This window comes from Tritonibacter mobilis F1926 (assembly GCF_000376545.2).
Taxonomy (GTDB): Bacteria; Pseudomonadota; Alphaproteobacteria; order Rhodobacterales; family Rhodobacteraceae; genus Epibacterium; species Epibacterium mobile.
In genome coordinates this window covers 902763-959075 of sequence record NZ_CP015230.1, presented here as the reverse complement: position 1 = coordinate 959075, position 56313 = coordinate 902763, and the positions used below count along the sequence as shown (strand labels likewise).

Annotated in this window: 56 protein-coding genes, 1 other RNA gene and 1 riboswitch (2 of these 58 running past the window's edge); of the genes, 20 read left to right on the top strand and 37 right to left on the bottom strand. The window is 60.8% G+C overall.

The window, feature by feature from the left end:
- Together K529_RS04620 and K529_RS04615 are read left to right on the top strand one after the other, a co-directional pair.
- Positions 1-1665, top strand: partial view of an FAD-binding dehydrogenase gene (locus tag K529_RS04620; protein ID WP_046001987.1) — the 3' portion only. Its footprint begins 9 nt before the window's first position; the window shows 1665 of its 1674 coding nt (coding positions 10-1674); its start codon lies beyond the left edge, outside the window; the stop codon is at positions 1663-1665.
- An 80-nt stretch (positions 1666-1745) separates the two neighbouring features.
- Positions 1746-2216 (top strand): NADAR family protein, encoded by a 471-nt coding sequence (locus K529_RS04615; protein ID WP_005626282.1) that lies wholly within the window; start codon positions 1746-1748, stop codon positions 2214-2216.
- A 46-nt stretch (positions 2217-2262) separates the two neighbouring features.
- On the opposite strand, the gene K529_RS04610 is transcribed toward K529_RS04615, so the two are convergent.
- The 3 genes from K529_RS04610 to K529_RS04600 all read right to left on the bottom strand — a co-directional run bounded on the left by K529_RS04610 (position 2263) and on the right by K529_RS04600 (position 5890).
- Positions 2263-2727, bottom strand: coding sequence for an META domain-containing protein (locus tag K529_RS04610; protein WP_005626280.1), 465 nt, complete (start codon positions 2725-2727; stop codon positions 2263-2265).
- 127 nt (positions 2728-2854) lie between these two features.
- Entirely contained in the window at positions 2855-4633 is a 1779-nt protein-coding gene (locus tag K529_RS04605; protein WP_046001986.1) for an SLC13 family permease, read from the bottom strand.
- 444 nt (positions 4634-5077) lie between these two features.
- Positions 5078-5890, bottom strand: coding sequence for a TIGR00282 family metallophosphoesterase (locus tag K529_RS04600; RefSeq protein WP_005651140.1), 813 nt, complete (start codon positions 5888-5890; stop codon positions 5078-5080).
- Between the two features lie 286 nt (positions 5891-6176).
- On the opposite strand from K529_RS04600, the gene K529_RS04595 reads away from it, so the two are divergent.
- Positions 6177-7016, top strand: a complete 840-nt coding sequence (locus K529_RS04595; RefSeq protein ID WP_005651142.1) for a 2OG-Fe(II) oxygenase — start codon at positions 6177-6179, stop codon at positions 7014-7016.
- Positions 7017-7028: 12 nt separating this feature from the next.
- Here K529_RS04595 and K529_RS04590 read toward each other — a convergent pair whose 3' ends face one another.
- From K529_RS04590 to mgtE, 3 genes are read right to left on the bottom strand one after another with little or no spacing between them, the layout of a single operon-like run.
- Positions 7029-7511, bottom strand: coding sequence for a GNAT family N-acetyltransferase (locus K529_RS04590; RefSeq protein WP_005651143.1), 483 nt, complete (start codon positions 7509-7511; stop codon positions 7029-7031).
- Positions 7512-7521: 10 nt separating this feature from the next.
- Positions 7522-8109 (bottom strand): 5-formyltetrahydrofolate cyclo-ligase, encoded by a 588-nt coding sequence (locus tag K529_RS04585; protein WP_046002802.1) that lies wholly within the window; start codon positions 8107-8109, stop codon positions 7522-7524.
- Between the two features lie 20 nt (positions 8110-8129).
- A complete protein-coding gene (mgtE, locus tag K529_RS04580; RefSeq protein WP_046002801.1) occupies positions 8130-9518 on the bottom strand; it encodes a magnesium transporter in 1389 nt (462 codons plus the stop codon).
- A 138-nt stretch (positions 9519-9656) separates the two neighbouring features.
- Between mgtE and guaD the strand changes: the two genes are divergently transcribed.
- Positions 9657-10946: a guanine deaminase gene (guaD, locus tag K529_RS04575; protein WP_046002800.1), complete on the top strand. Its 1290-nt coding sequence runs from the start codon at positions 9657-9659 to the stop codon at positions 10944-10946.
- A gap of 118 nt (positions 10947-11064) precedes the next feature.
- Here the strand turns inward: guaD and K529_RS04570 are convergent, their stop codons facing one another.
- From K529_RS04570 to K529_RS04560, 3 genes are all read right to left on the bottom strand, one after another.
- A complete protein-coding gene (locus tag K529_RS04570) occupies positions 11065-12405 on the bottom strand; it encodes an 8-oxoguanine deaminase (RefSeq protein WP_040643053.1) in 1341 nt (446 codons plus the stop codon).
- Between the two features lie 181 nt (positions 12406-12586).
- Positions 12587-13381, bottom strand: a complete 795-nt coding sequence (gene hisN / locus K529_RS04565; protein WP_005638573.1) for a histidinol-phosphatase — start codon at positions 13379-13381, stop codon at positions 12587-12589.
- 160 nt (positions 13382-13541) lie between these two features.
- Entirely contained in the window at positions 13542-13916 is a 375-nt protein-coding gene (locus tag K529_RS04560) for a helix-turn-helix domain-containing protein (protein ID WP_005638576.1), read from the bottom strand.
- Between the two features lie 366 nt (positions 13917-14282).
- On the opposite strand from K529_RS04560, the gene K529_RS04555 reads away from it, so the two are divergent.
- Positions 14283-15257, top strand: a complete 975-nt coding sequence (locus tag K529_RS04555; protein WP_046002799.1) for an NADPH:quinone oxidoreductase family protein — start codon at positions 14283-14285, stop codon at positions 15255-15257.
- Here K529_RS04555 and K529_RS04550 read toward each other — a convergent pair.
- Positions 15226-16143, bottom strand: a complete 918-nt coding sequence (locus K529_RS04550) for a LysR family transcriptional regulator (protein ID WP_198528130.1) — start codon at positions 16141-16143, stop codon at positions 15226-15228. The genes K529_RS04555 and K529_RS04550 overlap by 32 nt on opposite strands.
- A 124-nt stretch (positions 16144-16267) precedes the next feature.
- On the opposite strand from K529_RS04550, the gene K529_RS04545 reads away from it, so the two are divergent.
- From K529_RS04545 to K529_RS04535, 3 genes are all read left to right on the top strand, one after another.
- The gene (locus K529_RS04545) at positions 16268-16480 is read left to right on the top strand and encodes a DUF1127 domain-containing protein (RefSeq protein ID WP_009177138.1); all 213 of its coding nucleotides are present in this window, start codon (positions 16268-16270) and stop codon (positions 16478-16480) included.
- A 228-nt stretch (positions 16481-16708) separates the two neighbouring features.
- The gene (locus tag K529_RS04540) at positions 16709-17488 is read left to right on the top strand and encodes a Bax inhibitor-1/YccA family protein (protein ID WP_005630255.1); all 780 of its coding nucleotides are present in this window, start codon (positions 16709-16711) and stop codon (positions 17486-17488) included.
- 104 nt (positions 17489-17592) lie between these two features.
- Positions 17593-18084, top strand: coding sequence for a GNAT family N-acetyltransferase (locus K529_RS04535; RefSeq protein ID WP_005630258.1), 492 nt, complete (start codon positions 17593-17595; stop codon positions 18082-18084).
- Positions 18085-18243: 159 nt separating this feature from the next.
- On the opposite strand, the gene K529_RS23960 is transcribed toward K529_RS04535, so the two are convergent.
- The 7 genes from K529_RS23960 to gatC form a co-directional block, all read right to left on the bottom strand.
- Positions 18244-18369 carry a hypothetical protein gene (locus K529_RS23960; RefSeq protein WP_264753300.1) on the bottom strand — a complete coding sequence of 42 codons (126 nt, stop codon included), beginning with the start codon at positions 18367-18369 and terminating at the stop codon, positions 18244-18246.
- Positions 18370-18610: 241 nt separating this feature from the next.
- Entirely contained in the window at positions 18611-18778 is a 168-nt protein-coding gene (gene rpmG, locus K529_RS04530; protein ID WP_005630270.1) for a 50S ribosomal protein L33, read from the bottom strand.
- A 182-nt stretch (positions 18779-18960) separates the two neighbouring features.
- Positions 18961-19389, bottom strand: an RNA gene (gene rnpB / locus K529_RS04525) — RNase P RNA component class A.
- A 127-nt stretch (positions 19390-19516) separates the two neighbouring features.
- On the bottom strand, positions 19517-20176 hold the full coding sequence (locus K529_RS04520) for an N-acetylmuramoyl-L-alanine amidase (protein ID WP_046002731.1): 660 nt from the start codon (positions 20174-20176) through the stop codon (positions 19517-19519).
- 9 nt (positions 20177-20185) lie between these two features.
- On the bottom strand, positions 20186-20947 hold the full coding sequence (locus K529_RS04515) for a hypothetical protein (protein WP_046002730.1): 762 nt from the start codon (positions 20945-20947) through the stop codon (positions 20186-20188).
- A 52-nt stretch (positions 20948-20999) separates the two neighbouring features.
- A complete protein-coding gene (gene gatA, locus K529_RS04510) occupies positions 21000-22487 on the bottom strand; it encodes an Asp-tRNA(Asn)/Glu-tRNA(Gln) amidotransferase subunit GatA (protein ID WP_005679978.1) in 1488 nt (495 codons plus the stop codon).
- A gap of 3 nt (positions 22488-22490) precedes the next feature.
- Positions 22491-22778 carry an Asp-tRNA(Asn)/Glu-tRNA(Gln) amidotransferase subunit GatC gene (gatC, locus tag K529_RS04505; RefSeq protein WP_005679979.1) on the bottom strand — a complete coding sequence of 96 codons (288 nt, stop codon included), beginning with the start codon at positions 22776-22778 and terminating at the stop codon, positions 22491-22493.
- Positions 22779-23122: 344 nt separating this feature from the next.
- On the opposite strand from gatC, the gene K529_RS04495 reads away from it, so the two are divergent.
- Together K529_RS04495 and K529_RS04490 are read left to right on the top strand one after the other, a co-directional pair.
- Positions 23123-23815: a metal-dependent hydrolase gene (locus K529_RS04495; RefSeq protein ID WP_005635927.1), complete on the top strand. Its 693-nt coding sequence runs from the start codon at positions 23123-23125 to the stop codon at positions 23813-23815.
- Positions 23815-24984 (top strand): M24 family metallopeptidase, encoded by a 1170-nt coding sequence (locus K529_RS04490; protein WP_005635925.1) that lies wholly within the window; start codon positions 23815-23817, stop codon positions 24982-24984. Before K529_RS04495 ends, K529_RS04490 begins: the two co-directional genes overlap by 1 nt.
- Before the next feature lie 256 nt (positions 24985-25240).
- Here the strand turns inward: K529_RS04490 and K529_RS04485 are convergent, their stop codons facing one another.
- The 5 genes from K529_RS04485 to K529_RS04465 form a co-directional block, all read right to left on the bottom strand.
- The gene (locus K529_RS04485; RefSeq protein ID WP_005667311.1) at positions 25241-25843 is read right to left on the bottom strand and encodes a DNA-3-methyladenine glycosylase I; all 603 of its coding nucleotides are present in this window, start codon (positions 25841-25843) and stop codon (positions 25241-25243) included.
- Entirely contained in the window at positions 25840-26127 is a 288-nt protein-coding gene (locus K529_RS04480) for a YciI family protein (RefSeq protein WP_227511886.1), read from the bottom strand. Before K529_RS04480 ends, K529_RS04485 begins: the two co-directional genes overlap by 4 nt.
- A gap of 23 nt (positions 26128-26150) precedes the next feature.
- Entirely contained in the window at positions 26151-26732 is a 582-nt protein-coding gene (locus K529_RS04475) for a TetR/AcrR family transcriptional regulator (RefSeq protein WP_046002727.1), read from the bottom strand.
- Between the two features lie 87 nt (positions 26733-26819).
- Positions 26820-27644, bottom strand: coding sequence for an aminoglycoside phosphotransferase family protein (locus K529_RS04470; protein WP_005685754.1), 825 nt, complete (start codon positions 27642-27644; stop codon positions 26820-26822).
- Positions 27641-28093 (bottom strand): nucleoside deaminase, encoded by a 453-nt coding sequence (locus K529_RS04465; protein ID WP_046002733.1) that lies wholly within the window; start codon positions 28091-28093, stop codon positions 27641-27643. Before K529_RS04465 ends, K529_RS04470 begins: the two co-directional genes overlap by 4 nt.
- A gap of 63 nt (positions 28094-28156) precedes the next feature.
- On the opposite strand from K529_RS04465, the gene K529_RS04460 reads away from it, so the two are divergent.
- From K529_RS04460 to K529_RS04445, 4 genes are all read left to right on the top strand, one after another.
- Positions 28157-29404, top strand: coding sequence for a pseudouridine synthase (locus K529_RS04460; RefSeq protein WP_080929630.1), 1248 nt, complete (start codon positions 28157-28159; stop codon positions 29402-29404).
- 164 nt (positions 29405-29568) lie between these two features.
- Positions 29569-30477 carry a 5-bromo-4-chloroindolyl phosphate hydrolysis family protein gene (locus tag K529_RS04455; RefSeq protein WP_046002725.1) on the top strand — a complete coding sequence of 303 codons (909 nt, stop codon included), beginning with the start codon at positions 29569-29571 and terminating at the stop codon, positions 30475-30477.
- Between the two features lie 22 nt (positions 30478-30499).
- Positions 30500-31690: a toxic anion resistance protein gene (locus K529_RS04450; RefSeq protein ID WP_005652065.1), complete on the top strand. Its 1191-nt coding sequence runs from the start codon at positions 30500-30502 to the stop codon at positions 31688-31690.
- Positions 31665-32654, top strand: a complete 990-nt coding sequence (locus tag K529_RS04445) for a DUF2927 domain-containing protein (RefSeq protein ID WP_227511872.1) — start codon at positions 31665-31667, stop codon at positions 32652-32654. The genes K529_RS04450 and K529_RS04445 overlap by 26 nt, the downstream gene beginning before the upstream one ends.
- Positions 32655-32682: 28 nt before the next feature.
- On the opposite strand, the gene K529_RS04440 is transcribed toward K529_RS04445, so the two are convergent.
- On the bottom strand, positions 32683-33306 hold the full coding sequence (locus K529_RS04440) for a glutathione S-transferase family protein (protein ID WP_005664810.1): 624 nt from the start codon (positions 33304-33306) through the stop codon (positions 32683-32685).
- A gap of 110 nt (positions 33307-33416) precedes the next feature.
- On the bottom strand, positions 33417-35129 hold the full coding sequence (locus K529_RS04435) for a thiamine pyrophosphate-binding protein (RefSeq protein ID WP_005664812.1): 1713 nt from the start codon (positions 35127-35129) through the stop codon (positions 33417-33419).
- A gap of 472 nt (positions 35130-35601) precedes the next feature.
- Between K529_RS04435 and K529_RS23005 the strand changes: the two genes are divergently transcribed.
- A protein-coding gene (locus K529_RS23005; protein ID WP_157888506.1) for an IS5 family transposase occupies positions 35602-36389 on the top strand; the annotation gives its coding sequence in 2 pieces (ribosomal slippage) (positions 35602-35938 and positions 35938-36389; 789 coding nt in all).
- Between the two features lie 118 nt (positions 36390-36507).
- Here K529_RS23005 and ptsP read toward each other — a convergent pair.
- The 7 genes from ptsP to K529_RS04390 form a co-directional block, all read right to left on the bottom strand.
- Positions 36508-38748, bottom strand: coding sequence for a phosphoenolpyruvate--protein phosphotransferase (gene ptsP, locus K529_RS04420; protein ID WP_046002464.1), 2241 nt, complete (start codon positions 38746-38748; stop codon positions 36508-36510).
- Between the two features lie 347 nt (positions 38749-39095).
- Entirely contained in the window at positions 39096-40334 is a 1239-nt protein-coding gene (locus K529_RS04415; RefSeq protein ID WP_046002465.1) for an aspartate kinase, read from the bottom strand.
- 135 nt (positions 40335-40469) lie between these two features.
- On the bottom strand, positions 40470-41918 hold the full coding sequence (locus K529_RS04410; protein ID WP_005637151.1) for a TrkH family potassium uptake protein: 1449 nt from the start codon (positions 41916-41918) through the stop codon (positions 40470-40472).
- Positions 41919-41965: 47 nt separating this feature from the next.
- A complete protein-coding gene (locus K529_RS04405) occupies positions 41966-42607 on the bottom strand; it encodes a hypothetical protein (RefSeq protein WP_052699540.1) in 642 nt (213 codons plus the stop codon).
- Positions 42608-42837: 230 nt separating this feature from the next.
- Positions 42838-43941 (bottom strand): GTP cyclohydrolase FolE2, encoded by a 1104-nt coding sequence (gene folE2 / locus K529_RS04400; protein WP_005619031.1) that lies wholly within the window; start codon positions 43939-43941, stop codon positions 42838-42840.
- A 193-nt stretch (positions 43942-44134) separates the two neighbouring features.
- Complete coding sequence (metZ, locus tag K529_RS04395) at positions 44135-45322, bottom strand: O-succinylhomoserine sulfhydrylase (RefSeq protein WP_005619032.1); 1188 nt, start codon at positions 45320-45322, stop codon at positions 44135-44137.
- 77 nt (positions 45323-45399) lie between these two features.
- A riboswitch (SAM riboswitch) is annotated at positions 45400-45478 on the bottom strand.
- A gap of 99 nt (positions 45479-45577) precedes the next feature.
- Positions 45578-45979: a hypothetical protein gene (locus tag K529_RS04390; protein ID WP_005619033.1), complete on the bottom strand. Its 402-nt coding sequence runs from the start codon at positions 45977-45979 to the stop codon at positions 45578-45580.
- A gap of 285 nt (positions 45980-46264) precedes the next feature.
- On the opposite strand from K529_RS04390, the gene K529_RS04385 reads away from it, so the two are divergent.
- Complete coding sequence (locus K529_RS04385) at positions 46265-47197, top strand: alpha/beta hydrolase (protein ID WP_046002466.1); 933 nt, start codon at positions 46265-46267, stop codon at positions 47195-47197.
- A 204-nt stretch (positions 47198-47401) separates the two neighbouring features.
- Here the strand turns inward: K529_RS04385 and K529_RS04380 are convergent, their stop codons facing one another.
- The gene (locus K529_RS04380) at positions 47402-48040 is read right to left on the bottom strand and encodes an inner membrane-spanning protein YciB (protein WP_005620247.1); all 639 of its coding nucleotides are present in this window, start codon (positions 48038-48040) and stop codon (positions 47402-47404) included.
- 44 nt (positions 48041-48084) lie between these two features.
- Positions 48085-48990: a DMT family transporter gene (locus tag K529_RS04375; RefSeq protein WP_039982977.1), complete on the bottom strand. Its 906-nt coding sequence runs from the start codon at positions 48988-48990 to the stop codon at positions 48085-48087.
- A gap of 107 nt (positions 48991-49097) precedes the next feature.
- Here K529_RS04375 and K529_RS04370 point away from each other — a divergent pair, with 107 nt between their 5' ends.
- Complete coding sequence (locus K529_RS04370; RefSeq protein ID WP_046002467.1) at positions 49098-49589, top strand: MgtC/SapB family protein; 492 nt, start codon at positions 49098-49100, stop codon at positions 49587-49589.
- 49 nt (positions 49590-49638) lie between these two features.
- Here K529_RS04370 and ftsY read toward each other — a convergent pair whose 3' ends face one another.
- Together ftsY and K529_RS04360 are read right to left on the bottom strand one after the other, a co-directional pair.
- Positions 49639-50805 carry a signal recognition particle-docking protein FtsY gene (gene ftsY / locus K529_RS04365; protein WP_046002468.1) on the bottom strand — a complete coding sequence of 389 codons (1167 nt, stop codon included), beginning with the start codon at positions 50803-50805 and terminating at the stop codon, positions 49639-49641.
- Between the two features lie 73 nt (positions 50806-50878).
- Positions 50879-51514: a lysoplasmalogenase gene (locus K529_RS04360; protein WP_046002469.1), complete on the bottom strand. Its 636-nt coding sequence runs from the start codon at positions 51512-51514 to the stop codon at positions 50879-50881.
- Between the two features lie 127 nt (positions 51515-51641).
- On the opposite strand from K529_RS04360, the gene K529_RS04355 reads away from it, so the two are divergent.
- Positions 51642-52055, top strand: a complete 414-nt coding sequence (locus tag K529_RS04355; RefSeq protein ID WP_040643763.1) for a hypothetical protein — start codon at positions 51642-51644, stop codon at positions 52053-52055.
- A 65-nt stretch (positions 52056-52120) separates the two neighbouring features.
- Here K529_RS04355 and xseA read toward each other — a convergent pair whose 3' ends face one another.
- A complete protein-coding gene (gene xseA / locus K529_RS04350; RefSeq protein ID WP_046002470.1) occupies positions 52121-53629 on the bottom strand; it encodes an exodeoxyribonuclease VII large subunit in 1509 nt (502 codons plus the stop codon).
- A gap of 153 nt (positions 53630-53782) precedes the next feature.
- Between xseA and purD the strand changes: the two genes are divergently transcribed.
- Together purD and K529_RS04340 are read left to right on the top strand one after the other, a co-directional pair.
- On the top strand, positions 53783-55045 hold the full coding sequence (gene purD, locus K529_RS04345; RefSeq protein ID WP_046002471.1) for a phosphoribosylamine--glycine ligase: 1263 nt from the start codon (positions 53783-53785) through the stop codon (positions 55043-55045).
- A 7-nt stretch (positions 55046-55052) separates the two neighbouring features.
- Entirely contained in the window at positions 55053-55523 is a 471-nt protein-coding gene (locus tag K529_RS04340) for a GNAT family N-acetyltransferase (protein ID WP_005676996.1), read from the top strand.
- Here the strand turns inward: K529_RS04340 and K529_RS04335 are convergent.
- Positions 55520-56313 carry the 3' portion of an FG-GAP repeat domain-containing protein gene (locus K529_RS04335; protein ID WP_046002472.1) on the bottom strand. 28 nt of this gene lie beyond the right edge of the window, so only the last 794 of its 822 coding nucleotides appear in the window; its start codon lies beyond the right edge, outside the window; its stop codon occupies positions 55520-55522. The two genes, K529_RS04340 and K529_RS04335, sit on opposite strands and share 4 nt — an antisense overlap.

Sequence of the window (56313 nt, the reverse complement as noted above, 5' to 3'; positions counted from 1 at the left end):
GCGCAGAGAGACAACAGCGCCGATGTCATCGTGATCGGAGCCGGGCTGGCGGGGCTGGTGGCTGCAAATGAGCTGGCAGACCGGGGCAAGCGGGTGATCCTTCTGGAGCAGGAGCCTGCCCATTTCCTCGGTGGTCAGGCGCATTGGAGCCTTGGCGGGCTCTTCATGATCGACACGCCCGAGCAGCGCCGCATGGGCATTCGCGACAGCCTCGATCTGGCGCGGCGGGATTGGGCTGGCAGCGCGCAGTTTGATCGCCCCGAGGACGATTACCCCCGGCGATGGGCCAAGGCTTATCTGGAGTTCGCCGCCAGCGACATGCGCCCGTGGCTGCACGGTCTGGGCCTGCGCTGGTTTCCCGTGGTGGGCTGGGCCGAGCGCGGCGATGGTCGCGCCGAGGGGCATGGCAACTCGGTGCCGCGTTTTCACATCACATGGGGCACCGGGCCGGGCGTCGTTGCCCCCTTTGCCCGACGCATTGAGGCGCATATGAGCGCTGGTCGCATAGATGCGCGCTTTCGCCATCAGGTCAGCCACATCATCCAGCAGGGCGGCCAGATTAAAGGCGTTTCGGGCGAGGTGCTGGCCGAGGACACCAGCCCCATCGGTGCGCAAACCAACCGGCAGGAGGTGGGCGAGTTCGAGGTTTACGCCCCCTCGCTTATTGTGGCCTCGGGCGGCATCGGAGGCAATCTGGAGATGGTGCGCGCCAACTGGCCCACCGAACGCCTCGGCCCCGCGCCCAGCCGCATGGTTTCGGGCGTGCCTGCCCATGTGGACGGGCGCATGCTGAAGGTGGCGCAATCCGCAGGCGGCCATATCATCAATGGCGATCGCATGTGGCACTACTGCGAGGGGCTGAGGAACTGGGACCCGATCTGGCCCAACCATGGCATTCGCATCCTACCCGGTCCCTCATCCCTGTGGTTTGATGCCCATGGCACCCGGCTCCCCGACCCGGCGCTGCCGGGGTTTGACACGCTGGGCACGCTGAAGGCGATCCTGGCGAGCGGTCAGGACTACAGCTGGTTCATCCTGAGCCAGAAGATCATCCAGAAGGAATTCGCCCTCTCCGGCTCCGAGCAGAACCCGGACCTCACCTCTGGCAAATGGGCCGAGGTGCTGCGCGCGCGGCTGTTGTCCGGCGGCAAGGCCCCGGCCCCGGTGGAGGCCTTCAAGAAACATGGCGCAGATTTTGTGATGGCAGAGACTCTCTCGGATCTGGTGCGGGGCATGAATGAGATCGGCGATGTGGCGCTGGATGAGGCGCATATCCGAGCACAGATCGAGGCGCGGGATGCGCAGGTCGACAATGGCTTTGCCAAGGACCGTCAAATTCAGGCGATCCATGCGGCGCGCAACTATCGCGGCGACCGGCTTATTCGCACGGCCAAGCCGCACCGCCTGCTGGACCGCGCCAACGGGCCGCTGATTGCGGTGCGGCTGAGTATTCTCACCCGCAAAACACTGGGCGGTTTGCACACCACGCTGGACAGCCAGATGATCGGCGCAGACGGCGCGCCCCTGCCCGGCCTGTTTGCGGTGGGCGAAGCGGCGGGGTTTGGGGGCGGAGGCTATCACGGCTACAACGCGCTGGAGGGCACATTTCTGGGCGGCTGCCTGTTTTCCGGTCGGCAAGCCGGACGCTCGGATCAGATCGCCTGACCGATGCTAGAGATGATTGCACGCCCGTTGAGCGCATCTTTGGCTGGCGCCATGCCACTGTGATGAGATACTCAATACCAATGCCCCTACACCCGGAACCCATCTATTTTTACGCTCAAACAGACCCTTACGCGGAGTTTTCAAACTTTGCCCCCTATGGTGTGGCGTTTGACGGCACATGGTGGCGCACGGTGGAGCATTACTTTCAGGCGATGAAGTTTCATGACGCCGACCACCGCGAACGCATTCGCCGCTGTCACAAGCCAAAAGCGGCCAAAGCCCTTGGCATGACACGCGCCATACCGCTGCGCGCGGATTGGGAAGAGGTCAAGGATGACATCATGCTTACCGCTGTCCGGTGCAAATTCCAGACCCACGCGGCACCCCGGCAGCTCCTTCTGAGCACCGGGGATGCACCTCTGATTGAAAATGCGCCGATGGATGCCTATTGGGGCTGTGGCCCGGATGGGCGCGGTCTCAATAAGCTGGGCCAGATCCTGATGACGGTTCGAAGCGAGCTGTCAGGCAACGTGAGCGTCGGCAACTCCTGACCGAAGCGCAGAGCGGGTCAGGAAGCGCCCCTCCTGACCACATGTCTTAGCCGCTGGTCTCAACAAGGCTGTCTTTCTTGACTTCGCGGCTGTAGCGCAACAGTTCGCTGCCCTCGCTGTCCACCAGGATCAGCGCCTTCGGCTCCATGCGGTAGCTGGTCACCTGTGCAAGAAGCGAGAGCACCTTTTCTTCCTGCTCTGCCAGTCCTTCGGGGCAGGCCATCATGGTGCCTGCAAGCTTGTCCGGAAAGCTGATCTCTCGGCCTTTGATCTCCACTTCACCCATAAAGCGGTTACATCCGGCGCTGGTGCCAAAACGGCCATCCTCAGTAAAGCTCAAATCGAGGCCGCGCCCTTCCAGCGGGGCCTCACCCTCAATCTGACTTAGCGTCCATTCGGTATTGGCAAGCGGTGGTTTCGCAGGCTCCGTGGCACGGGTCTGCGCCCCTATTCCAATGGCGGAGGCTGCCACCAGAACGGCGGCGATAAAGGCTCTTCGGGTTGTCTTCATGGGTCCCATTCCCAATTTTGTCTGTCTCGTAAGACAAACGTGGGAAGCGGCGGGTTCCGTCGCAAGGGGAATTGCGAAACATGCAGGCGGGATGCGCGAAAAGACGCGCATCCCAGCGTTCAGGTGCCTAGAGGGGCCACAGCAGCGGAATAACCGCCGAGACCAGCAATCCCATCGAGAGATTGAGCGGAATGCCCACCCGCAGGAAGTCCGAGAACTTGTAGCCGCCGGGGCCATAGACCAGCATATTGGTCTGATAGCCAATGGGCGTGGCAAAGGAGGCCGAGGCTGCAATCATCACCGCAATCACCAGCGGGCGCGGATCAAGTCCCATCGCCTGAGCGAGGCCAACCGCAATCGGCGTGACCACTACGGCCACCGCATTGTTTGAGACGAGTTCCGTCAGCACGGAGGTCAGCAGATAGACCGCCCAGACAAGGAAGAATGGCGGCAAATCCGCGAGCAGCGGCGAGATCCCACTGACGATGAGTTTGACCGCACCGGAGCTTTCCAATGCGGCCCCGATGGCCAACATGGAGAAGATCAGCGCCAGCAAACGCCCGTCAACAAAGGAAAATGCCTCATCCGCGTCGATACAGCGGGTTGCCAGCACCAGCGCCACCGCAAGGATCGACAGCATCAGGATGGGCGCAAGGCCAAAGGCTGCGGCTATCACGATCCCGACCATCGCGGCCACGGCCACTGGCGCATGGCTGCGCCGATAGGCGCGCTGCGTGGGCTGGGAGACATCGGCCATGTCCATCTCGGCGGCAAGGCGCTGGATGTCGCCGGGCGCGCCCTCCAGAAGCAAGGTGTCGCCCACGCGCACCACCAGATCGTCGAGCTGCACGCCGATGTTCTGATTGCGCCGGTGCACCGCCAGCACATAGACGCCATAGCGGCGGCGTAGACGCATGGCGCCGAGGCTGCGGCCCACCATACGGCAGCCCGGCGTGATCAGCACCTCGACCGTTTTGGTCTCCACTGCGGAGACCTGATCGACGCGCTTCAGTTCCTTGTTGCGTTGCAGGCTCAGAAGTTCGGTCATCTTGGTGCGCAGAACCACGCGGTCGCCCACCTGAAGCTCCACCCCTTCGAGATTGCGGCGCAGGGAGTCATCGCCCCGGATCACGTCGATCAGCCGCACGCCGGGACGCTTAAAGAGCTGCACGCCGGTGACTTCGCGTCCGATCAGGTTGCTGTCGGGGGGGATCACCGCTTCGGTAAAGAACTTCATCTTGGAGCGATCCGAGAGCATCATCGCCATGCTGTCCCGTTCGGGCAACAGGCGCGGCGCGATAAAGCGCAGATAGATCAGCCCCCACGTGACCACCACAATGCCCAAAGGCGTGACCTCAAAGATCGAGAAGGGCTTCAGGCCCTGCGCGCGGGCCACCCCATCGACCAGCAGGTTGGTGGAGGTGCCGATCAAGGTGAGCGTGCCGCCCAGAACCGCCGCATAGGACAGCGGAATCAACATCTTGGAGGGCGATACATTGAGCGTGCGCGCGATCTGGATAAAGACCGGGATCATCACCACCACTACGGGCGTGTTGGACACAAAGGCCGAAGCGATCACCACAAAACCCATCAAAAGCGCAATTGCCATCTTTGGGCTGACCTCGGCCTGCTTTTGTGCAACAGCTGTGAAAGCACTCAGTGCCCCGGTGCGCACCAAGGCCCCCATGATCAGGAACATCGCCGCGATGGTCCATGGTGCCGGGTTTGCCAGCACCGGCAGTGCTTCTGCGTAGGGCAACACGCCGGTGATCAGCATGAGCGAGACGCCGCAAATGGCCACCACCTCGGTGGGGTAGGTTTCACGCAGGAAGGCCACGAACATCCCAAGGACGATCAGTAAGGCCAGAATGGCGCTTGTGGTGTCACCCGATTGAAAGAGAAACATACAGATCCACTATGTCAGGGTCGCACCCACCACACTCCGGGGCGGGGCTTCAGCCAACGGGCAGTTTCACCGATCTGGCAGCGCGCAGCAAGCGATTGTCGCAGCAAAAATTCAGTGAATGCAGCAAGATCGGCGCATGTGGCACACCTGACGGGCTTGCCCCCCATCGCGCAGTTTGCCCCGAAGGGTTCCGGATGCGCCTTTCAGTGGTCTCACAGTGAAAAATAAGCCCTGCCCAGTTAAGTCTGCCCAGTTAAACCTACCCAGCGGCGGGGGTGCTCCCGCCCAAGACACGCCACTCTGGCTTGCGCCAGAGAAACGGTCTCGGTTGGGCCGGGCCGCGCACGCTGTGCGTGCGCGGCCCGGCCCAACGGGAGGAGGGCTTTTGTCAAAAAGCATGACGACGGGCGGGAGGACCACCGGTTTTGCGTAGCGCGCCCGGGATTAGGGTGCGGCCTGCTGCAAGAGGCCACCCTGACGCACCATCTCGATGCGTTTGGCGGCACCGGTGCGATCATCGGTTTCCACATAAACGCCCGAAAGCGTCGCGGCACCGGAGGCGGGCGTAAAGCGCCCTTTGGGCATGCCAGTGAGGAAACGGCGCATCGGTTCCGCCTTATCCATGCCGATCACGGAATTATAGTCGCCGCACATGCCCGCATCGGTCAGATAGGCGGTGCCGCCTTCCAGGATCTGCGCATCGCCCGTCGGCACATGGGTATGTGTCCCAACCACAAGCGATGCCTTACCATTGCAAAAATGCCCCATCGCCATCTTCTCGGAGGTGGCCTCGCAATGCATATCGACAATGATCGCCTGCGCCAGCCCACCACGTGGATGCGATTTCAGCACGCCCTCGACCGCCCCAAAAGGATCATCAAAGGCGCGTTTCATGAACACCTGCCCCAGCGCCTGCAGCACCAGAACCTTTTGACCGCCGCGTGCGGTGAACAACCGATGCCCCCGCCCCGGTGCGCCCTTGGCAAAGTTCAGCGGCCGCACGATGCGGCTGTCCTGCTCGATGTACTGGAGCATGTCCTTTTGATCGAAGGCATGATCGCCAAGCGTCACGCAATCGGCGCCCGCGTCAAACAGGATCTTGGCATGTTCACCCGACAGCCCCATCCCGTTGGAGGCATTCTCGCCATTCACCACAACAAAATCGAGCCGCCACTCCTCGCGCAGACGCGGCAGGGTTTCGCTCACCGCCGCACGTCCCGCGCGGCCCATCACATCGCCTAGAAACAGAATTCGCATGCCCCCGGAATAGGCGCAGTGGCGGCGCGCCACAAGGGCAAAGCCTGCGGTTTTCTGCCCTCACTGTCGCGCCTGCGGGCAAACCGTACAGGCGTCACTGTTTTGCGCTGGCCAACAATCCCGCCCTTTGCGCAGAATTTCTCCCTCCTATCCTTATGGACCGACCCAAGATGTGCGGCTTTTTAATAAAAGAGTTGCGTACTGGCCGCAGGCCGACAAGTCTGACCCTCATATCCAAGCGCAGCCAATCCCAGCGCCGCCGTAATTTTTCAGACGAGTCCAAAACATGTCCACACCGGTATTGAACCTTGATCCTGACACCCTCTTGATGGCTTCGCGCGACGCCCGCGCCGCCGCAGAGCCGCTGGCAGCGGAGTATCAAGCCCGCGCACCGTTCAATTATGGCGGTTACGACAACTTCCTGAACCCGGAAATTCTGGAGCGTGTGCGCGAGGAGCTGAAACAGCTGCCAGAAGCTGCCAACAGCTATGACCGCCCGCAAGAACGGCTGAAGACCTCTTATGTGCCCGAGCGCCTGCCAATGTATACGCGACAGTTGTTCTATGCACTGAACTCGCGCCCGGTGATTGCCTTTATCGAGGAACTCACCGGTATCAAAGGACTGATCCCAGACCCTTATTTTGCAGGCGGCGGCATTCATGTGGTGGCCAATGGCGGCCATCTGGATATCCACGCGGATTTCAACCATCACGCGGGCCTCAATCTGGAACGCCGGGTCAATCTGCTGATTTATCTCAACAAGGATTGGCGCGAGGAATATGGCGGCTCCTTTGAGGTCTGGGACGAGAATATGTCTGGGAAACTGGCCAGTTACGTGCCGCTCTTTAACCGGATGTGCATGTTCTCCACCTCTTCTGAGAGCTGGCATGGCAACCCCGAGCCGGTGAATCACCCCGATGGCGAGCCGCGCATGTCGATCGCGCTTTATTACTACACCGCCACATGGGACAGCACCCGCAAGAGCCATACCACGCTGTTCAAACCGCGCCCCGGCTCGAAAGACCAGCGTGACCGTCAGGTGGCCCGCCGAGAGCTGCTGCAAGACCTGCTGCCTCCGGTGCTCCACCGCAAATTGGCATGGCGTCTGGAAAAGCTGGGGTTCTGAGCCCAGTTGTGTTCAGGCACGCTTTGGCGTTGCAAAAATAATCTGTTGAGCGCCAAAGCGCTCAACTCTACGCTCTTCGTGCAATCCAAGACAGGATAGCAGTCTGCAAGAGGCATCATTTGCACTTTGCGTTTCGGCGATAATGCAGGGCAAGCGCTTTGTGATTAGTGCGTACTCAAGCACTTTTTGGCAAGCTTCTGTCGCATATCCGCGCCCCCAGAAGTCAGGCAGGAATTGATAGGACAGTTCGAAATCCTGTCCGTCCTTATGCGGTGTCAGTGTCACTATTCCAATGGAGATGCCCTCTGCATTCACCAGCCAGATCGGGAGCGTGGTTGACAGATAGGCCTCAAACCTGTGCGCCCATTGATCCTTAGCAATTGGGCCGCCGAGATATCTGCGCACCTGCGGATGAGAAATCAGCTCGCAAAAGAACCCGTAATCCGAGCGATTCAGAGCACGGAGGCGCAGTCGGCGCGTCGTCAACTCCTGCATATTCACCCCCCTACCTGCGTTTGAAATCCAGCACCCGGCTCTCGGTCACGATCATGTCGAGCGGCTGGTCGGTGGGCTCCAGCGGCAGGCCTTCGGTCTCTTGCGCATCAAAGGCAAAGCCGATTGCAAGGGTGGCGCGGCGCGCGCGCAAACGTTCCAGCGTGCGGTCGTAAAAACCGCCGCCATAGCCCAGCCGGTTGCCCGCCGCATCAAAGGCCACCAGTGGCACGATCAGGATTTCGGGGTCGAAATAATCGTCCACTTCCGGGACCTTGGCGCCAAAAGGTCCAGCTCGCAGCGCGCCCTCTGGTTGCCAGCGGCTGAACTCCAGCGGCAGGCCCGCGCCCTGAATGACCGGCACGCCCACGGGACCATGGGCCGCGGCCTCGGCCATGACAGCCACCGGGTCAATCTCGGTTCGGATCGCCATATATCCCGCCAGCGGCACGCCACGATAGCCCGCAAGCACCTCGGCCAGATGGCCCGCCGCGCCGGGGCGTTGCGCTTCAAACGCGCCCTTGCGACGCACAAAAGCCGCCTTGCGCGCCGCAGCCTTGATCGCCGCCAAATCGGCCGCATTGTGATCCGTCTCGCTCATGTCCTGCTCCTGCCGACCTGTTACAGCAGTACCGCACCCGCAAGGCCAAGGAAGGCGAAAAAGCCCACAACATCCGTCACCGTGGTCACAAATGCGCCCGAGGCCAGCGCCGGGTCGACACCGATACGGTCAAGAATAACCGGGATCACCGTGCCTGCGAGCCCCGCGACGACAAGGTTGATCACCATTGCGGCAGCGATCACCACACCAAGCATCGGCGTGCCGAACCAGACCACCCCGATGATGCCCATCACCACCGCAAAGATGGCGCCATTGATCAGCCCCACCAGCACCTCGCGCCGGATCACCCGCCAGACGTTTGATCCGGTCAGGTCGCGGGTCGCCAGCGCGCGCACGGCCACCGTCAGCGATTGCGTCCCGGCATTGCCGCCCATGGAAGCCACGATGGGCATGAGCACGGCCAGCGCCACAAACTGCGCAATCGTTGCCTCAAACTGCGCAATCACCAATGAGGCAAAGATCGCGGTGACCAAATTGACCGCAAGCCACGGAAAACGCTGTTTGGTGGTCTCGGAGACCCGGTCCGAGAGGCTCCCCTCGCCAACACCGGCCAGACGCAGGATGTCTTCTTCGTGTTCCTCGTCCAGCACCGCCATCGCATCGTCGATGGTAATGGCACCGACCAGCCGTCCGTCCTCATCCACCACCGGCGCAGAGATCAGGTGATACTGGTTGAAGGCATAGGCCACGTCTTCTTCGTCCTGCGCCGCCGGGATGACCTGAAAGGTCTCCTCGATGATCTCGATCAGGGGCTTGGTGCGGCGCGAACTCATCAGCCGCCCCAAGGTCACCTGCCCCACGGGATGCATACGCGGGTCGACGATGACCACGTGATAGAATTGCTCGGGCAGCTCTTCTGCCTCGCGCATATGGTCGATGGCCTGCCCCACGGTCCAGTGTTCGGGCGCGGTCACCACCTCGCGCTGCATCAGGCGGCCTGCGGAGTTTTCCGGATAAGAGAGCGACTGCTCGATAGCGACCCGGTCACTGTCTTCGAGTGCGTCAAGAATCGCTTCTTGTTGCGGCTCTTCCAGATCCTCCAGAAGGTCGACCACATCGTCACTGTCCAGATCGCGCACCGCATCCGCCAGTACCTGCGGGGTCAGGGCGGAAATGACTTCCTCACGGATGGATTCATCCAGTTCCGATAGGATGTCGCCGTCGAACTCCTTGTCATAGAGCCGGATCAATCGACCCCGATCAAACGCGTTGATCTGTTCCAAAAGGTCAGCGATGTCAGCCGGGTGCAGCGGCTCCATCAGCTCTACAAGCGCCTCGCGGTCGTCGCGATCCAGCGCAAAGAGGATCTGCGCGACCCGCTTACGATCCAGCTCGTAAGCGTCTTCGCCCGTGGGTTCTGTCTCGGGGGTGTTCTCGCCTGTGGTCATTCGCAGCCCTCCGGTTTACCTGAGTTACCTGTCTAAAGGATGCATGCGGGCAAAAACAACGGCCCATCAGCAATTTACCCTCACCGCGCAGAGCCCTATCCTCTGTGCAACTGATTTGACAACAGATGTGACACCGCAATGAAACAAGATCTCATTCTTCTGGGCCGAGTGCTGTCTTTTTCGGCATCCCCTTTTGATGCGGCCGGCCCCGAAGCCGCCGTGGAACAGCACGAGGCCATTGCTATGCGCGGCGGCAAAATCGTGGCGCTCGGCAGCCGTGCTGCGCTCACCAAGGCGCTGCCAGAGGCGGAGATCGTTGATCACGGCAACAAGCTGATCATACCGGGGTTTGTCGACGCGCATGTGCATTATCCGCAGACCGCGATCATCGCCAGCTGGGGCAAGCGGCTGATCGACTGGCTCAACACCTACACCTTCCCCGAGGAAATGCGGTTTGGCGATGCGGTGTATGCGGCGGAGATCGCGGCGCGCTATCTGGATTTGACTACCGCCTGCGGCACCACGACGGTGGCGAGCTACTGCACCATCCATCCCGAAAGCGTCGAGTCGCTGTTTCAGGCGGCGCAGGCGCGCGGGCAGCGGGTGGTCGCAGGCAAGACCTGCATGGACCGCAACGCCCCCGAGGGCCTGCGGGATACGCCACAGAGCGCCCATGACGACAGCGCCGCGCTGATCCAGCGCTGGCACGGTGTCGACCGGATCACCTACGCCATCACGCCGCGGTTTTCGCCCACCTCAACCCCGGAACAGCTCGAAGCACTCGGCGCGCTTTGGGCCGCGCAGCCCACCTGTCTGATGCAAACCCATCTGAGCGAGCAACTTGACGAGATCGAATGGGTGCGCAGCCTTTATCCCGAGGCGCGCGACTATCTCGACACGTACGAACAATTTGGCCTTCTGCGTGAGGGCGCAATCTTTGGCCACGCCATCCATCTGGAACCGCGCGAACGCGACCGGCTGCGCGAGACCCGCGCAAGCCTCATTCATTGCCCCACCTCCAACACCTTCATCGGCTCCGGCCTTTTTGACATGCAGGGGCTGATACACGAGGGGCAGCGCATCGGCCTCGCGACCGACACCGGCGGCGGGTCGAGCTTTTCAATGCTGCGCACCATGGCCGCCGCCTATGAGGTCGCTCAACTGCGCGGCACGCCTTTGCATGCGGCGCAACTGCTGTGGCTGGCGACCCAGGGCTCTGCCACGGCGCTCGGACTTCAGGACAAGGTCGGTAATCTCGCGGTGGGCATGGAGGCTGATCTGGTGGTGCTCGATCTTGCCTCAACCCCCGCCATTGCCCAGCGCGCCAACCGCGCGACTGATCTCTGGGAAGCGCTGTTCCCAACGCTGATGATGGGCGATGATCGCGCCATCGCAGAGGTCCGCATCAATGGCCGCAAGGCCCACTGAAGGCCCCGCTAAACCCCAATGAAATAACAAAGGGCGGCGCCACCCCAAGCTCTTCTAACTCAAAATATCCCGGAGCGCGAGGCAGAGCCTCGCATCCTCCAACCTTCAAGCCAAACGCTCAGGCCCCGTTGGCCAGAGCTTGCGTCATCTCGCCATGCCGACGGATCACCGCCGAGAGGTCCAGCGTGGTCATACGGCCCCAAGCCACCACCTGACGCCCCTCGACAAAAAGGTCGCGCACCTGTCGCGGCCCCGCCAGAACCAATGCCGCTGGATCCCAGCTTCCGCTTGACGCAAGGCCAGAGACATCCCAGACCGCCAGATCCGCGCGTTTGCCGACCGCAATACGCCCGCAATCCGGCCGACCCAACACATCCGCACCGCCCCGGGTGGCAATCTCCAGCGCCTCATAGGCGGACATGGCATCCGCGCCATTGGCGACCCGCTGCAGCAACATCGCCTGTCGCGCCTCATCCCAGAGGTTGGAAATATCGTTGCTGGCAGATCCATCCACCCCAAGCCCAACCTTGACGCCCGCATCCCGCATCTGGCGCACCGGCGCGATACCGCTGCCAAGGCGGCAGTTGGAACACGGACAATGGGCCACGCCCGTGCGTGTTTTGGCAAAGAGATCAATCTCTTCCACGTCCAGTTTCACGCAATGCGCGTGCCAGACATCATCGCCGGTCCAGCCCAGGTCCTCGGCGTATTGACCGGGGCGGCAGCCAAATTTCGCCTCGCTATAGGCGATGTCCTCGTCATTCTCCGCCAGATGGGTGTGCAGCATCACGCCCTTGTCGCGCGCCAGCACCGCCGCGTCGCGCATCAGCTCCCGGCTGACCGAGAATGGCGAACAGGGCGCCAGCCCCACCCGGCACATGGAGCCTTCGCTGGGATCGTGAAACGCATCCACCACCCGGATCATATCCTCAAGAATGTCGGCTTCGCGCTCCACCAGAGCATCGGGCGGCAGGCCGCCGTCGCTTTCACCGATGCTCATTGCGCCACGGGTGGGATGAAACCGCAGCCCCACCTCGGCCGCGGCATGGATGGTGTCGTCCAGCCGTCCACCGTTGGGAAAGAGATAGAGATGATCCGAGGTCAGGCTACAGCCCGACAGCGCCAGTTCTGCCAGACCAAGCTGGGTCGAGACCTGCAAATGCTCCGGCCCCATGCGCGACCAGATCGGATAAAGGGTCTGCAACCACCCAAACAGCAGCGCATCCTGCCCACCCGGCACGGCGCGGGTGAGGTTCTGATAGAGGTGGTGATGGGTGTTGACGAGCCCCGGCGTCACCACGGTGCCGCTGGCGTCCACGGTCGCCTCTGCCCCTTGCAGGCCCTGCCCGATCTCAACAATAACACCGTCCCGCACCCGGATGTCGGCGGATTTCAACACCCGCCGGTCATCATCCATAGTCAGCAGGGTTTCGGCATTTTTCAAAAGAAAATCAGTCACGACTTCACGCTCCAAAATCTGCCCGTTTCATAAGGTGGAGGTGAAGAGACGCCGACGGAATACGGGCAAAGGACTCGGCGCAGATCTATTGCTATCCCAGCCGCCGCTAAAAGAGCAAGTCAGGCAATCCGTTAAACAGCTTCTGCAATTGCCGTGAAAACATGTGCTTGCCCGTAATCCATCACGCGCGCTGCAACAATGCCAGTGCGGCTGCGTGAATTTCAGGGTTTGCAGCAGCAAGCGCGCGACCGCCATCATGAGCCGGGCCGCCCTCCCAATTGGTGACAATGCCGCCTGCGGCCTCAATCACCGCGATAGGAGCTTGGATATCATAGGCGTTTAATCCAGCCTCGATCACCAGATCCACAGTTCCCGCCGCCAATAGCGCATAGGCGTAGCAATCCATGCCATAGCGGGTCAGTTTGACGTGGCGCGCGACACGTTCAAACCCGGCGCGATCCTCCGTGGTGCCGACCTCTGGGAAGGTGGTGAACAGGATGGCATCCTCAAGCGCATTGGTCTTTCGGGTGTGCAACGGGCGCGTGCCATGGGGGCCGATCACCTGAGCATGCCCCCGGCAGCCCTCGAACCGCTCACCGATATAGGGCTGATCAATGATGCCCAGCATCGGACCGTTTGCATCCGACAGCGCAATCAGCACCCCCCAAGTGGGTGTACCACTGATGAAACCGCGCGTGCCATCAATCGGGTCAAGCACCCATGTCCGCCCGCTATCGCCTGTCGTGGGCCCAAATTCTTCGCCGAGAATACTGTCTTCGGGGCGCAACTCGGCCAGCACGGCGCGCATGGCCTCTTCGGCGGCGCGATCCGCAACTGTCACCGGATCAAAACCCGCATCCAGTTTATTGTCTGCGGTAGTGGCCGTGTTACGAAAATGCGGCAAGATCGCTTCTCGGGCCGCATCCGCCAAACGGCGCGCGACTTCCAGATCGGAGAGATTGGCGGAATAGGTCATGACACGAGGCCCCGTCATTGAATTGGCAAGCCTCAATCGCGTGCCACGAGAGGCGTGAGCATTTCAAGTCCAAAGCACTTAGGCACGCAACCGGGTGCGGGGCCTGCGCATGAAAAAGGCCGCGCAATGCGGCCTAGATCCTTCGCAGTCAGCTGTTACCTCAGGCGACGTCGCTGAGGACGCGCGCGAGTTCGAACAGTCGGCGACGCTGGTTTTCTGGGATAGCGTAGTAAGACCGCACCAGATCCAGAGCTTCCTTGTCGCCCATAAGATCCGCAGGAACGCGGGCTTTTTCGGGGACCACTTTCGCAGTTTCATCCTGCAGCCCTTCAAAGAAGAAGCTGATATTTACATCCAGCGCGTCAGAAATATCCCAAAGCCGGGAAGCACTGACGCGGTTTGCGCCGGTTTCGTACTTCTGGATCTGTTGGAATTTAATCCCAACCTTTTCTGCCAATTGCTGCTGAGTCATGCCAATAAGCCAGCGACGGTGCCGAATGCGTTTGCCAACGTGAATGTCGACGGGATGTGCCATTTGTAGTATCTCCCAGCTACGGCCTCCAGAAAACTGGTGTGCGGCGCGAAATTCTACGCCGCAAACCACTGTTCCGGACCCGCATACCGATGGCGCACAAGCCGACATCGGGATCTTTTGGTTAGGGTCAGAAGTTCAGTTATGTGGAAAGTGTACGCTCTTCGTGGTTGAATACAAGTTTTCCAACACGCGCTCTACGAGCCTCGGCAGGCAAATATATGATTTTATGCATCAAAAATTATCGCGAAAGACGGTACAAATACGGTTTGCTGCCACTCACCATAAATGGCGAGGCGTGAAATCGGTGTCAAAACATTCATCTTTGATTCGAATCACTCAAGTCGGAAAATAACGAGGGAAACCAAAATGCTATCCTTTCGTATAGTAAATCATGGGCAGAGTGGAAATCTGATTGAAACGCCAATTCCACCTCTGGGCCCGGATCAGATCGCTGTTGAAATCCATGCCTGCGCCCTGAACTTTGCCGACCTATTAATGATCAAGGGGAATTATCAGGATACGCCTCCCCTCCCCTTTACACCGGGGCTGGAATGCGCCGGGCGGGTCACCGCAATAGGTGCGCAAATTTCGGAATTTGAAATCGACGACCGCGTCGCGGTATTTAGCGGCCAAGACGGATTGGCGGAAATGGGCGTATTTGACGCCAGCCGCGCAGTGCATATTCCCGAAAATGTCAGTTATGACGCTGCGGCTGCGTCCTTGATCGCCTATGGCACCAGCCTGCTTGCCTTGGAGCATCTGGCCAAGGTGCAACCCGGAGAGCGCCTGCTGGTGACCGGTGCTGCTGGGGGCGTGGGGCTTACGGCGGTTGAGATCGGGAAACTCTTGGGTGCTGAGGTGATCGCGCAGGCGCGCGGGCCAGAAAAGCTCAGGGTGGCACAAGCAGCGGGTGCGGACCATCTGGTCGACGCCAGCGAGGATCTGCGCCAACGGGTCAAGGATCTGGGTGGCGCGGATGTGGTCTATGACGCGGTGGGCGGTGACATCTGGCAGGCCGCGTTTCGCGCCACCAATCCTGGCGGTCGGCTGCTGCCTATCGGATTTGCAGGCGGTGAGGTGCCGCAAATTCCGGCCAATCACCTGCTGGTCAAGAACCTGACAGTGTTTGGCTTTTATCTCGGTGGGCTGGTGAAACTGCGCCCCGAGCTGGGGCGACAGACCTTTGAGCGACTAATGCAGTGGCTGGCCGAAGGGCGGATCACGCCGCACATCAGTCACCGGCTGCCCCTGCGTGAGACGGCGCAAGGCTTGGAACTCATCCGCAGCCGCGCCGCCACCGGCAAGGTCATCATGCAACCCCGAGCTGGGCTCCGGCGCTGACCATTTCGGTTCCCACGGCGCGCAATCCAGGTTGCGAAAGACCGGCAAACCCCTGACGGATCAGGCCTGCGAGGTGGTCGACATATTGCGCCCGTGCCCGCTCTGCGCCGTAGAGGTTAATGTGCTGGACCGGCAAGCGTGGCAGGCTGCCACCGTGGTCGATCACCTGTTGATGCGCAGGCTGGGTGCCCTCAAGCAGCACACCAACGGCCAGATCTGCGCTGACGGTGGCCTCCACTGTGCGGTCAGACTCGCTGTCCACCGCCATTTCCCACGGGATACCCGCGTCATCGAGCGCTGCCGTTGCCAACCCACGGAAGATACAATTGCGGCAGAACCCGATCCGAAGCGGGCGCTGGCGCCACGTCTGCCCACCCAGCGCGCCAATCCACTGGAGCGGCATCTGGTGGATGGCCTCTCCGCCCGCGCCGGCGGCTGTTTCGGTGGTCACAATGAGGTCAAACCGTCCAAGATCGAAGTCCGCTTTCAATTCGCGTGTGTGAGACGTACATAGGTTCACCTTCACGCGTGGGAACTGCACATTAAAGCGCTGCATCACCATCGGGATCACCGGATGCACCACATCATGGGGCACCCCCAGCGTTACCTCCCCCTCAAAGGCCTGATCAGTCAGGCGGGTGATGATCTCGTCATTGAGGCTCAGCATCTTGCGCGCAAAGCCCAAGAGCTGCTCGCCTGCGGCTGTCAGACCGATATTACGCCCGGAACGATCCAGAAGTTCGACCCCCAGCATCTCTTCGAGACGTTTGAGCTGCATGGACACAGCCGACTGGGTCAGATGCAGAAAAGACGCCGCACGCGTGACGCCGCCAGTGTCGGCAACCGCCACAAAAGAACGCAGCGTGGTTATGTCCAAATTTCTCATCATCACACCTTTTGATGGATCACTTCAAAATCATTCGTTTTGAGAATGTATTCCCCTTCGGTATACATCAATATCAGTGATGCAATCAAGTGCATCCATCACAAAACAATCTCAGGAGGCCATCATGGCGAATTGCATTGAACACAGCCGCCCCGTCTATCTGCGGCGCCCCTCGCTCTTTTTATACATCGCTCAGATGTTCGCGCTACGCCGCCAGCGCATGCATCTGGCCGAACTCAGCGATGAGCAGCTAAAAGACGTCGGCCTGACCCGCGAGGCTGCGGACGCCGAGGCACGCCGCAAAGCATGGGATGCACCGCAATACTGGTTGAGCTGAGGTGCCCTCAGTGCAGACCAAGAACAGAGCCAAAAACGGCCGGAACCGGCTCACCCCGCTCGGCGGATCCGGTTCCGGTAAAAAACTTGCCAAACTGCTGTTCATTTTACCTCGATTGCAGGCCCGAACCTCTTGAACCTGCGGGCGCAAAAGCCAATATTTGAGGCAACAGGCAGATCCGCGTCGCGGGTGTGCTCTGAGGGAGAACCTAGACGGAGACCATGACACATGGCACAGTTTGACAGCATTCGATCTGCTGCCGGCGCGCGTAGCGCCGAGATCGACGCCGGGCTTCGCGCCCACATGAACAAAGTCTACGGCACCATGTCCGTGGGCACACTTATTACCTTCCTCGCCGCTTGGGCGATTGCAGGCCTGTCGGTCACGTCTGACCCGGCCAATGCCGTCGCGCAGCTGAGCTCTGACAGCTATCTGACCAACTTCGGCTATGCGATCTATGCGTCGCCGCTGAAGTGGGTGATCATGTTCGCCCCGCTGGCCTTTGTCTTCTTTGGCTTTGGCGCTGCTGTGAACCGTCTGTCCGCCGCTGGCGTTCAGGTTGTCTTCTACGCTTTTGCCGCACTGATGGGTCTGTCGATCTCTTCGATCTTCGTGACCTTCACCGGTGAAAGCATCGCGCAGGTGTTCCTCGTGACCTCCATCGCCTTTGCGGGTCTGTCGCTGGTGGGTTACACCACCAAGAAAGACCTGTCCGGCATGGGTTCGTTCCTGATCATGGGTCTGATCGGCCTGATCGTGGCGTCGGTTGTGAACATCTTCCTCGCATCTTCCGCGATGGCGTTTGCAATCTCCGTGATCGGTGTTCTGATCTTTGCGGGCCTCACCGCTTATGACACCCAGCGCATCAAGAACGACTACCTGCAGATGGCACATGCTGGCGATCAGGAATGGCTTGGCAAGGCTGCCGTCATGGGCGCGCTGAGCCTCTATCTGGACTTCATCAACATGTTCATGATGCTGCTCCAGCTGCTCGGGAACCGCGAATAACCGCAACTTCCCAACTTACAGACAGCCGGGGCGGATCAGATTGATCCGCCCCTTTTCATTTTCAGACCCCTGATTTGATTTCGACACGTCCCAAGGATTGACCGATGAAGATTGAACCCATTGGCCCAGAGCGGGCCACGCTCTTGGTGCCACTGCTGCAGGACTTGCACGCGCTCCACGTCGAGCACCAGCCTGAACGCCACACACCTGACCCCGAGGACGCTGATCTTTGTGCGTGGTTGCAGGAGTGGCTGGAGAAACCAGAGATTTACGCCCTCGCAGCCATCAGCCCTCAGGACGCCGTTATGGGGTATCTGATCTATGGGATGGAGGACCGCCCCGCCCTGCCCGTGCGCCCGGCAGAGCGCCGCGCAACGGTGCACCACATAGCCGTCACCCCCGCACTGCGCCAGATCGGGGTGGGCAAGGCGCTGATGACGCGAATGAAACAGGACGCACTTGAGAAAGGGGCCGATGTGATCGGCGTGACCTACGCGCCCTTCAACGCGGCCTCAGCCGCATTGATGCGTCATTTTGGGCTGGAGCCGGTTCTCACCATGGCAGAGTGGCGCAAGGACCGCGAAACCAAGTCCTGATGGCTCGCCCTGCCGGAGGCGCATTTGACGCCCCGGTGCATCACTGGTGGGCCTGTTTCAATCCGGTTGAACCTTGGCATGGTTCCCTTCAACGGCGCTCGTCAGGGGGGGTAACTTCCGTTAAATCAATCGACGCACGAGGCAACACGTCTGCCCAGTTCAGAGCGCTTTGACGTCGACAACTGTCGGGGCTTTCAGCACTGCAACGGTTTCTTGCTGTTCGGTCAGTGCCACAGCTGCAGGCAACAACAACATCAGCGCAGACAATCCAATCAGGCTTCTCATAAGATCACCCTCTCCACTCTCTAACTTTCACACCACGCCTAGAGGTCTGACCGCGAAATAGGGCAGGAATGTGCAGATCCCACGGCCAAGGCCCGGCACACATTCTGCATTTTAGATAAGCGCGACACCGTTTCCTGCGGGCAAACCCTGCGCTGCGCATATGGTCTGTGCTGCGCAACAAAAAAGGCCGCGCCCGATGCGCGACCTTTTTTAGACTGAGATCCAATGGACCCCGAAAGGCTTACTTGATTTTGCCTTCTTTGTACTCGACGTGCTTGCGCGCGACCGGGTCGTATTTACGAACGGTCATTTTCTCGGTCATGGTGCGCGCGTTTTTCTTGGTCACGTAGAAGTGGCCCGTGCCCGCGGTCGAGTTCAGGCGGATTTTGATGGTCGTCGGCTTCGCCATTGTGCTTCTCCTGCGTCCGAAAAGGCAGGGGGCCTCTCGGGTCTAATTCCTATATGAGCGTGCGCTTTTACCTTTGTGGTGGCGAGTGTCAATAGGATTCGCCCGGCTAAATTGCAGCTCTTACTAAAATCCCGCTTTAGGGGCGGATTACGATGCTGTCGCGCCTGGAAAGGCTACGTATTTTGCGCAGAGAGCCTATAAGCCGGATCTTGTTCCCCCTGCCCCGAAAGGCAGGGTTTGATGACCATTCTTCTGGGACGCCCGTTGCCGGACGCCTCTAGCTGCCAACCCGGCCTCTCTCGGGTGAAACATCCCTAGCGGCGGTCTCGGTTGCCCGACCCGGCCCGCGCGGAGGCCCTATTTGGCATTGCTCCCGGTGGGGCTTGCCGTGCCACCCCTGTTGCCAGCGGTGCGGTGGGCTCTTACCCCACCGTTTCATCCTTACCCCGTCGCATCCTTCGGCGAACCTCCAGAGCGGCGAGGCGGTCTCATTTCTGTGGCGCTTTCCGTCAGGTTGCCCTGCCCGGGCGTTACCCGGCACCGTTGTTTCAGGGAGTCCGGACTTTCCTCGCGGGGGCTTGATGCCCCAACGCGGCCATCCGGCTCTCTGCGCGCGGTCTGCCTACGCCTGCATCGGCGCTGCGTCAAGGTGGCGCGGGTGGGAGGGGCGGGGGGGAGGGGCGTTGCCCCTCTGCGCGGATGCGCATTCACCCCAGGATATTTGTGAGAAGGTGAAAATCAGTCCAGAAGCGGGATGAGGTCGTCGCGGCACAGCGGCCCCTCCCCCCAGGGCCGATAGCGCAGACGCACGGCCTCCAGAAGCGTGGCATCGTCAACCTCGGCGGTGAACCCGCAGGCCTGAGCTGCCTCGCGTAAGGTTTGCGGTGTCGCGGCGGTGGCGGCATGTGACCGGCTGGCAGGCCGCGCATATCCAAGGGTCGCCAGCCGCTGCCAGTCGAAGCGCGGCCCCGGATCCCATTTGCGCCCCGGCGCAAGGTCTGAATGGCCAATCACACCCTCGGGCGCAATGTTCCAGCGGGTCATGATTTGTGGCAGAAGGGTTTCCAGCCTGTGCATTTGCGGCTCCGAGAACGGATGATCGCCGCGATTGTCCAACTCAATCCCGATAGAGCGTGAATTGATGTCTTGCTGCCCCGCCCATTCGCCTGCGCCTGCGTGCCAGGCGCGCTGGTCCTCTTCGACCAATTGCCAAAGTCTGCCATCGCCGCCGATCAGATAATGAGCCGAGACCTCATATGCGGGATCACATAGCCGCGTGAGTGCTGCATCGGCGCTCTGCATTGCGGTGTAATGCAGCACGATCAGATGGGGGCGCAGGCCCTCACGCCGTGGCCCGTAGTTGGGACTCGGCTGCCAGATCGGGGAGACATCAGACATGTGTTCAGCTTAGTCGCCCTGCGCGCGCACAGCGGCGCGGAACGGGGCCGGGTCCCAGCCGCAGGCGTAGCCATCCCCATCCGGGTCCAGCGCCTTGCGGTCCCGTTTTGGCCCGCCCATCTCAAGAAATGCGGTCTGCGCGAGATCGGCAGAGGCATATTCCGCGCAGTGGCGCTGCGAACGGGCCTGCAGGTTGATCCCGGTGCGGCTATAGATCCGCTGACCGCGTGGATTGGAGGTCGACAGCGCGTAGCGCACGATATTGGGCGCCAGATCCTGCGGGCGGTCTGGCACAGCCGTGGGGGTGACCACCTGATATTGCGCACGCTGACGTGCGATGCGCTCAGCGTCACTCTCGATGGTTTGCCGGGCAGCAACGGCCTCGAAATTATTCTCGTCCGACAGGTTGGGGTTGCCGACCAGTGCGGGTGCCGGGTTCGAGGGGCTTGCCTCCAGCGGGGCCTGACCTGAGTTCTGACCAGCGGCTGAAATCGCTGCTGCGGCCTCTCTGGCGATGTCGTCATTCGCAGTTGCGGCAGCCCCGGAGGGGCGGGGCTGCTGCCAGTTGGCGTTTGTTCCAGACGTTTCAGTCGACAGGCGAGATGCGGGCACCAGAGGTGCGCCGTTCAGGGTGCGGCCCGCTTCGACCTCGGGCGGAGCGTTAAAGGGACTTGTTGCGTCCCCTACCCCTGCCGCGCTGTCGGGGACCTGCGGGCTGCAGGCCACCAGTGCCATCGCGCTGACCGCGATCAAAAATCCCGAAACTCGCATCTGTGTCACCTGTCTGCTCAGTCTAGCTTTTCACTCTTCTTAGCGATGTGTTTTACCACCACTGCGCAGGCTTGGCTACAAATCCGGCGGATTGCTCCAGCGCATAGGCGGTATTCAGAAGATCCCCTTCTTCCCACGGCCGCCCGATCAGCTGCAGCCCCAGCGGCAGACCTTGGGTGTCGACACTGGTTGGCACCGAAATACCGGGCAAACCTGCAAGGTTCACGGTGACCGTGAAGACATCGTTCAGGTACATCTTGACCGGATCTTCGTCATTCATCTCGCCAAGGCCAAAGGCCGCAGAAGGCGTCGCCGGGGTCAGGATCGCATCAACACCTGCGGCAAAGGCATCCTCGAAATCCTTTTTGATCAGGGTGCGGACCTTGCGGGCGCGGTTGTAATAGGCGTCATAGAACCCCGCCGACAGCACATAGGTGCCGACCATCACGCGGCGTTGCACCTCGTGGCCAAATCCTTCGGCGCGGGTTTTCTCGTACATCTCGGTGATGCCGTCACCCTGCGCCAGCGTCGCGCGATGGCCGTAGCGCACGCCATCATAGCGCGCGAGGTTCGAAGAAGCCTCAGCCGGGGCAATCACGTAATAGGCGGGCAGTGCGTATTTTGTGTGCGGCAGCGAGATATCGACGATCTCGGCCCCCGCAGCCTTGAGCATCGCCGCGCCCTCGTCCCAGAGCTTGGCAATCTCGGCGGGCATGCCGTCCATGCGATATTCGCGCGGGATGCCGATTTTCTTGCCTTTGATGTCGCCGGTCAACATCGCCTCGAAGTTCGGCACCGCGAGGTCCGCAGAGGTCGAATCCTTGGCGTCATAGCCGCACATGGCCTCAAGCATGATAGCCGCGTCGCGCACGTTCTTGGTCATCGGCCCGGCCTGATCCAGCGAGGAGGCAAAGGCCACAATGCCCCAGCGCGAGCAGCGCCCATAGGTGGGTTTGATGCCAACGGTGCCAGTAAAGGCCGCAGGCTGGCGGATCGAGCCGCCCGTATCAGTTCCGGTCGCCGCAAGGCACAGGTCTGCCGCCACAGCTGCCGCCGAGCCACCCGAAGACCCACCGGGCGTCAGCGGGGTCTCTTCCGCGCCGCGCCGCCATGGGCTGATCGCATTGCCATAGGCAGAGGTCTCGTTCGACGAGCCCATGGCAAATTCGTCCATGTTCAGCTTGCCGAGCATGACCGCGCCTGCGTCCTGCAATTTCTGCGAGACGGTGGATTCATATTCGGGCTTGAACCCTTTGAGGATGTTCGACGCCGCCTGGCTGTCGACACCTTTGGTGCAGAACAGATCCTTGATTCCGATGGGCAGACCACACATGGCGGGCGCATCGCCCTCGGCAATCCGCGCGTCCGCCGCCTTGGCACGCTCCAGCGCGACATCGGGGGTTTTATGCACAAACGCGTTGAGCGCATCCGCCCCGTCGATGGCCTTGAGGCAGGCCTCGGTGAGTTCCACAGAGGTGGTGTCACCCTTGCGCAGCAGATCGCGGGCCTCTGCAAGGCCCAGTTTGTTCAGGTCAGACATATCTTACTCCACAACCTTGGGCACAGCAAAGAAGCCTTCGCGGGCATCCGGGGCATTGGCCAGCACCTTGTCCTGCTGGTTGCCATCGGTGACCACATCCTCGCGGCGCTTGAGGCGCTGCGGGGTGACGGAGGTCATCGGCTCGACGCCCTCAACATCCACTTCGTTCAGTTGCTCGATGAACCCGAGGATCGTGTTGAACTCCTCTGCCAACGCAGGCAGAGCGTCCTCTTCGACCTTGATCCGGGCCAGTTTGGCCACTTTCGCGGCTGTGCTTTGGTCAATCGACATCAATAACCCTCATCTCGTCTTGTCCACGCGTTTACCGCTCGTGCCTGCGCGCCGCAAGCCTGCCTTAGGAATTCTCCGCCCGCGAGATCCAAATCCCACCGCCAACTGAGGTGTTTCGCATCGGGCTTTGCCCGATGCGACCCGCGCGCGGACAGCAAAGCTGTCCGCGCGCGCTCGACCCAACGGATCGAAAGGCCCCAAAGGGGCATGAGAGCGGGCGGGAGCGCTGCCCCTGCTCTATCGTCTTTCATGATTTCATCACAGCCATGGATTTTTCCCAAACCCCTGATAGGGTCACGTAAAAGACATTCCACACACGTCTTGGACAACGCGGAGAACGGCGCATGAAACTGATCTGGCTAGGTCACGGCGGCTTTCGTCTGGAAACGGGCGAGACCACCCTCCTCATCGACCCTTGGCTTACCGGCAACCCGATGCTGGACGACAGCCAGCATGATGCCGCCACCAAGGGGGCCACGCATATCCTGTTGACCCACGCGCATTTTGATCACGTGGCAGACGTGCTTGGCCTTGCCAAACACCTCTCGATCCCGATCATCGGTCAATATGATCTGATGGGCTATTGGGGTGAAACCGAAGGCGTGGAAACCCTGGGCTTTAACAAAGGGGGCACGGTCGATGTGGGCGAGACCCGCGTGTCGATGGTGCCCGCCTCCCATTCCAACACGTTTTCCACCCGCGACGGGCTGCGCACCGCTGGCAGCGAAGTGGGCTATATGATCCAAGCCGAGGGACAGATGATCTATGTCTCGGGGGATACCGACATTATGGCCGATATGGACTGGATGGGCGACTACTACAAACCCGACATTGGCATCCTGTCGGCTGGTGGCCATTTCACCATGGATATGAAGGCCGCCGCTTATGCCGCAAAGCGCTATTTTGCCTTCAAAACGGTCATTCCCTGCCACTATCGCACCTTTCCATTGCTGGAACAGAGCGCACAGGACTTGATTGACGGGCTTCCCGGCGTCAACGTCATCGAGCCACAGGTTATGAAAGAAATCGAGTTCTAATGCCCGCCAACGATTTTACCACCACCGAATACGCCCGCAGACTGGAAAAGACCCGCCGCGCCATGGCAGCACAGGGCCTTAAAACACTGGTGATCTGCGATCCTTCCAACATGGCATGGCTTACCGGCTACGACGGCTGGAGCTTTTATGTCCCGCAGGCAGTGATTCTGCATGAAAACGGCATGCCGATGTGGTGGGGCCGCACTCAGGACAAGCCGGGCGCCGCACTGACCACCTGGCTGGAGGCCGATCATCTCTTCGACTGGCCCGAAGAACACGTCCAGCACCCCGATCATCACCCGTTTGACTCGCTGGTGGATCTGCTGCGCGAATATGGCTGGACCGAAGCCATCGGCGTGGAGATGGACAACTACTATTACTCCGCCCGCAGCCATGAGATTCTGGAGACCGCCTTTGGCCGCGATGCTTTTGCGGATGCCACGGGCCTTGTGAACTGGCAACGCGCTGTCAAAAGCGAACAGGAACTGCAGTTGATGCAGGCGGCAGGCAAGCTCTCGGCGCATATGCACGGGGTACTGCGCGCGGAATTCAATGAAGGCATTCCCAAAAACGCGCTGGTGGCACGGGTGCAGGCCGCAGGTATCGAGGGTCTACCGCTTCTGGCCGGAGATTATCCGGCAATCTCACCGATCGCACCCTCGGGCATTGAGGCCTCCGCCTCGCATATCACCTGGAATGACCGCCCCCTGGCCCCCGGAGAGGCAACCTATTTCGAGATCTCGGGCTGCGTGCGCCGCTATCATTGCCCGATCAGCCGCACGCTGTTCCTCGGCAGCCCGCCCGAGGACATCCGCCGCGGGGAAAAGGCAATCCTGCAGGCGATCGAAGACACATTCGCGGTCGCCAAACCCGGTGTCACCTGCGAAGAGGTCGCCGCCTGCGTCTATGAGAGCTTTGGCCGCGCGGGCTACATCAAGGGCAACCGCACCGGCTATCCGGTCGGCCTCAGCTACCCGCCGGATTGGGGCGAGCGCACGATGTCGCTGCGTCCAGGCGATACCACCAAGCTCGAAGAAAACATGACGTTCCACCTGATGCCGGGTCTGTGGACCCCGGACTGGGGCATGGCGATCACAGAGACATTTGTGGTGACCCCGAACGGCGGCGAGGCTCTGGTCGATGTGCCGCGCGAAATCGTGGTGAAGTAACCCGGCCCCTCAACCGGTCGGCTTCACTGGCAGGCGGGTGACCTCCCGCCCGTCAGCGCGGTTTGTAAAAAACCACTCTTCCCGTTGGGCCGAGCACCGCGCGCCCGAAGGGCGCGCGGTGCGGGTCGCTTTGGGCGAAGCCCAAAGCTAAATCCCTCAAATCCGGCAGTCGTATGGCACCCCCGTTTTTGCGGAGGCTCAGTCGTAGATCCACGCAGCCACCTGCAGCTTCAGGCCGATGGTCAGAGGCCAATCTTCAGAGAGGAACCGAAAACGCCCGGCGCGCCTCAGCCGCCAACGGGCGACAGTAGCAGCCCTCGGCGTGATCGTTGACCAGCCCCATCGCCTGCATGAAAGCAAAACAAGTGGTTGGTCCGACGAATTTCCAGCCCCGTTTTTTCAGGTCCTTCGACAGCGCGACTGACTCTGGGCAGGTGGAAACGGTCTGCGGCTCTGGGGGTGTCTTGACCTCGTAACGCCAGAAGAATGCGGCCAGAGATCCCTCGCTGGCTTCCAGTTCGACCGCGCGCGCGGCATTATTGATGACCGCCTCGATCTTGCCGCGATGACGGATGATGCCCGCGTCCTGCAACAATGCGGCGACTTTCTCCGGGCCATACCCTGCCATGCTGTGATAGTCGAAGCCATCAAAAGCCGCGCGAAAGTTCTCGCGTTTCGACAGGATGGTGCGCCAACTGAGGCCGGACTGGAAACTCTCCAGACAGATCTTCTCAAACAGCCGCCAGTCGTCCCCCACCGGAAAGCCCCACTCCGCATCGTGGTAGGCATCAAACTCCGGTGCCGTGGCCGACCATGCACACCGCTGCTGGCCACCCGTGCTTGTGACAACACGGCTCATCCGGCCACCTTCAGGAACCCGAGCCGCGCATCGGTGCGCGCGGGCGTAAATCCGGTGATCTCAGCCGTGACAATGCCCTCCTGCACAAAAGGGTCGACCGCCACTCGCGCCTCCAAGGCGTCGCGATCTTCGCCGAAAGCAAGGATCGCGCCCCCTGCGCCATCGTCCAAAGAGCCTGCCGCAAGGAAAATCCCATCGGAAAACCCTTGCGCCAGCCATGCTTTATGCGCCTCCATGGCCTCTCCGGCACGGGTCTTCTCTTCGGTGAATTTTAAAAAGATCACAAACAAAGCGACCCTCCCTCTTGTTATGAATAATCTGTGGGTTGCGCCGCGATTTGCTGTGCCACCCAATCCGTCATCTGCGCGACCTCCGCCTCGATCAGCGCTTCGTCGCCAAAGGCCTGCGCCAGCGCTGCGACGCCCTGACTGCGGCCCATCAGATGCGTGGCAAGCGCCCTGGCGTCGCGCTCTACACCGGCGCTGCGAAATTGCAGCGCGAGCCAGTCTATGAAGAGTGTGAACAGCTCCGCCGCGCGTGCTTGGGCGATGTGATCAAGCTTTGAAAGCTCGCTCACCAATGTGCCTACAGGGCAGCCCCATGACATGATCTTGGCGCGGTTGCGGATCAGGATGCGGATGAAACAGGTGATGCGTGCCAGCGGCGTGTCGCCCTCGGCCTCCCACGCGGTCAGCATCGCAGCCGTGCGCGACAGGCGCAGGTCGATCACCGCATCAAGGATCTCGTCCTTTGTCTTGAAATGATAGTAGAAATTGCCGCGCGACAGGCCCAGGGGCGCAGCAATATCGGCCAGTGAGGTGGCCTCATACCCACGCTCATAAAACAGCACATCGGCCTGTTCGACGATCCGCTCTCTCGTGCTGGGCATCACCACTTCATCCTCGGCTGAGACTTAAAACAGGAGCAAACTTGACGATTAGGTCAAGCGTCCTAAAGCATCAGTAGGACAAACGACCTAATCCGGCAAGCCCTTTTCAACCACCCTCAGCATTTGACGTAACAAGGCACGCTCTTCCGGGGCCTCCTGCCCGGACCAGAGCATTGACAGCAACAGCTTGGCGATGGCCCATCTGAGCTGCTCCTGCGCGCCACATCCCGCCACACGCCCCCACGTGATCGCGCGGTGCCGGATCACCTGCGCATCCGCTGCAAACGCGCGACACCCGCGCGGATGGCGAAACGCATTGGCCAGTTCATACGCCCGCGGCCCCGCCAATCCCTTGGCATCAAAAGTCCGCAGCCCCTGCGCAGTGTGAATGATGTTATCGTGATGCAGATCACCGTGCAGGGCGACAGTCTCAGCGGCTCCGCGCTGCATCTGATCCAGACAGGCCCACGCTATATCCTGCGCCTCACGCGCCTCGGGCGCAGTAAAACAGGCATCCCGCAACGGCACCATGATCGCGGCCACAGACAGCAACCCATCTGCGCAAACCTCTGCTGCAAACAACTGTGCTGCCACGTCGGTCAACCCGCGATCCGCAACCTCCGGGGCCTGTCTGCGCGCCAGTTCCCCAAGCGATGGCCCCTGAAGCCACTCCATCACCACCGCATCTGTTGACCGAGCAAACACCCGAACGGCCCCGGCGCCCTCGACACGCTCCAGATAGGTCAAGCCACTCGTTTCATTTCCCATATGCCCGGCGGGATAGTATTTCAGCGCTGCCTGCGTGTCAGTTTTCTGCCTCACCCGCCAGACCTTGGCGCGCGTGGTTTCAGTGACCAGTTCCGGCGCACTCAGTCCAAAGCGGCGCAACAGTTCTGTGGGGGGCAGACTCATCCGCGCCGTTTCGCAAAGAAATCCCTCAATAGCGCCTCTGACTGTGATGCGGAAAACCCGTCATAAACCTCAGGCACATGGTGCGCTTGCGGGTGGTCGAACACGCAGGCACCGTGGGCCACGCCACCGGATTTCGGATCAGACGCGCCGTAGTACACCCGCGCGACACGGGCGGCGGCAATGGCGGCGGCACACATGGCGCAGGGCTCCAGCGTCACATAGAGATCATGCCCCGTTAGCCGCTCACTGCCCAGTGCCGCGCAGCCCGCGCGGATCACCAGCACCTCGGCATGGGCGGTGGGATCGTTGAGTTCGCGGGTTCGGTTGCCTGCCCGCGCCACCACCTCGCCTGAGGGGCTGACCAGCACCGCACCCACCGGCACCTCACCGCGCCCAGCGGCGGCCTGCGCCTCTTCCAGCGCCTCTGCCATGAAGGATCGAAACTCCATGTGTGCCATGCCCCTTTCTGTCGTCATACCGCCCGCACTAACGGCCGCGCACCCCTGCAATGGATGCTTTCGCCGCCCTCGCGAATAGGCTATGGCAGCGCCATGAGCAAGAAAACCCCATCCTCCCCCTCCGCGCATCGCGCAGCCAAAGGCGCCCGGCCACAGGCGAAACCCTCAGCGAAGCCGCGCGGTCCCAAAGCCCCGCAGGCAAGCGCAACAGGGGACGCGCGGCCCTCTGCGGAGGGCGACCGCATTGCCAAGGTGCTCTCGCGCGCCGGTGTGGCCTCACGCCGTGAGGCGGAGCGGATGATTGCCGAGGGCCGCGTTGCGGTCAACGGCGCGGTGATCGACAGCCCGGCGCTCAACGTGACCGGCAGTGATCGCATCGTGGTGGATGGCAATCCCCTGCCCGAGGCCGAGGCCCCGCGCCTGTGGCTCTACTACAAACCCACAGGTCTGGTGACGACCAATTCGGACGAAAAAGGCCGCAGGACGATCTTTGACGAATTGCCCGAGGATCTGCCGCGGGTGATGACGGTCGGGCGTCTCGACCTCAATTCCGAAGGCCTGCTGCTGTTGACCAACGATGGCGGCGTCAAACGCCAGTTGGAGCTGCCCTCCACCGGCTGGCTGCGCCGCTACCGGGTGCGCATCAATGGCCGACCGCAGGACCATGAATTTGACGTGCTGCGCAAAGGCGTGGTGATCGACGGCGAACGTTTCCAGCCGATGACCGTGAGTCTTGATCGTCAGCAGGGCGCCAATGCCTGGCTCACCATCGGCCTGCGCGAAGGCAAGAACCGCGAAATTCGCCGCGCCATGGAAGAGGTCGGCTATCCCGTGAACCGGCTGCTGCGGATCTCTTACGGGCCTTTCCAGCTTGGCACGTTGAAGGAAGGCGAGGTCGAAGAACTGCGCTCGCGCGTGGTGCGCGACCAGCTGGGTCTGGCCGCGCCCGAAGGCGACGGTGAAGCCAAGAAAAAGCCCACCCGCCCCGGACGTGGGCCGCGCAATCCTGGTGGAACCTCCGGCGCACAACCGGCTGGCAAAGGCGGCAGCGCACCAAAGGGCCGCCCCATCGGCAAAGGGGCTGGCAAGGGATCGGGAAAGCCGTTTGAGGGCAAAACCTTCTCTGGCAAAGCTTCTGCAGGTAAGCCCGGCGCTGGCAAATCCTCTGGTGGCAAACCCTCTGGTACCAAGAGCTTTGGCTCAAAAACCGCAAGCGGCGCGGGCGGGCGCAAAACCGGTGGGCCTTCTGGCGGCAAATCAGCCCCCGGAGGACGGCGTTTTGGCAAAAAACCGCAAGACTGAGCCCCCCGGAGCGGACTTCCCCCTAGCAGGAGCGCCTGCAATCCCCTAGGTTTCAATATGTTGGGGAAATGTTGGGGGCCAAAACGGTGCAAACCATCGCCTATGTTGCGTTGCTGATCCTGATGCTGGGCATCGGGACCGGTTGGATCGTCGGGGTCTGACGTATGGCACAACGGTTTGGCGGCAAGTTCAGCCCTTCAGCTCAGCAATCCACCCGCCCCGATGGGCGCCCCACGGGCAAGTCCCGCATGATGGCCAGCGCACGGGTCAATCCCGTGGGGTTGCGTGCGAACCTGATGTTCGTGCCTGCGGCGATACTCATGCTGTTTTCGCTTGGGGCCGGCGCATCCGGTCTGGTGATCGGCCTGATTGGCGCAGGCCTCTGGGCTGCAGCCGCTGTGATGCTGCGCGAAGGGCTTAAGGCGCAAGCCGCCTATGAGGCGCGCAAAGTCGCGCGCCGCCCCGCCCTGCCCCGCAAGATCCTTGCCAGTCTGTTATGCGGCCTCGGCGGCGCGGTGGGCGCATGGTCCAGCGAGCCGGGCGTGATCACCGCCGCACTTTATGGTGTGGCTTGCCTCGGGCTGCATCTGGCCGCCTTCGGCATCGACCCTCTCAGTGACAAGGGTGTCGAGGGCATTGACGAATTTCAAAGCTCCCGCGTGGCGCGTGTGGTGGATGAGGCCGAAACCCATCTGGCGGCAATGAAAGACGCGGTGTTGCGCGCCAAGGATCGTCAGGTGGAGCTTCGCGTGGATCAGTTTCAGGCGGTGGCGCGCGATCTTTGCCGCACCGTTGAAGAAGACCCGCGCGATCTGACCGCCGCGCGCAAATATCTGACCGTCTATCTGCTTGGTGCACGCGACGCGACGATCAAATTTGCCGACATCTTTGCCCGCAGTGGCAATGCCGAGGCGCGCGCGGACTACCTCGCGCTGCTCGACGATCTGGAACAGAATTTCGCCGCCCGGAATGAAAAACTCCTGCTGGAGGACCGGGGCGATCTGAATATTGAAATTGATGTGTTGCGCGCCCGGCTGGAGCGCGAAGGCGTCCAACTGGACCGCCCCTCTTAACCTGACAGGAAAGGCCTGGCCCATGTCTGAGACCATTCAGAAAAAAGCAGTGGAAGCTGAAACTCTGGTAAAGGAAGTGACGGATGTCACCCTGCCCGAGCCCAAAGGCGAGCTTGCCACGCTTGAGGCTGCAGACCCCGAGACCTCTACCGCAATCCGTCGCCGCATCGACGAGATCGACATGGGCGACACCAATTCGATCATCTCCTTCGGCTCTGCCGCACAGGGCGAATTGCAGCAGATCAGCCAGGCAATGCTCACGGATGTGCGCAACAAGGATGTGGGCCCTGCCGGTGATTCCTTACGCGATATCGTCACCACCATCCGCGGCTTTTCGGTGTCGGAACTGGACGTGCGCCGCAAGCCGACCTTCTGGGAGCGCCTCTTGGGCCGCGCTGCGCCTTTCGCTAAGTTCACCGCCAAATATGAGACCGTGCAGGGCCAGATCGACAAGATCACCGACAGCCTCTTGGCGCATGAGCACACGCTGCTGAAAGACATCAAATCGCTTGATGTTCTCTACGAGAAGACGCTGGATTTCTACGACGAACTGGCGCTTTATATCGCGGCCGGTGAAGCCAAGCTTGCCGAGCTGGACGCCACCGAGATCCCCGCGCTGGAGGCCGCAGTTCAGGCTGCACCAGAGGATGATCAGGTCATCAAAGCACAAGAGCTGCGCGATCTGCGCGCCGCTCGTGACGATCTGGAACGCCGCGTGCATGACCTGAAGCTCACCCGTCAGGTCACCATGCAGTCCCTGCCCTCCATTCGCCTGGTGCAGGAAAACGACAAATCGCTGGTCACCAAGATCAACTCGACGTTGGTGAACACCGTGCCGCTCTGGGAAACCCAGCTGGCGCAGGCGGTGACCATCCAACGCTCTGCCGAAGCCGCAAACGCGGTACGCGATGCCAACAACCTCACCAATGAGTTGCTGACCGCCAATGCCGCCAACCTGCGCGAGAGCAACAAGGTCATCCGCGAGGAAATGGAGCGCGGCGTCTTTGATATCGAGGCGGTCAAAAAGGCCAATGCCGACCTGATCGGCACCATCGAGGAAAGCCTGCAGATCGCCGACGAGGGCAAACGCAAGCGCGCCGAAGCAGAGACCGAGCTCAAAAAGATGGAAACCGAGCTGCGCGACACATTGGCGGCGGCCAAGGCCCGCAAAGACGGGGTCGGCGACAATGCTGGCACCGCCGTGCCCAAGTGAGCCTGACCGCGTGAACCCTCGCGACAATACCAACACCGGAGCGCGGCCGCTGGGCGCGCTCCTTGCCTTGAGCGCCGCTCTGGCACTTGGCGGCTGTCTGGCGCTTGCGCCTGGCCCCAAGGATACGCCACGCCCGACCCCGCGCCCAATCAAACCGGTCTATACCCCATCGGTGGAGGCGCAGACGCTCACCAAATACTATGCCGATCTGGAACAGGACCTGCTCACGCGCGGGCTCTTGCGTACGGATGGCGGCGGGCCTGAAACGCCCTATGACGCCGAAGATCTGGCGGAACGCTTTGAAACCCTTGCCTTTTACGATGAATACGCCAGCGCTACCGATGGTGGTGCCGGGGGCATGGGACGCTGGGAACAGCCCGTGCGGCTGGTGCCGATCTTTGGGCCCTCGGTGACCAAAGCACAGGCCGAGAAAGACCGTGCCACCCTCACCGCCTATGCCGCACGACTGGCCCGGATCACCGGCCATCCGGTCACAGTCGGCACCAGCGGCAACTTCACCGTGCTCTTTGCCGGGGTGGATGATGCGGATTTTGTCGAGGATAAAGTCCGCCGCCTGTTGCCCAATCTCTCAGATAGCGATGTGGCGCTTTTTGCGACACCACCACGCAAGTTCTATTGCCTCGTTTTTGCAGGCGGGCCTCAACGCGATCCGCTCAATTACAGCCGCGGCGTGGCCTTGATACGCGCGGAACAGCCGGATCTGATGCGCGAGAGCTGTATCCATGAGGAAATCGCCCAAGGCCTTGGCCTGCGCAACGACAGCCCCAAGGCGCGGCCTTCGATCTTTAACGACGATGATGAATTTGCCCGCCTCACCAGCCATGATGAGAAACTCTTGCAGATCCTCTATGATCGCCGTCTGCGCGTTGGCATGAGCGCGCCCGAAGCAAAACCCATCGTTGAACGCATCGCCCAAGAGGTGATGGGAGATCTGTCCCTCTGATCGCCGCTCCGCGCCAGAGGGCGCGGCCTCACCCTTGTGGTATATCGTTCACGTGATCAGGCACGTGATAGCCGCGTTGGACAGCGGGCCGCGCCGCAATGCGCTGATACCATTTGCGCACATGCGGGTAGTCGCGCAGATCAATCTCTTGCCACTCATATCGTGACACCCACGGCCAGCAGGCAATGTCGGCGATGGTGTATTCGCCGATGATATAGTCGCGCCCCTCCAGGCGACGATCCAGCACCCCGTAAAGGCGGCGCGCCTCTTCGCCATATCGCTCTTCGGCGTAGGTGGAGGCACCGCGATTGTATTTCAGGAAATGATGCGCCTGCCCCAGCATCGGGCCAAACCCCGCCATCTGCCACATCAACCATTCATAAATCTCGATGCGGTTTTCGCGCGGCAGAAACTGGCCGTATTTTTCCGCCAGATAAATCAGGATCGCCCCGGATTCCATCAAGGTCACACCCGTTTCATTGTCGCGAATTGCCGGGATCTTGTTGTTGGGGCTGATGGTCAGAAACTCCGCCTCCAGCTGCTCACCCTTGGTGATATCCACCGCGTGCACATTATAAGGAACATTGAGCTCCTCCAGCAGGATCGAAACCTTGCGCCCATTGGGCGTATTCCAAGTGTAGAGGTCGATCATCGGATTCTCCGCTCTGGTCCTTCTGCGACGCAGAATGACGCGGGACAACGGCCCGCGTCAATCAAGTCTTTGGAAAATATTGGAATATTCAACTTTGAAGCGCGCAGGCTTCAGCTTTTTCCCTTGCTCTCACCCTCGGCCCGCACCGCCGAGAGCGACTGGTTCGGGGTCAATGCTTCGGGATCGACCACGATTTCGATCATATAGCCGCCCTTGGCGCTGCGCGCACGTTCCAGTGCAGCCGGGAAGTCATCGGTTTTCAACACCCGCTCGCCCGTGATCCCAAATGAGGCCGCATAGGCCACAAAATCCGGGTTCACCAGTTTGGTGGCCATGACCTTGCCGGGATGGTGGCGTTCCTGATGCATACGGATGGTGCCATACATGCCGTTGTTTACCACCACATAGATGACATCCGCCCCGTGCTGAACAGCCGTCGCCAGCTCTTGCGAGGTCATCATGAAACAGCCATCCCCGGCCATCGCCACCACGGTGCGGTCCGGGTGCGCCAGCTTGGCCGCGACCGCCGCAGGAACCCCATAGCCCATCGAGCCGCTGGTGGGCGCAAGCTGGGTGCGATAGGCGCGGTGCTGGTGAAACCGGTGCAGCCAGACCGTATAGTTCCCGGCCCCATTGGTGTAGATCGTATCGTCCGGCAGGGTCTCGCTCATGTGGCGCACCACATGGCCCATGTTCACGTCTCCCGGCACCTCGGTCGGGGTCTGGAAAGCAAGGTAGTCGGCGCGCTGTGCCTGCACCCAATCGGACCAGACATATGGCCCATCCGGCACGGTGATTGCATCGGCGGCATCAAAGAACAGCTCTGGGTCGGACTGGATCGCCAGATCGGGCTGATAGACCTGCCCCAGCTCTTCTGCTCCGGGATGAATATGCACGAATGTCATCTGTGGATGCGGAATGTCGATCAGCTCATACCCTTGGGTTGTCATCTCGCCAAGGCGCGGGCCAACCGTGATCAACAGATCAACCTCTTCGCGCAACCGCTTGCGAAGATTGGGAATTGGCGCGATGCCTACGGGGCCGACATAGTTGTCGTGTCCGTTGTTCACATAGTCCTGACTGCGAAAGGACGTGGTCACCGGCAGACCCAGCCGTTCTGCAAAAGCCAGTGCTTTTTGCGCACAGCTCTCACTCCAGCTGGGACCGCCCACCATCAGCATCGGGCGTTCGGCGCGGGCAATCATCGCCTGCAGCGTCTCGATATCCTGTGCCGCCGGTGCAGAGCGTGCAGGCGGTGTCACCCTGAGGTCAGCCACCGCGACCTCATCGGTCAGCATGTCCTCAGGCAACGCCAAGACCACCGGACCGGGGCGACCTGACAGCGCCGTTTTCCACGCGCGCGCCATGTATTCGGGGATACGGGCAGCATCGTCGATCTGCGCCACCCATTTGGCCATCTGGCCAAACATGCGGCGATAATCAATCTCCTGAAAGGCCTCGCGATCCACCATCTCGCGTCCGACCTGCCCGATCAGCAGGATCATCGGGGTAGAATCCTGAAATGCGGTATGCACGCCGTTCGATGCATTGGTGGCCCCCGGTCCGCGCGTCACCGCACAGATCCCGGGCTTTCCGGTCATCTTACCGTAGGCATCGGCCATGTTTGAGGCACCGGATTCGTGGCGGCACGTCACCACTTTGATGGTCTCTTGGTGGGCATGGAGCCCGTCCAGCAACTCCAGATAACTCTCTCCGGGGACGCAATAAATCGTATCAGCCCCGAGGATCTGCAGCTGGTCTGCAAGAATTCTGCCACCACTGCGAAGCGGGGCTGCGTTGGGCTGTGCTTTGTCGCTGGACATCTGTTCGTTTTCCTCTCCTGAACGCCGCGATCATAACTATTTAATAAGTTAATCCCAGACCTCTCGCCGGTGATTTCGCCACATTTACGGCACAACTGTCATTTTGACGAAATCTCTCATTTATGATCGTCAAAGCTGGGTCTGTGGCCTGTGGAAAACAGATTGATGTGATGTGGATAACCTCGCATTTTCGCTATTTTGGCAGATGGTTACGCTGGTCATTCTCTGTGGAGAACAGCTTTCGTCACTTCGCCATCGCGACCGTCTCTTGTTGGTACAGGGGGGCACGGAGCCAGCAGGTAACTTGACGCAGATAACACGCCAGATCCGAGGTACGTTTCGGCTCTGGCTAAAAGATCGAATTTATCTAAAATTTGAAACTAATTTAACGATTGTGGGGCGCGTGGCCTAGGACATGTTGACAAAAGGGATTCACACTGGGGCTTCGACGTGATTCAAGCTGGTATCTGCTATGGAGATCAGCTTGCCCCGAAACCTGATGAGCGACGACGAGTGGTCGCTGTTTGAATACTTCATTCTTGCGATCCGAGCCCGGAATGGGCGCAAGCCTACCAACCATCGCCTTGTACTGGATGGGATATTCTGGATTGCACGCACCGGATCACCTTGGCGAGATTTGCCCGAAGAGTTTGGCAAATGGTCCAGTGTTTACCGCCAATTCCGGCGCTGGACGTTGGCTGGGCTGTGGGAGGACATACTCGAAGCCTTGAACCAAAGCGGGGCCGTTCCAAACGCTCTCCAAATGATCGACAGCACTGTTATTCGCGCGCATCATCAAGCAGCGGGCGCAAAAGGGGGACTCCGAGACAGGGTTTTGGCCGTTCAAGAGGTGGCTTCACGACCAAGATCCACCTCCGCGTCAACGCGCACGGGTTGCCCATGAGAACAGACATCACACCGGGGCAAACTTCGGACTACCTTGGTTTTGATCTCGTCATGTCTGATAATCTGCCTGAGCCGAAAGTGCTACTGGCAGATCGGGGCTATGATGCTGATCGCATTCGGAAAAACATGAATGAACGTGATATCCTGACCCAAATTCCGATGCGAAAGACCCGCAAGATGCGCGTCGGCGTGGATCATGGGCTGTATCGATTGAGAAACCTGGTCGAACGGTGTTTCAATAAGCTCAAGAACGCCCGCCGCGTTGCTACCCGGTATGACAAAACTGCAGAAAGTTACCTCGGGTTCATCGACATCACATCCATCCGGCTCTGGGTGCGCCATTTGTCAACATGACCTAGATAATGTCCGAATAGGAAAACCGACTTTACGCTTCAACGATCGAATTCGCAGCTTCAGATGCAGTGCGGCCGCCCTCAGCGAAGGCGACCGCGCGATCAGATATCATGAAAGCTCAGAGTTCGCGCAGGTACTGCATGACCGCCGGCCGAACCGTCTGATCACCGCGATGACGCGCATCAGAGATGATCTTGCGCAACTCGCCCAGATCCACCCGCATCAGCAGCGATTTAACCGGACCGATGGAGGCCGGGCGCATCGACAAGGTACGGATGCCCATGGCTGCAAGGCACACCGCTTCAATCGGGCGCCCTGCATCCTCGCCGCAGAAACTGAGCGGGGTGCCAGAGATATCGCAGCGCTCCACGATGCGCTCAATAAAGCTCAGGAAGCTCACATTCAGCGTATCGTAGCGTTTGCGCACGCGCTCGTTTTCACGATCCGCCGCAAAGAAGAACTGCTTAAGATCGTTGCCCCCGATTGACAGAAAATCCACCTCTTCAAAGAACTTGAGCGGCGCGAAGCCAAGCGAGGGCGTTTCCAGCATCGCGCCAATTTCCAGCGAAGAGGGCAGAACATGGCCCAACCGACGTTCCCGTTCGATGGTCTTGTTCACCTCTTCGCGCGCAAGGCGGTATTCCTCGAATTGCGCCACAAATGGGAACATGACCGTCAAAGGCCCGCCGTTCGCCGCCCGGATCAACGCCTGCAGCTGCATACGCATCACACCAGGTTTATCCAGCCCCACCCGGATCGCGCGCCAGCCGAGTGCCGGGTTCGGCTCATCGGTGGGCTTCATGTAGGGCAGAACTTTATCAGAGCCGATATCAAGCGTGCGGAAGATCACCCGCTTACCGCCCGCGGCCTCTAGAACGCGCTGATAGAGGCTCACCAGTTCCGAGCGTTTCGGCATCTGGTTGCGCACGAGGAATTGCAGCTCGGTGCGAAACAGGCCCACGCCTTCGGCGCCAGAGTTATTCAGCGACGGCAAATCGGCCATCAGACCTGCGTTCATCAGCAGGTTAATTCTTTGTCCGTCGGTGGTTATGGCAGGCTTTTCACGTATGGAGGTATAGCGCTCCTGCGCTTGTGCCTGCATTGCGATCTTGTCGCGAAAGGCGCTGACGACGGGATCATCGGGGCGCAAATGCACCACGCCATTGTCCCCATCGACCAGCACATGATCACCGTTGAGACCCTCTGTCGTGATGCGCGCCGCGCGCACCACCAGCGGAATCGCCAGCGCCCGTGCCACAATCGCCGCATGAGAGCCTACGGAGCCTTCCTCAAGGACAATCCCCTTGAGCTTGCGGCCATATTCCAGCAATTCCGCCGGGCCGATATTGCGGGCCACCAGAATGGGGTTTTCCGGCAATTCGGCGCCAGTGTCCTTGCCCTGCCCTGTCAGAATGCGCAGCAAGCGGTTCGAGAGATCATCCAGATCGCTCAGACGTTCGCGCAAATAGGCGTCTTGTACCTGCGCCATACGGCCACGGGCGAGGGATTGCTCTTTTTCCACCGCGGCCTCAGCGCTGAGGCCACGCGCGATGTCTTCTTCCATGCGCCGCATCCAGCCCTTGGAATTGGCAAACATCCGATAGGTTTCAAGAACCTGCGCCTGCTCCTTATCTCCGCTGGAGGACACCTGTAGCATCTTGTCAACGCCCACACGCAGCTCATCCACCGCCTCTTGCAGGCGCTCCAGCTCGCGGTGGGGATCATCGGCGATCGGGTTGGTGACCACCACGCGGGGTTCATGCAGCCAGATGTTACCCTCAGCCGCCCCTTCCTGCGCGGTAATTCCCTTCAATAGTACGGACTGCTGGTGCAGCGGCGACATCGCCGAGCCCTCGCCCACAAAAGCGCCAAGTTCGGTCATCTCAGCAATGACCATGGCCACCACCTCAAGCGCGTAGACCGCATCTGCGGAATATTCCCGGCTCTCCTTGGACTGCACCACCAGAACGCCCATCATCTCGCCCAGACGCTGGACCGGGATACCAAGGAAGGAGGAAAACCGCTCCTCTCCGGTCTCTGGCATATAGCGAAAGCCGCGCGCGCTGGGGGCGTCGGGGGTGTTGATGACCTTGCCGGTGCGCGCCACGCGCCCTACCAGCCCCTCGCCCACACGCATACGGGTCTGGTGAACGGATTCGCGGTTCAGACCTTCAGTGGCGCAAAGTTCCAGTGTTTCTTCGTCGCGAAACAGATAGATGGAGCACACTTCGGTGCCCATGCTGTCGGCAATCAGCTGAGTGATCTTATCAAGGCGGGCCTGCCCTGCATCATCTCCTGCCATGGCCTCGCGCAGACGACCCAGAAGCTTTCTGCTTTCGGATTCCGTGTTCTCAACCATGTTGGCCCTTTCTCGGGTTATTCATTTGACGCCACGGATGCCCTGTTACCCACCCGTCCGAGTCCGGCGTTCTGAATAGCAGATGACGCTTATGCGCATCAACTCTCTTCACACCAAACGCGGGGTCACAGGCAATGTGTCGGCTGGCCGGGGCGCTGGCAAGAGGTTTTGCAGCAAATACCGCTGCGTGCAGAGATGGTGCCCGTCGTATTTGCATCTCTCAAACGCCGCGGCCTCTCTAGCTGCAGCGCAGCAAATAGAGACAATGAACTCAATGAATTAGACTGTTTAAACAAAAACGCGCCGGAGGAGCCCCCGGCGCGCAAAAAGATCAGCGGCAACGCATATCAGCTTGCCTTGTCGAGCTCAAATGCGTCGTGCAGCGCCTGCACCGCGAGCTCCATATATTTGCGATCCACCAGCACCGAGATCTTGATCTCGGAGGTGGTGATGACCTTGATGTTGATGCCCTCATCCGACAGCACCTTGAACATCTTGGCGGCAACGCCGGACTGCGACCGCATGCCGATCCCAACCACCGAGATCTTGGCCACGCCGGTATCCGCCACCAGCTCACCGTAGTTCAACTCGCCCTTTTCCTTGTAGGCGCTGAGCGCAACCTCGGCGCGCTGCACCTGATCGGTGGGGCAAGAGAAGGTCATATCAGTGCGGCCATCTTCAGAGATGTTCTGCACGATCATATCGACGTTCACGCCCGCATCAGAGAGGCAGCCAAAGATGGTCGCCGCAATGCCGGGACGGTCCGCGACCGAAAGACAGGTCAGCTTGGCCTCATCACGAGAGTAGGCAACGCCGTTAACAACATTGGATTCCATGATTTCCTCCTCGTCGCAGACCAGCGTGCCGGCCTCGTCGGATTGTTCTTCAAAGCTGGAGAGCACGCGCAGTTTGACCTTGTAGCGCATGGCCAGTTCCACAGAGCGGGTTTGCAGCACTTTTGCACCCAAGGATGCCAGTTCCAGCATTTCCTCAAAGGCGATCTTGTCGAGCTTGCGCGCCTTTTCACAGATGCGCGGATCGGTGGTGTAGACGCCGTCCACATCGGTGTAGATGTCACAGCGCTCGGCCCCAAAGGCCGCCGCAAAGGCAACCGCCGTAGTATCAGACCCGCCGCGCCCCAATGTGGTGATGCGGCCCTCGGGCGAAATCCCCTGAAAGCCTGCAACCACGGCCACCTTCATGCCCTCGCCGAACTTGGCGTTGATATTGTCGGTGCCGATGTCCTCGATCCGGGCCTGACTATGGGCGGAGTTGGTCTTGAGCGGCACTTGCCAGCCCTGCCAGCTGCGCGCGGGCACGTCCATTTCCTGAAGCGTCAACGCCATCAGCCCGGCGGTCACGTTCTCACCAGAGGACACAACCGCATCATATTCACGCGCATCATAAAGCGGTGAGGTCTCGCCCACCCAGCCGACCAGCTCGTTGGTCTTGCCAGACATAGCAGAGACGATGACGATCACGTCATAGCCCTTGGCGACTTCGACGCCAACACGTTTGGCGGCGCGGCGAATGCGATCCAGATTGGCGACGGATGTGCCGCCGAATTTCATCACAAGTAGGGGCATGAGGTGTGGTTTCCCTCCGCTTGCGGGGTTAAAGGTTCGCGCGTTCTTAGGCGAGCGACCGGCCAAGAGCAAGATGGCCCAGCCCTTTATTTCAAGGCCAAGGGCGTTTTGCGCAACCTTCAGCCCCAGATAGGCTTAGCTGCGCCAGAAACGAACCGTCAGGATGGCATAGACCGCCATCAGTTCCAGCCGCCCGATCAGCATGGCAATCGCCAGAATCCACTTAGCGGTATCATTCAGTGGCCCGAAGTTGCCCGCAGGCCCAATGATATCGCCCAGACCGGGGCCGATATTGGCCACTGCGGTTGCGGCACCCGAAATCGCGGTGATGAAATCCAGCCCCGTCAGCGCCAATGCCCAGGCCACAATACCCAGCGTGATGACAAAGAACATAAAGAAGGAGATCACCGAACTCAGCACATCCGGCGTCACAGGGCGACCCTGATAGCGCGGCACAAACACCCCATTGGGCGAGCGGATCCGCTGTACCTGCACCCGAATGGAGGCAAAGAGCAGCTGATAGCGGAAGATCTTCACCGAACAGGCTGTCGAACCCGCACAGCCCCCGATCAGCCCGACAAAGAAGAAGATCATGATCAAAAACGGCCCCCAACCCATATAGTCGACACTGGCAAAACCGGTGCCCGACATGATGGAGACGATATTGAACAGCGCCTCTCTGACTGCCTGTTCGGGGTGGTGCGGAAACACCGTTATCAACACGCCCGCCGTCACCCCGACGAGCACAAAGATGGTCCAGAGAAACGCGCGGATCTGGCTGTCATGCAGCAGCGGTGTCATCTGCCCGTTCACCAATTGCACATAGCGCACATAAGGCAGCGCCGAAGCAATCATAAAGAGCGACGCCGCATATTCCGCCGGACCAGAGAAGGTCCCAAAAGAGGCATCATAATTTGAAAACCCGCCCGTCGACATGGTGGTCATCGCATGCACCAGCGCATCAAACGGCCCCATGCCCAAGACGGTGTAAACCAGTGCACAGACCATGGTGAGAACCAGATAGATCACCGAGATCTGCTTGGCGATCTCCTGCGCGCGTGGCAGGATTTTCCCCATGGTATCAAAAGCTTCGGACTTAAAGATTTGCATGCCGCCCACCCGCAGTTCGGGCAGGAACACCATGGCCACCACAATAATGCCGATGCCACCCAACCATTGCAGAATGCCCCGCCACAGCAACAGCCCACGCGGCAGATCATCCAAGCCCGAAATCACCGTTGAGCCCGTTGTGGTCAGCCCAGACATCGCCTCAAAGAACGCATCGGTAAAGCTCAGCTCGGTCGCGCCCAGCATCAGGGGCAACGCCCCGAATAGGGGCAGCACCACCCAAACAGATGTCGTCAGCAAAAAGGTCTGGCGGATCGACAGGCCGCGCCCCACGCCATTGGCGCAGGTCAGGGCCAGAATGCCCCCGACCAGCAGGCAAAACAGGGCGCTTTCCAAAAACACCGGCCACTCCCCCTTGCCATCATAGAGGTCAAGGAGAAGCGGAAAGACCATGGTGCCGCCCAAAATGGCGACAAGCAGGCCGATGACATATCCGACGGGGCGCAGATCCAACATGAGGCGCAGCGTTGGCAACCCCCGCTCAGACTGTCAAGCCAAAGCGATCACGACTTGTCTTTTGTGCCCTCTTTGCCGGCTTCCTTGGCGGGCATTGCTGGCGGCGTCGCTGGCGCACGGGCGCGCCTGCGCGGATCTGGCTGGCTGGCCTTGGGCGCTGCGACTGGGCCTGCGGCGCGGGGCGTAGGTGCCGCAGGCTCTGGCTTGGCAACGGGTGCGCGCGCAACAGAATCTGTAGGGCTTGCGGTTTTTTCCGCAGCAGCTTTGGCATCCAAGGCCTGCGCGGGTGGTGCCGTTTTAGGTGCCGGGGTCTTTTCAGCCGTTGTTTTCTTCACCGGAGCCTTTTTGGCCGCAGCTTTTTTGGCCGCAGCTTTAACCGGGGTCGCTTTTGTCGCCACCTTTCGGGCGGCGGGCTTGCGCGCTGCAGGTTTGCGTGGCTGAGCGGACTTTTTGGCAGGCTCGGCCGCCGCAGGGGTCACCGCCTCAGCAACAACGGAGCCACTTGGCAAACCGCTGATCCACTCCTGCTGCGCTTTCATCAGCGCTTGCGCCAGATGCAACTGGCGCTGCGGGGCTTCTGCCACCAGCGCCGACACAGCGCGCATCATCTTCATTTGCTGACCCAAGGCATAACCTGCCCAAGCCTGCGGGGTTGTGGGAATGTCTTTGAAACCTTCAAACCGGATCATGTGAGCTCCTCGGCGTCGATCAATGTCGCATTCAAACAGGCCAGGCGCCCTGTCGACTGACGCAAGCGCCCCCTCACGACTCAGGCTAACATGATTTTCCTTCGCAACAGCAGAAAAATGCCGCAATGCGGCAAAAACCAGCACCCGACCTCCGATGAAGGGGCCTTGTCTTCATCTTCTTATAAATATCTCGGGGAGCGCGAGGGGCAGCGCCCCTCGCATTGATCGTCTCAACCGCGATGGATCAGGGTTGAGAACAGCTGCGGATCAAGGCTCGGTGCGGCGAACATCGTCCCTTGCGTCAGCACTGAGACCGCATCATGGCTGTGCAGGCTTTCCTGATGGCTCGCCACCACCCGGAAATCGCCCACGCGCGCATCGCTTTGCAGCGCCTCACAGAACAGCCGTGCGGCATCTTCAACAAAGATCGGATTGGCCGCATTCAGCTCCGCAAAGGCCTGCTCATCCTCGCGTTTGACCATCACCTGCGTCTCGGTCGGCACTGCGCGGCGACAATGGTCGATCAGGTCCTCAAACCACAGACAGCCGCTATCCTGCTCCATTTGCACAGAAATCCGCGCAACGGAGCGCTGCGAATGTGGTGTCGCCAACTGCCCGCGTGCCTGACGCGCATGTTCTGAAAGTTCGAGCGAACAGGGACAGGTGGAGGAGTAAACGTAATCCAGATGCACGATGCGATGACGTTGCCCGCCCATCTGCACCAGTTCCAGCGCCACGTCGTAATACTGATAACCCGACAGACCCGAACGCAGGCTCTCCACCTTCACCGGAAAGGAAAACCGCATCTGAAGCCGCGCATCACCGCTCTCAAGATCACTGAGGTAATCCTCAAGCGCCGCCTCCATCACATCAAAGGAAAATACCTTTTCCGCATGTTTGTAGAAGCTGCGCATGATGCGGGACATGTTGATGCCCTTTTTCTCCGCATCAAGGCTCACGGTGCCGGTCACGCTGGTTTCCAGCGTTAGATCGCCGTTGTCGCGGGTATGAAAGCGGATCGGCAGGCGGAAATTGGAAATACCGACATGCTGGATCTGCTCTTTTGCGCCCCGGATCAGGCTAGACGGGCCGTTTTGCAGATCCGGCAGCGTGGCGCGATAGGTCTCGGATGCGTCAAATTCTTCCGGGTACTGGCGCTTCAGGTCAGGATAGTTCTGCACTTCCCGGCCCGGCAACAGTCGCGCGATGGCAGGGTCCAACTGCGCCACTTCCGTCTCGCTCGCCTCATCCGCCCAACGGCGCAACACAGCCAGCGCCTCTTCGGCGTCTGAGCGATCTGGCGTATCGTTCACATCACGAGAATGGATATTCATGAACCCGTACTCCTGTCCCAGCAGCAAAGCGTCTGCTCGCAATTATCTAGGGTAGTACGGCAGGAAACACAAAACAGATCACCTAAAAACGCCACTAAAGGTCTCTGATCTGACCTTTTGAACCACCTCACCTGACCCATGGGTGAGGCCACAGCAGAGCCAACGCCCCCTGCTGCGGCAGCTTTTTGCTGCTTTAACGCACTGCCTGAAGGGCTTGTTTAACATCTGCAATCAGATCGTCCGTATCCTCAAGCCCGACGGAGAACCGCACCAGCCCGTCGGTGATCCCAAGTTCCGTGCGCTGATCTTCGGACAGGCGCTGGTGGGTCGTGGTCGCCGGATGCGTCGCAATGGATTTCGCATCGCCCAGATTGTTGGAAATCACCGGGATCGTCAGCGCATTGAGGAAGGCAAAGGCCGCGTCCTTGCCGCCCTTGATATCCAGTGACAGCACCGTGCCGCCCTTGCCGCCCAATTGCCGCTGCACCAGATCATTCTGCGCATGGGTCTTCAGACCCGGATAGATGGTGCGCGCCAGGGCCGGATGACCGTCCAGCGCCTCGGCGATCTGCAACGCGCTTGCGGCCTGTGCATTGACCCGCAGATCAATGGTTTCCAGCCCTTTGACGAACATCCAGGCATGAAACGGGCTGAGAGAGCCGCCGGTGTGTTTCATGTAAGGCTCCAGCGTGCCACGGATGTAATCCTTGCTACCCAGCACCACGCCCCCCAGCGCACGCCCCTGACCATCGATATGTTTGGTGGCCGAGTAAACCACGACATCCGCACCCTGTTCGATGGCGTTGGAAAACACCGGTGTAGAGAACACATTGTCCACGACGACCGTCGCGCCAACCGCATGGGCGATCTCGGCGACGCCTTCGATGTCGATCACCTCAAGCGTCGGGTTGGACATGCTCTCAAAGAACACCGCCTTGGTATCCGCGCGCACAGCCGCACGCCATGCGTCCAGATCGGTGCCATCAACAAATGTCACCTCAACCCCATAACGGGTCAGGATGCTCTCGAGAATATAAAGACAGGATCCAAACAGCGCCTTGGCTGATACCACATGATCGCCCGCCTTCAGAATCGAGGTCAGCGCGCCATTAACTGCGGCCATGCCGGATGCGGTGGCAAAAGCGTCCTCTGCCCCTTCGAGCAGCGCGATACGTTCTTCAAACATCGCAACGGTGGGGTTGCCATAGCGGGCATAGATAAATTCATCCGGGCCGGTCTCGATAAACCGCGCCTCTGCCTGCTCTGCACTGTCGTAGACAAACCCCTGGGTCAGGAAAATCGCCTCGCTGACCTCGTTATACTGGCTGCGCCGGGTGCCGCCGTGAACCAGTTTGGTGCGTTTGTTCCAGGTCTCAGTCATCGTATCGCCTCCGCCGGTCACCGCCACTCTCTTGCGGGCCGCGCATAAAAAAACTCCCGTTCGGCCAAGCGAAAGGGAGTCCCGTCGTCCTGACCTCTTTAGCGGCTTTTTTAACGTGGCCCGCAATCCGGTAAACAAATCGCCACGATGCAACATTGCGCAGATCCAGCGCAGTGTTGCGGCATGTGGTACTCTCGCGCGTTCTTTGCGTCAAGAGGGGACGCAGCCGACTGCGCCCCCTCACGCCCTCTGGTGTCAATCCACAAACGGCGTGGAGCCATCCCAGGTGCCTGCTGTCTTTGTCGGGCGTGGCGTCGGACCTGGCATTGCTGGCACAATAGCCGGTGTCACAACCTGTCCCTGCCCCGCGACAGATGCCTGCCCGCTGGCACAGCGCCCGGAAAAGGTCAGATGGCCCGGCCTGGACGGCAGCACACTGGTGCGGAACTCCACTATGGGACCGTCGCCGCAAATCATGGTGGAGGCGTTGTCTCTGATCTCCTGCTCGGTGAATGCAACACCGGCGATACCACTGAACCGGCCATCGCCATCACTGTCGATATTCATCTGATTGCTTGCAGGCACGCCACCGCCACATGCAGCCAAAACGGCGCAAACCGAAATTGCGGCGAGAGGATTGAAAATGGTTTTGAACATGGGAAGGGTCCTTTTCGATTGGGTCTTGGCAAACAGTCCCGGCAAAATCGCAGGGATGTCATCTCGCTACATCATGTAGGTAAAGACAAAATTTGCGAACATCTCCCGATCGCGTGTCAGAGCGGGGCACCCCATGCGCAATGAAGGGCCCGCGCCCCGCCCCAGCTTTGATGTGACATCCCTGCCGCATACCGGGTCGCGTCACCTCCCCGTTACCCAGTCGTCACCTTCCCGTCACTGTAGGCCGCTACCGGATAGGAAAAATCATGGCTTTGGGGGCCTGTGATGGCAGTTATTCGTATCAATGCAGTGGGTGAGACGCCGGTGCTTCATGCGCGGCTCAGGTCGTTTGACGATGGTATCGCGCGACTGGCGCATGTGCCGGGGCCGGTGGTGATTATGGTGCATGGCTATAAATACCAGCCCGGCAATCCAAACCACTGCCCGCACCGCCACATCCTGTCGCTTGATCCACAGCATATGCCGTGGCGTGCGCCATCCTGGCCGCGTCAGCTCGGCTTCGGCCTTGGACGGAGGGACGAGGGGCTCGCAGTGGCATTTGGCTGGGACGCCCGAGGCACGCTGGCCTCGGCGCAGGCACGCGCCTTGGCGGCAGGACGGGCCTTGGCACAAGTGGTGCGCAGCCTGCACGCACAAGCCCCCGCCAGAGACATACATATCATCGGGCATTCTCTGGGGTCCGAGGTGGCACTTGAGGCCCTTCACTGGCTGCCCGCCGGTGCCGTGGGACGGGTGATCTCTTTGACCGGCGCCAGCTATCAAAGCCGAGCGGCCACAGCGCTGGCGACACCGGCCGGACGCCGGGCAGAGTTTTTCAACGTCACCAGCCGTGAAAACGATGCATTTGATTTTATGTTTGAGACCCTGACCCGGTCACCCGAACGTGGCGATCGCGCCATTGGTCAGGGGTTTGAGGCAACAAATGCGGTGACCCTGCAACTCGATTGCCTCGATACGCTGGAGCATCTGGCACAGATGGGCCATTCCATCGGCCTGCCGGAGCGGCGGGTGTGCCACTGGTCGTCCTACATGCGCCCGGGCGCGCTGCGTCTGTACAAGCGGCTCTTGCGTCAACCGGAACGCACGCCCCTGCCCTTGATGCAGCAACTCCTGCCAGAGGTGCCCGCGCGGCGCTGGTCACGCCTGCTGAGCCTGCGCCCGCAACCAAGCCCGATGCCGATCTGGCAGCGGATCTGACCCTCCTCGGACTCGCTCCTGTTCCTGAAAAGGTGGGTGTGCTCCCGCCCCTTTCCGCGACAGCCAAAGGCTGCACCAAAAGCGTTGGGCCGGGCGTGAGCCGCGCCTGAAGGCGCGGCTCACGCCCCCCGGCGATGCGCGAAGCGCAGCGCAAACCCTCAAACCGGGTCGCGTTTCAGCTGAAATCAAGCCCGACGTCTGCGCTCACTCAGCCTCACTTTCCTCTTCGATACCGTAGGTCTGAAACAGTTTCGCCTGCGTCATGAAGAATAGGAACATGGCCGCCGTGAGGCCAAAGGTCTTGAAATAAACCCAGGTTTCGGTGCTCATCATCCGCCAGATGACCTCATTGGCCACCGCCAGCCCAAAGAAGAACGCACAGAGGCGACGTGTGAGGATCATCCATCCTTCGTCCTGCAGCGGCATCATCTCTTCCATCACCACCCGCAGGTAGCTCTGCCCCCGCAATAGCCCGATGCCCAAGAGGCCACCAAACAACAAGTAGATCATCGTCGGCTTCATCTTGAAGAACCGCTCGTCGTTGAACCAGACCGACAGCCCCCCGAAAACCACAATCACCACCAGCGTCATCACCTGCATCTTCGACAGCTTGCCGGTGAGCTTCCACAGAATCAGCGTCGACAGCACCATCAGCGGCACAAAGCCAGCGGTGACGATGATGAATCCCTCATAAGAGGTGCCGCCGATCTCAAACACCTGATCCTTGAGCTTGAGATAGGCGATGAAGAACAACACAACCGGGCCGAACTCCAGCAGGTTCTTCACCAAGGGGCTGATCTTGCGCTCCTCCCCAGTGGGTGTATCGCTTGTCTGTTCGCTCATAGGTGACCTCTCATGTCCCAAATCGTCTCTCTCAGATGGCACCCTCAGCCCCCCATTTCAACAATGACTGCCCCAACGGCGATCAGCGCCATCAGGGCGATGCGGCGTGGGCCGACGGTTTCTTTCAGCACCAGCCAGCCGATGAGTGCTGCAAATACTGTTGATGTTTCGCGCAAGACTGCGGCCTCACCGACCTTATCGAGACGGGTGGCCAGCATGATCGACCCGAAGGAGGCAAAGGCCACAAGCCCGCCGAAAAATCCGCGCAGCATCAAAGGCCCCACTGTCGGCTGATCGGCCCCCATCCGTCGCCACCGCCAATAGGCATAAATCGGCATGGTGATCCCATCGATCATAAAGAACCACGCCAGAAACGTGAAAGGATCGGCGGTGGCCCGAATACCATAGGCGTCGTAGGTCGTGTAAAGCGCGACAAACGACCCCGTCGCCACCGCAAGCAGCAGCGCAATCCCAAGGGTTTCGCGCGCGGTGACAAGGAAAACAAAGTTATAAACCGCAAGGCCAAAGATCCCCGCCAGCAGCACGCCCACCCCCAGCCACTGCACCAGCGTGAAGGTCTCACCAAAGAGCCAATAGGCCCCGATGACCGCAAACAATGGCCCCGTGCCACGGACCACCGGGTAGACGACGGTGTAGGCGCCCTTGGTATAGGCCATCGCCTGCAGCAGTTTATAGATCACATGGATCACCCAAACGCCGAGGAAAATCAGCCACATATGCGGCTCTGGCCATGGCACCACAAACAATGCAAACGGCGCTGCCATCAAGGCATAAGAGGCATCAATCGCACCGCGCGACAGCCATGGATCATGCCGCCCCTTTTGCAGCGCGCCAAAGACCGCGTGCAAGAATGCGGCGGAAACTGCCAGGGTCAACGCCAGTTGGCGTCCTGCCTCTGTGCCCTCTAGGGAAATCAGCCAGTCGCTCAGCATGTGCTGTCCTCTTCAATGCGAAATCTCAAACGATGAAAACCAAAAACTCGGGAACCATGTCCCGTTGCGCAGGTTGAATATGCGACACGATATCTTGGGGCGCTATGTTCGACACGGCCATTCAGCAGATCACCGAAGAGTTCACCAGCACGTTTTCCGTGGTGCCCGCGCCCGTGGCCTTTGCCCGGCTGCTCGCGGCCAGTGCGTTGGCGGCGCTGATCGGGTTGGAGCGGGAGATGCTCGATAAGCCCGCAGGCCTCAAGACCCATATTCTGGTCGCCGTTGCGGCCTGTCTCTTCGTGGTGCTGGGGCGCGAGATTGCCGCGCTTGATTTTGGCGCGGACGCCCAGCGCAACGATCCCCTGCGTATGATCGAGGCGGTCACGGCCGGTGTGGCCTTTCTTGCAGCGGGTCTGATCTTCACCGCCGGGGACCGGGTGCGCAATGTCACCACCGGGGCCTCGCTCTGGCTTGCAGGCGCAATCGGTTTGGGCTGCGGAGCGGGTCAGATGCCGCTGGCGGCGATGGCCACCGCAATTGTCCTCACGGTGCTGTTTGCGCTGCGCCATGTGGAGAGATGGATGACCCGGCATTGAGCTCCGATCCTCAGGTCCCGTTTTCAAGCCCCGTCTTCAAACCCCGTCTTCAAACCCCGTCTTCGAGCCCGGTGAGCGCGGCGGCGAACTCCTCGGGGTCAAAGGGCGCAAGATCGTCAATTTGCTCGCCCACGCCAATGGCATGGATCGGCAGGCCGAATTTATCCGCAAGCGCCACCAGAACGCCGCCCTTGGCGGTGCCGTCGAGCTTGGTCATCACCAGCCCTGAAACATCCGCAAGCTGGCGGAAGGTTTCCACCTGCGAGAGCGCGTTTTGTCCGGTGGTGGCATCCAGCACCAAGAGCGTGTTGTGCGGGGCTTCGGGATCTTTCTTGCGAATGACACGCACGATCTTTGCCAGCTCTTCCATCAGGTCGGCGCGGTTTTGCAGACGTCCGGCGGTGTCGATCATCAAGAGGTCCGCACCATCGGCCTCGGCCTTGGTCATCGCATCAAAGGCAAGGCTCGCGGGATCTGATCCTTCGGGCGCGGTCAGCACCGGCACACCGGCGCGGTCGCCCCAGACTTGCAGCTGCTCCACGGCGGCGGCGCGGAATGTATCACCTGCGGCAATCACCACGGATTTCCCTGCTGCGCGGAACTGGCTGGCGAGCTTGCCGATGGTGGTGGTCTTGCCAGAACCATTGACGCCAACCACCAGCACCACTTGCGGTTTGGACGGATAAAGCGGCATCGGACGTGCCACAGGCTCCATCACGCGGGCGATTTCCTGCGCCAGAAGCTCTCGGATCTCGCGGCCCGACACCCGGCGCCCCATGCGGCCTTCGGCGATATTCGCGGTCACCCGCAGCGCTGTATCGACCCCCATATCGGAGGCAATCAGCATCTCCTCAAGGCTTTCCAGCATATCGTCATCCAGCACCCGACGCGGCTCGGACGCTTTGCCGCGCCCCATGAGCCGACCCAATAGGCCCGGTCTGGATGCCTCCACATGCGGAGCAGGGGCGGGCGGAACAATGGGGTCAGGTGCAACGGTAGACGCCCCTGCCGCCGGTGTATCGGCGGGGGTTGCGTCGGCTGGAACTGGTGTCGTCTCTGCCGGAGGCTGCGTCTCTTGAACAGGCGCGGGGTCCGGGCTGGTCTCCGCTGCGGGGTCCGGGGTCACGGCCCCTTCTTCCACAATCGCATCCACCTCCTTGCCGAGGCGGGATGAGGATTTCAGCAACCGTTCCTTGAGCTTTGAAAAAAGCGCCATCTGGGTCTCCGCAGGGTCGTTTGACCTTCACCTAATGCGCTTTGGCGCGGGATGCAAAGCGCAATGAGATGTTTCACAAGAGAAGCACCGCGAAAAACAGGGCCTGCGCGCCCCAGTAGAGCACCCAGACCGTTGGTGCGGTCAGGCGGCGTGCGCGGTGCGCGGGCGGCAGCACAAAGGTCTCCACCGCCAGAACCATATCGGACAGCATGAACATCACCGCCGCGCCCCAGATCAGCGGCTGGGGCAAGGTGAACCCCGCCAGCGCCATCGCAACGATCACTGGCACATACAAAAGCACCGCCACACGCATCTCGCCCGCATGACGCGCCAGCATCCGCGCCATCCCGATGGCGATCAGAAACAGCAACAACACGGCCCAGAGCATAGGCGCAGTTGCCAGCCGCATAGGGTCTGACCCCGGCAGCGACAAAAACAGCCAGACATAGGCCAGATGCCCAGCGGCGAAACTGGCGACACCTGCCAGAAACGCGCGCTCTCCCGGGCGCGACAGGGCTAGATCGCCCAAGGCACAGAGCCCCAGCGCCACGGCGAGGAGTGGCATTTTGAGTACAGCCATCAGCGCCAGGATGAAAACCGCACCGGTTTTTAAGGCAGACCGTCCCCAGCTTTCTCGGGCATGTACCAGACAGAGATACCCCAGCGCCAAAACTCCTGCCCCCAAAAGCCCAATCATGTTTGTGGTCATATGTTGCCTCCCCTGCGATCTTGCGGCAGGTTGCGCCGGGCGTTGTAGAAGGTCAAAACTGACCTTGCGCCACCTTGCCGCGCAGTGCCCTCTTGGCGCAGCCGCCAACATACGCCATGGTGAGTTCATGTTTGCATCACCTTCACAGATTGTACCTGCCTTGGCGCTGGGATTGTGCCTTGGGTTTTCCGGAGCTGTAAAAGCCACTGATACCGAGCGTTTTGACAGCTACACACAGGGCCGCACCATTCATTTTGACTGGGAAGGTCAACCCTATGGGGCGGAACGCTACCTACCGGGCCAGCGCGTGATCTGGTCCTTTCTCGATGGGCGCTGCATCGAGGGCGAATGGTATATGCAGGCGGGCGACATCTGCTTTATCTATGAGGATCGCCCCGATGCGCAGTGCTGGAGCTATCAGATCGACGGCACCGGCCTGAGCGTCACCATTGAACGCGACACGGGTCCGGCGCTGACGCTGACCGAACAAAAACGCCCTCGTGACGAGATGGTCTGCCTCGGCCCTGAGGTCGGGGTCTGAGGCCCTGAGGGATGCGAGGCTCTGCCTCGCGCTCCGGGATATTTTGAGTTAGAAGAGATGGGGCGTCAGAACAGCGAGCCTTGCTCTCCCGGTGTTTTGGGCGACTTGGGCGTGGCTGGTTTGGACGCGGTTTTCTTTGGTGCAGCTGCGCTGGCGCCGATCTCCACCGTGCCATCCGCAAATTCGATCGAGAGCGCAGCCGCTGCGCGCGCGTCGGCCGTATTGGTGACCAGCGCATCCCCATCACGCACCACCGCATAGCCACGGCTCAGGGTGGCCTTGTAGCTCAGGATCTCCAATTGGCGTGCAGTTGCCGACAGGCGATCCTTTTGGCGCTCGATCCGGCTGGTTTGCGCGGCATTGAGGCGCTTGCTGATCCGGTCGAGCGCGTCGCGTTTGCGCGCCGTGTCCTGCTGGATCGGGCGAAGCGTGAGGCGTGACGACAGGTTCTTCAGACGGTCCTTGCGTGCCTCAACGAGGCTGCGCAGAGTGGCGGGCCGCAGAGAGGCTGCGCGCTCGCTGAGCGTAAGTTTGCGCCGCTGCACGCCCGAAATCAGCGCATTGGGCAGACGGTCTGACACCCGGTCCAGCCGCTGGCGCGGGGTTTCCAGCAGCGTATCCGGGCGCGGCAATGCGCGAGCCACATCGCCCAGCCGCTGGCGGCGCAGCTGCACCGCGCGGCTGGTGGCATTGGCCATACGCGCGCCCTGGTTTTCGACCCATCCCAAGAGTTCAAGCCGCACCGGAACCGCATGTTCCGCCGCCGCGGTTGGCGTGGGCGCACGCAGGTCAGAAACATAGTCAATCAGCGTCGTGTCCGTCTCATGCCCGACGGCAGAGATCAGCGGGATCTGACTGGCGGCAACCGCACGGGCAACGATTTCCTCGTTAAAGCCCCACAGATCCTCGATCGAGCCGCCCCCACGGGCCACTATAATCAGGTCGGGCCGGGGCAAGGCACCGCCGGGGCTGAGGTTATTGAAGCCGTCGATGGCGCGGGCCACCTCGGGCGCGCAATTGCTGCCCTGAACCGCCACGGGCCAGACCAGAACCTTGCGCGGAAACCGGTCCCGCAGCCGATGCAGAATATCGCGGATCACCGCCCCTGAAGGCGAGGTTACCACCCCGATGATCTGCGGCAGATACGGCAGCGGTTTCTTGCGCTCCGGTGCAAACAGCCCCTCTGAGGCCAGTTGCGCCTTGCGTTTTTCCAAGAGCGCCATCAGCGCGCCCTGCCCCGCAACCGCAACCTCGTCGACGTTCATATTGTATTTGGATTGCCCGCCAAAGGCCGTGAGCCGCCCGGTGACAACCACCTCCAGCCCCTCTTCGGGCACCACGGAGAGGCCCGAAACCTGACCTTTCCACGTGGTGCAGGCCAGCACCGAGCGGTCATCTTTGATGTCGTAATAAAGATGCCCGGAGCGTGCCTTGAACACCCGCCCGACCTCGCCGCGCACCCGGACGCGGCCAAAGCTGCCTTCGAGTGTTTTTTTAATCTCGCCGGAGATCTCGGAGACAGAAAACTCTGGTGCGTTCTGGCCCGGAGAGGGATCATCAAGGAGGTCGGACATGGGAATTTCAGGCTCCGGTTTGATCTGTGATTGGATCTGGCTGCTCTGACACCTGCCACCGGAGGGAAACCCCGGCAAGGGCGTTCTTGTTTATACGTCGCACACAGCATAGAACGCGCATCAACCAAGGCCAAGCAGATCGGAGAATGGCTCATGAATATCCTCATCCTCGGCAGCGGCGGGCGGGAACATGCACTTGCCTGGGCGGTGATGCAGAACCCCAAATGCGACCGGCTTATCGTGGCGCCGGGCAATGCGGGCATCGCCAAGATCGCGGACTGCGCCAGCCTCAATGCCGAGGATGGCGGTGCGGTTGTGACCTTTGCCGAGGAAAACGCCATTGATTTTGTGATCGTCGGCCCCGAGGCCCCGCTGGCCGCTGGTGTGGCGGACCGCCTGCGCGATGCCGGCATTCTGGTCTTTGGCCCCTCTGAGGCCGCCGCCCGGCTGGAGGCCTCCAAAAGCTTTACCAAAGAGATCTGCGACGCGGCCAATGCCCCCACTGCGGGGTATGGCCATTTCACCGATGCCGAGGCCGCCAAGGCACATGTCCGTGCAAACGGCGCGCCCATTGTGGTCAAGGCCGATGGTCTGGCCGCAGGCAAAGGCGTGATCGTGGCGATGGACGATCAGACAGCGCTCGATGCCATCGACGACATGTTCGGCGGTGCCTTTGGTGGGGCGGGCGCAGAGGTTGTCATCGAGGAATTCATGGAAGGCGAAGAGGCATCGCTCTTTGTGCTCTGTGATGGCGAGGAGATCCTGTCCATCGGCACCGCGCAGGACCACAAGCGCGTCGGCGAAGGCGACACCGGCCCCAATACCGGCGGCATGGGGGCCTATTCACCCGCCCCAATCCTGAGCGCCGAGGTTGAGGCCAAAGCCATGGAAGAGATCGTCAAACCCACCATGCGGGTGATGGCCGAGCGCGGCATGCCCTACCAAGGCGTGCTTTACGCCGGTCTGATGATCAAGGACGGCCAGCCGCGTCTGGTGGAGTATAACGTCCGCTTTGGTGATCCCGAATGTCAGGTGCTGATGATGCGCCTTGGCGCGCAGGCGCTGGACCTGATGCAGGCCGCCGCCGAGGGACGCCTTGCGGACGCTCGCGTCAACTGGGCGGAGGACCACGCGATCACCGTGGTGATGGCCGCCAATGGCTATCCCGGCGACTACCAGAAGGGCAGCGAGATCAAAGGCCTCGCCGCTCTGCCCGAGGACAGCATGAACATGGTGTTTCACGCTGGCACCAAGGCCGAGGGCGACAAGATCCTCGCCAATGGTGGTCGGGTACTCAATGTGACGGCACGCGGCGACAGCCTCACGGAGGCCCGCGACCGCGCCTATGCAATGGTGGATCAGATCGACTGGCCCGAGGGCTTTGTGCGGCGCGACATCGGCTGGCGCGCGCTCTGATCCGGCCATGATTGTCGCGCCGGTTCAGATCCCCCCGAACAGCCCGCACTTGCAGGAGGTTCTGGACCTGATCCGGCGCAGCTTTGCCTATATGGACGGGCGGATTGATCCGCCCTCCTCCATGCATCACCTCACGTTGGACGCACTTGCCGCACAAGCCGAGGCAGGCGAGGTCTGGGCAATCGGCGCGCCTGTGGTTGCCTCAGTGGTGCTGACACCGCGCGCCGACGTGCTTTATCTGGGCAAGCTCGCGGTGTCCGAGGATCAGCGCGGACAGGGGCTGGCACGTCATCTCATTGAGCATGCGGTCAGGCGCGCGCGGGCCTTGGGTCTCAGTGCCGTGGAATTGCAGACGCGGGTCGAACTGGTGGAAAACCACGTCACATTCGCCCGGCTGGGATTTACCCGCAGCGGCACCACCGCCCATGCGGGGTATGAGCGACCCACCTCCGTGACGATGCGCCGGGAGGTCTGCTAATCCGCCTTGCAGGCCAGCGCAGAGATCGGACCGGCGTTTTTGTCAAAGCGAGCAATGTCGCGGCGCGTCACAGTGCCATCTTTCAGACGCGAGGCGACAATACGTGACCAGTCGGCATCGACGGTAATGATTTCGGGCCCTTGTCCGCAATCGCGAATTCCAGAGGTGATGAAATCCTGCCCGACCCGGTGATTGGTCAGCCCTTTGAGGGATGCGACCTCTACCAGCTTTCGCCCCTCATAGCGCCAGATCCGCAGTGTCTTGGCCAGATGTGGGCGGTCGATATAGGCGATCTCGATATTGCCGTCCCCATCCAGATCCGCCGCCCCAATAGGGGCAAGCCAGCGATTACGCTGACCAATATGAGGGGTCTGAGCGAGTTTTTGGCCCTCAGCGTCGTAAATCGCCAGCTGCGCGCCTTTTTCCACATCGGTTTCAATGACCACCACCTCGGGCAAACCGTCCCCTGTCACATCCCACAGGCGCGGCTCCAGATCCTCGAACACACGGGTCAGCGGCAGGCGCACTTCAAAACGGGCCTTCTGCTGGACAGCATTAAAGCTCAACGCCCCGGACCCGCCAGTATCTACGTGGATCAACAGGCTGCCGTATTCCACGTCATCGCCTAAGACTGCGTGGCCATATCGGGTGGTCGGCTCGGAAAATTCGGCGCTCAGAACACGCCAGTTTTCGCGCGCGGAGCCGGCTGCCGCACTCGCCAGCACCGCCAGCGACACACAGAACGTTTGCGCCGCGCGGCGTATGGATGGGGGCTGCACACGCGCCCGAG

Bases quoted from the DNA above. Each gene is read 5' to 3' on its own strand.
- K529_RS04615 (WP_005626282.1), top strand. From the start codon at position 1,746: ATGCCCCTACACCCGGAACCCATCTATTTTTACGCTCAAACAGACCCT.
- K529_RS04610 (WP_005626280.1), bottom strand. From the start codon at position 2,727: ATGAAGACAACCCGAAGAGCCTTTATCGCCGCCGTTCTGGTGGCAGCC.
- K529_RS04605 (WP_046001986.1), bottom strand. From the start codon at position 4,633: ATGTTTCTCTTTCAATCGGGTGACACCACAAGCGCCATTCTGGCCTTA.
- K529_RS04600 (WP_005651140.1), bottom strand. From the start codon at position 5,890: ATGCGAATTCTGTTTCTAGGCGATGTGATGGGCCGCGCGGGACGTGCG.
- K529_RS04595 (WP_005651142.1), top strand. From the start codon at position 6,177: ATGTCCACACCGGTATTGAACCTTGATCCTGACACCCTCTTGATGGCT.
- K529_RS04590 (WP_005651143.1), bottom strand. From the start codon at position 7,511: ATGCAGGAGTTGACGACGCGCCGACTGCGCCTCCGTGCTCTGAATCGC.
- K529_RS04585 (WP_046002802.1), bottom strand. From the start codon at position 8,109: ATGAGCGAGACGGATCACAATGCGGCCGATTTGGCGGCGATCAAGGCT.
- mgtE (WP_046002801.1), bottom strand. From the start codon at position 9,518: ATGACCACAGGCGAGAACACCCCCGAGACAGAACCCACGGGCGAAGAC.
- guaD (WP_046002800.1), top strand. From the start codon at position 9,657: ATGAAACAAGATCTCATTCTTCTGGGCCGAGTGCTGTCTTTTTCGGCA.
- hisN (WP_005638573.1), bottom strand. From the start codon at position 13,381: ATGACCTATTCCGCCAATCTCTCCGATCTGGAAGTCGCGCGCCGTTTG.
- K529_RS04560 (WP_005638576.1), bottom strand. From the start codon at position 13,916: ATGGCACATCCCGTCGACATTCACGTTGGCAAACGCATTCGGCACCGT.
- K529_RS04555 (WP_046002799.1), top strand. From the start codon at position 14,283: ATGCTATCCTTTCGTATAGTAAATCATGGGCAGAGTGGAAATCTGATT.
- K529_RS04550 (WP_198528130.1), bottom strand. From the start codon at position 16,143: ATGAGAAATTTGGACATAACCACGCTGCGTTCTTTTGTGGCGGTTGCC.
- K529_RS04545 (WP_009177138.1), top strand. From the start codon at position 16,268: ATGGCGAATTGCATTGAACACAGCCGCCCCGTCTATCTGCGGCGCCCC.
- K529_RS04540 (WP_005630255.1), top strand. From the start codon at position 16,709: ATGGCACAGTTTGACAGCATTCGATCTGCTGCCGGCGCGCGTAGCGCC.
- K529_RS04535 (WP_005630258.1), top strand. From the start codon at position 17,593: ATGAAGATTGAACCCATTGGCCCAGAGCGGGCCACGCTCTTGGTGCCA.
- K529_RS23960 (WP_264753300.1), bottom strand. From the start codon at position 18,369: ATGAGAAGCCTGATTGGATTGTCTGCGCTGATGTTGTTGTTGCCTGCA.
- rpmG (WP_005630270.1), bottom strand. From the start codon at position 18,778: ATGGCGAAGCCGACGACCATCAAAATCCGCCTGAACTCGACCGCGGGC.
- K529_RS04520 (WP_046002731.1), bottom strand. From the start codon at position 20,176: ATGTCTGATGTCTCCCCGATCTGGCAGCCGAGTCCCAACTACGGGCCA.
- K529_RS04515 (WP_046002730.1), bottom strand. From the start codon at position 20,947: ATGCGAGTTTCGGGATTTTTGATCGCGGTCAGCGCGATGGCACTGGTG.
- gatA (WP_005679978.1), bottom strand. From the start codon at position 22,487: ATGTCTGACCTGAACAAACTGGGCCTTGCAGAGGCCCGCGATCTGCTG.
- gatC (WP_005679979.1), bottom strand. From the start codon at position 22,778: ATGTCGATTGACCAAAGCACAGCCGCGAAAGTGGCCAAACTGGCCCGG.
- K529_RS04495 (WP_005635927.1), top strand. From the start codon at position 23,123: ATGAAACTGATCTGGCTAGGTCACGGCGGCTTTCGTCTGGAAACGGGC.
- K529_RS04490 (WP_005635925.1), top strand. From the start codon at position 23,815: ATGCCCGCCAACGATTTTACCACCACCGAATACGCCCGCAGACTGGAA.
- K529_RS04485 (WP_005667311.1), bottom strand. From the start codon at position 25,843: ATGAGCCGTGTTGTCACAAGCACGGGTGGCCAGCAGCGGTGTGCATGG.
- K529_RS04475 (WP_046002727.1), bottom strand. From the start codon at position 26,732: ATGCCCAGCACGAGAGAGCGGATCGTCGAACAGGCCGATGTGCTGTTT.
- K529_RS04470 (WP_005685754.1), bottom strand. From the start codon at position 27,644: ATGAGTCTGCCCCCCACAGAACTGTTGCGCCGCTTTGGACTGAGTGCG.
- K529_RS04465 (WP_046002733.1), bottom strand. From the start codon at position 28,093: ATGGAGTTTCGATCCTTCATGGCAGAGGCGCTGGAAGAGGCGCAGGCC.
- K529_RS04460 (WP_080929630.1), top strand. From the start codon at position 28,157: ATGCTTTCGCCGCCCTCGCGAATAGGCTATGGCAGCGCCATGAGCAAG.
- K529_RS04455 (WP_046002725.1), top strand. From the start codon at position 29,569: ATGGCACAACGGTTTGGCGGCAAGTTCAGCCCTTCAGCTCAGCAATCC.
- K529_RS04450 (WP_005652065.1), top strand. From the start codon at position 30,500: ATGTCTGAGACCATTCAGAAAAAAGCAGTGGAAGCTGAAACTCTGGTA.
- K529_RS04445 (WP_227511872.1), top strand. From the start codon at position 31,665: ATGCTGGCACCGCCGTGCCCAAGTGAGCCTGACCGCGTGAACCCTCGC.
- K529_RS04440 (WP_005664810.1), bottom strand. From the start codon at position 33,306: ATGATCGACCTCTACACTTGGAATACGCCCAATGGGCGCAAGGTTTCG.
- K529_RS04435 (WP_005664812.1), bottom strand. From the start codon at position 35,129: ATGTCCAGCGACAAAGCACAGCCCAACGCAGCCCCGCTTCGCAGTGGT.
- ptsP (WP_046002464.1), bottom strand. From the start codon at position 38,748: ATGGTTGAGAACACGGAATCCGAAAGCAGAAAGCTTCTGGGTCGTCTG.
- K529_RS04415 (WP_046002465.1), bottom strand. From the start codon at position 40,334: ATGCCCCTACTTGTGATGAAATTCGGCGGCACATCCGTCGCCAATCTG.
- K529_RS04410 (WP_005637151.1), bottom strand. From the start codon at position 41,918: ATGTTGGATCTGCGCCCCGTCGGATATGTCATCGGCCTGCTTGTCGCC.
- K529_RS04405 (WP_052699540.1), bottom strand. From the start codon at position 42,607: ATGATCCGGTTTGAAGGTTTCAAAGACATTCCCACAACCCCGCAGGCT.
- folE2 (WP_005619031.1), bottom strand. From the start codon at position 43,941: ATGAATATCCATTCTCGTGATGTGAACGATACGCCAGATCGCTCAGAC.
- metZ (WP_005619032.1), bottom strand. From the start codon at position 45,322: ATGACTGAGACCTGGAACAAACGCACCAAACTGGTTCACGGCGGCACC.
- K529_RS04390 (WP_005619033.1), bottom strand. From the start codon at position 45,979: ATGTTCAAAACCATTTTCAATCCTCTCGCCGCAATTTCGGTTTGCGCC.
- K529_RS04385 (WP_046002466.1), top strand. From the start codon at position 46,265: ATGGCAGTTATTCGTATCAATGCAGTGGGTGAGACGCCGGTGCTTCAT.
- K529_RS04380 (WP_005620247.1), bottom strand. From the start codon at position 48,040: ATGAGCGAACAGACAAGCGATACACCCACTGGGGAGGAGCGCAAGATC.
- K529_RS04370 (WP_046002467.1), top strand. From the start codon at position 49,098: ATGTTCGACACGGCCATTCAGCAGATCACCGAAGAGTTCACCAGCACG.
- ftsY (WP_046002468.1), bottom strand. From the start codon at position 50,805: ATGGCGCTTTTTTCAAAGCTCAAGGAACGGTTGCTGAAATCCTCATCC.
- K529_RS04360 (WP_046002469.1), bottom strand. From the start codon at position 51,514: ATGACCACAAACATGATTGGGCTTTTGGGGGCAGGAGTTTTGGCGCTG.
- K529_RS04355 (WP_040643763.1), top strand. From the start codon at position 51,642: ATGTTTGCATCACCTTCACAGATTGTACCTGCCTTGGCGCTGGGATTG.
- xseA (WP_046002470.1), bottom strand. From the start codon at position 53,629: ATGTCCGACCTCCTTGATGATCCCTCTCCGGGCCAGAACGCACCAGAG.
- purD (WP_046002471.1), top strand. From the start codon at position 53,783: ATGAATATCCTCATCCTCGGCAGCGGCGGGCGGGAACATGCACTTGCC.
- K529_RS04340 (WP_005676996.1), top strand. From the start codon at position 55,053: ATGATTGTCGCGCCGGTTCAGATCCCCCCGAACAGCCCGCACTTGCAG.